The organism is Saccharopolyspora soli (assembly GCF_022678645.1).
In the GTDB taxonomy this organism is placed as follows: Bacteria; Actinomycetota; Actinomycetes; order Mycobacteriales; family Pseudonocardiaceae; genus Saccharopolyspora; species Saccharopolyspora soli.
In genome coordinates this window covers 112,718-170,388 of record NZ_JALBWV010000010.1, presented here as the reverse complement: position 1 = coordinate 170,388, position 57,671 = coordinate 112,718, and the positions used below count along the sequence as shown (strand labels likewise).

Below are 57,671 nucleotides of genomic sequence, written 5' to 3'. Positions count from 1 at the left end.
CTACCGGACCGGGTATTCGGTGAACGGATATGCGGCGTCGCCGCCCGCACCGGGGACCACGACCCTCCGGGTCTGCACCGCGTACCCGTCGACCCCGGCCGAGTAGCCGACCAGTCGCACGCTGCCCCAGTTCGTTCCCGGAGCACCGCGCAGCGCGCTCGGCACTTCGGTCGTCGTGGCGTTCATCGCGATGCCCGCGAAAGAGCCGCCCATGCTCGTGTCGTAGGACATCGCCGTGCCGATGGCCTCGTCCGGCGCCGCGATCACCACCCGCGGGCTCTGCGCCACCCCGTCCCCGACCTCGGGAAAGTCCCGAACGCACGGGAATCCCGCGGTGAACGGCCAGTCGACCAGCACGGGACCGCGGCCCGGCAGGAACTCCCCGAGCGGCGCCGCGTGCCGCACCAGCGGGCCGCTGGCGGCCAGCCAACCGAACCGGTCGCTGGTGCCGTCCACGGCTTGGACCCGGACGCTGTCCGCGCCCGCCGGGACGAGGCTCGCCGGAACACCCAGCGACCGCCAACGCCCGTAGTCGCGCCAATCCGTGGGTCGACCGTGCCTCGGATCCGCGTACGGCTGGGTGGTCGGCTGCGGGTCGGGCAACTCGCGCACGCCGATCGGATTGCCATCGCGACCGAACTCCAGCCGGATGGTGTTGCCGTCCTGCGCCCGCCCGGCGACCCAAACCGAGACCCGCTGATCATCGGACAGCGCCGGAAGCCCGAACCACGGGCTCGTCAGGTACCCGGTCGACTGCGGGCCAGCGGCATTGCTGTCCCACACCTGAAGTTCGGCGCCCTCCGCTGGCGGCGCTCCGACCGAAGACCCGCGCCCGAGGACGAACCCCGCCGCGGAACCACTGCCCCTGGCTTGCAGCACACCGTTGGGCGCCAAGGGAAACACGTCGATCGCATCAGCCATCCCGCAACCTTCTCCGGCGAGCGCGTGCAGGTTCTGCCTTGCCAACGTGTAGTTGGACGACAGGACCGCAGCGGTGAAGCTGCCCACCAGAACGGCCACCGAGGTGACCGCCCAGGCGACCGCGATGATTCCGGGTGCTAGCAACACCGCACGCCAAACAGTAGCCCTGACCACCAGCGCCCAGCCGAGCGCAGCGCAACCGCCGACGATCATCCAGAAGATCGGGCTCTGCAGCGGAAGTCCGGCAGGCGTGACCGGCTCGTCCGACCACGCGACCTCGAAGTTGGACGGAATCCACCACATGTTGGGCCCGACCATCGCCCACCCGGCGGCGAACGCCACGGCCACCGACCCGGCGAGCGAGATCAACCGGACCCGGCGATCGCCGGAGTTGTTCCGGCCAACCCGGACCAGGAACACGATGCCCAGCGCCAACAGCGGAACGCTCACCCCGGCCAGTGCACCGAAGTGGTGCGTCCACTTCGACGGGGCGAACCACAGCGCGAGGAAACCACCGACGACCGCGCCGACCAGCAGGTGCAGGTCGGCCAGTCCGGATCGCCGCTGGAACCCCTTGCCCAACAGCATCATCGTCGTCAGCAGCACCACGAGCGTCAGCAGCACCGCGGTGCGCTTGGCCGCATTGCCCTGCGTCAGCGGGCTGAACAACAGCTGGTACCGGGTGAGCTCCTGGTACCAGCCCAGGCTGGGCCCGAACTGGTCGTGCAGCTCGGTGGCGCGCACGACCGCGGTCCACGAAGCATCGGCGAACATCGCCACGAGTCCCACCGAGCCGAGGCACAACAACATCGCGACGCGCGCCGCGGATGTCAGCCGGGCTGCGGGCCACGAACGCCAAATCCTGGGCAGGAACAAGGCAACAGGTACGAGCGCGATGAGCCCGGACGGCGTCGTCGCCACCGTTGCTCCCGCGATGAGCGCCGCGGCACCGATGCGGGAGAAGTCGAGCTCGCCGCCGGTGGCGCGCAGCAACAGGACGAAAACCGCCGCGCTGCCCAACGCGACTACCGACTCCGGGCGCAGGCCGACGTTGAACGGCAGCCACCACGCCAGGAACGCAAGCGCGCACACCAGCCGCACGCTCGCGCGGCCCGCCCACGCGGGCGCGAGCGCGCGCAGGATTCCCCGGCTGGCCACGAACCAAGCCGCGATAGCGACCGCAGTGGACGGTATCCGCAGCAACGGCAGCGGCAGGCTGTGCGCGGCGAACAAACCGATCACGTGCTGCCACAAGGTGAACGGCGCTTCCGAGGCGTTCATCCACCGGTAGTAGTTGCCGATGTCGCCGGTGTCGAAGCCATTCCTGATGGTCATCAGCGCCCAGCTGTCGTCATCGGTCACCGGCGCGATGATCATCCAGCCCAGCAGCACCGCCACGACTCCGGCGTCGAGGAACCAGCCCCGGCCAGACCGGCCGCGCGGCACGGTCGCGCCCCGCAACAAGAACCACGAAACCGCGGCGCACGCCAGTTGAACCGCGATGAGCGCGATCTTGCCGCCGGTCGGACTGGTCTGGAACCACGAGTAGGCCCGCGCCGTGACCGCCATGCCGCGGGCTTGCTCCGGCGTCAGATCCGTCGCGAAGGTGAACACCTCCGGCGCGGGTCTGCCCGGCAGTTCCACCCGCCCACCACCGTCGAACGCGACGCTCGAACCGGCCGAGGTCGATGTCAGCTGAAAACCGCAGGTGTGCGGGGGAATCGGCACGACGTGCTGATCGAAGAGCAAGTACGGGCGACCATCCCGCACCCCGGCCACCACGCCTTCCCGCGTGCTCTGCGGCGGCAGCGTCGAGAAGACGGTCGTGGGTCCCGAACCTCCCGCGGACATCACCGAGCAGGGGACCGTCAACCGGAACTCGGCCGGGCGGTAAGCAACGAACAGCGCCGAGGTCGAACGTGGGATGCCGTCCCCTCCAGGCCAGCTGATCGTGCTCTGCTCGGTCAACACCGGCGCGAAGGGCAGCGCGACAGCCGCCACCAAACCCAGCAGCCCGACGAGGAGACCGACGAACGACCGCATCCGTTTGCCGGGAACGGCGGTGGTCTGATCGGTTGCCGGTTCGATCCGCGTCACCTGTCCCCCATTCGCCGGACAAACGGGCAACAGTATCGAGCGCAGCCGACCAGGCGGCACGATCAACCGACCAAGATCACCTGGTCAGGGATCGGACGGCAGCGCGAGTCCGTGTTCGTGGGCGTAGATGACCGCGTGCACGCGGGTGCGCAGGCCGAGTTTGGCGAGGATCGGCGCGACGTGCGTTTTGACGGTGCCTTCTTCGATCCACAGCGCGCGGGCGATCTCGCCATTGCTCAATCCTCGCGCGACCTGCGACAACACCTCCCGCTCACGGGCGGTGAGCCGCCCGAGCTCCGGGCTGGCGGGCCGCGGGGACAGCGTCGCGAAGCGGCGAACCAACCGGCCGGTGACCTGCGGGTCGATCAGGCCGTGGCCGCGGGCGGCGGCGTGCACCGCGTCGACGAGCAGCTGCGGTCTGTTGTCCTTGAGCAGGAATCCGGTGGCACCGACCCGCAGCGCCTCGAACAGGTACTCGTCCAGGTCGAAGGTGGTCAGCACGATGATCGCCGGAACGGGTGCGGCGTCCGGCCCGGTGAGCGCCCGGATGACAGCGATCCCGTCCAACTTCGGCATGCGGATGTCGATCACCGCGACGTCCGGACGCCGCGACCGCACCTGCCGGATCGCCTCGGCTCCGTCGGCGGCCTCGCCGACCACCCGCACGCCCGGCGCGGTGTCGAGGACGAGTCGCAGCGCGGACCGCACCGCGGCCTGGTCATCGGCGATCAGCACGCGAATCGTCACCGCGTTGCCCTCTCGGTCGGCAGGGCGGCTTGCACCAGCCAGCCGTGCGGATGACGAGGCGTGATCCGCAGGGTGCCGCCGAGCAGGTGCGCGCGTTCTCGCATACCGCGAATGCCCTGTCCCTCGACCACGAGATCACGCGACGGGCCGTCGTCCTCGACCGTGATGATGACCGCTTCGGATTCGTACCGGATTGCCACCCGGATCTCACCGGCGTCGGCGTGCCGAACGGCGTTGGTCAGCGCTTCCTGCGCCAACCGGTAGCCGCCGTGCTCGACCAGCGGTGGCAATGTTCTGACCGGCCCGTGCCAGCTGAGGACGACCGGACAGTCCGATGTGGTCAGTCGATCGGCCAGCGCGGCGACATCGGCGAGAGTGGAGCCGGTGAGGTCGTCGTCTTCGCGCAGCGTCTCCAGCAGCTCGCGGACCTCAGCGAGCGCGGTCGCCGCGAGGTCGTCGATCGTGCGAAAAGCCGTACCAGCGGCAGGCGGAATGCCGCCAAGGGCATACGTCGCCGCGCCGACCTGCAGTCGGATCGCCGTCAGGTGGTGCCCAACGGCGTCATGCACCTCACGGGCGATCCGACTCCGTTCCTCGGCCACCACCCGACTCGCCTCCGCCTGGTGCAGCCGCGCGGCCTGCTCGGCGCGATCCCGGTGCAGCCGCATCGCGTAACCGACCGCCACCGGCGCGATCCCGGTGATGACCGCGTCGCTGAACAACGCGGTGTCCAGTGGCCCAACAGGCAGCACCAACGCGTACGCCAACAGCCAACTCACCGACGCCGCGAACACCAACGCGACGCGGTGCGAGCAGTAGTAGGCGGCCGAGCAGAAAGCCGCCATCGCCACCAGCTTCCCGGACCAACCCGGCACCGGAGCTCCACATAGGACAACCACAGCCGAAGCGATCGCGGCGGCCAGCGGCAGCTTGCGCCGCAACGCCAGCGGCGCGGCCACCCCGACGCTGAGCGCGGCGATCACGATCGGCGATGCTGAGGCTCCCTGCCACACGCCAGTGCCGAACACGACTGCGGCAGCGAGCACAGCATCCCGAATAGCACCGGCGCGGCGCCAGGGGTGAACCGCCGGAACGCGGTTTCCCACCGCGGGCAATCGCAGCTGCATCCCACTGTTGTAGCTGATCACGCGGCTGGGCAGCTGGCACTTGGCGGCGGCAGTTCGCCAGTGGTCAGGTAGCGGTGCACATGCTCGTGGAGGCACCGGTTCCCGCTGAGGTACAACGCGTGGTTGCCCTCGGTCGGCAGGTACCGAGCGCCGGGCAACTGCTCGGCCACCAACTGGCCGTGCTCGGGCGGTGCGCCGCCGTCGTTGCTGCCGTTGGCGATCAAGACCGGCGGCAAGCCCGGCGCCGGGTGGATGGGATGCGGCTGGAAGGTTCCCACCCGCGGCAAGCCCGCGCACCGACCGAAGGTCGTCCAGGCCAGCCCCCAACCCAACCGCGGCGCCACCTCGACGCGCAGCCGGGCCTCGACGCGCTTCATCTCGGCGTAGCTGGTGTCGTACGGAAAGTCGGCGCAGGTAGCCATCCCCATCAGCGCAGCGCCGGGCACATCCGGCAGCGGAGGCGGTGCCGAAGGTGGCGCGAACGCCGTGGCGTCTCCCGCGTCGGCGGCGGCCAGCGCGGTGGCCAGTGCGGGCCACCCGGTCTCCTTCCGCACATCAGCGGAACCGACGATCTGCTCAGCGCTGACGGTGACGTCCGGGCCAGCGCCCGGCGCCGGGATCGGATCCCGTTCCGCCTTGGCGATCACGCGGTCCCAGACGGCCAGCGCGTCCTGCCCGACCAGCGCGCAACTGGGCTCGCGCGCGCACCAGTCGGCGAACCGGTGCAGGTTGCGCTCCAGCGTCGCCGCTTTGGGGGCGACCCAGTCGTAGAACTCGCGGCTGACGTGCTCGCCGACGCTGTCCAGGTACATCCGCCCGACGTTGGGTCCGAACAATTCCGCGTAAGCCTGGCCGTAGGTGCCCCCGTAGGAGTTGCCGAAGTAGTTGAGCTTGCGCTTGCCCAACGCCACCCGGATCGCATCCATGTCGTGCGCCACCTGCCAGGAGTTGAGGGAGCCCCGAAGCGGGCCCAGCGCCGGTGCACACGCCTCGGCGAAGCTGCGATTGGCCATCGCGTACTCGGCGAACGCGGCGCGATCCGGCGGCGGCAGTTCGGTTCCCGTCGGTGGCGGTTCCGGACAGGTGACGCCGCTGCTGTTCCCCATCCCGCGCGGGTCGAACACGACCACGTCGAACCACTGGGTCAGCTCGGCCAGCTGGCGCTGCAAGGTCGGCAGGGCGAAGAGCACCGGGTTCGGCCCACCGGGGTTGACCACCAGGGTGCCGCGCTTGCCCGCCTGATCACGGGCGGGCAATTTCCCCAAGCCGATCTTGATCCGGTCCCCGCCGAGACGCGCCCAATCCGCGGGCACGACGATCTCGCCGCACTGCAAGCCGTCGAAGCAGTCCTGCCAGGCAACGGAATCGGTGACCTCCGGCGGCTGCGCCGAGGCCGACCCGGTCACCACCGAGCCGAGCACACCAACGGCGCCGAGCAAGCTCGCGATCTTCGTTCTCATGCGCCAACTCTGGCCACCAGAAAGGCGCGAAGTCGTCCCCCGCCAGACAGATCTTCCGGTAGCGAACCCGAAACCCAACCGGAACCAACCACACTTCGCCACCCCACAAGGTGACAAGAAATGAGGTGAGGGGCACCTGTGACCAACTTACTTGGTCACAGGTGCCCCTCACTCCTCACCCGAACGGGGTCGTGAGTGCGTAACCGGGCTGGAGGCCGGTTGGGCACTCACGACTGCTGGTCGTCGGTGGCGACGCCGAGTTCGTAGGCGTGCAGCGTGTCGATGAACATGCGCCGCTGGTCCGGCGTCAGCGGTTCGAGGGCGTTGCGCCAGGCCCTGGCACCGCGAGCCAGCCAGGCGTCTATCGCGGGCAGCTTCTCCTCGGTGATGCTGACGATCCGGCGGCGGCGGTCGGCTTCGTCCTCCCGCCGCTCCAGGACGCCTTTGCGGCTCAGCTCGCCGACCATCAGGCTCACCGTCGTCGGCGCGACCTCCAGCCGGATCGCCAGCTCGTTCACCGTCATCGGACCGTCGAAGAGCAGGTAGGACAGCAGCGAGAGGTGTCGTGGCGCCAGCGCGAGCGACTGGAGTTCGTCGGGTATCCGCAACCGTTTCGCACGCCCGACCAGCCGAGGCATCAGCAGCAGCAGCGCCCGGATCGCGTCATCGACACCTGGATCGGAGTCCTTCGTTGACATCCACCACACCCAAATATAGCTTTGTCATCAAAGAGACTTTGCATGCAAAGCAAAGCATCTTTGCCATTGATGCTACCCACCGATCGAAGGGCCGGACGATGCCGCACTTCAGCGTGAAGCTGTTCGAAGAAGCACTCGACGGAACCACCGAACCGAAGATCATCCAGGCGCTGACCGATGCCGCGACCAAGGTGTACGGAGCGGACTTCCGACCGCTCGTGGGCGTGGAACTGTTCGGCATCCCCCGCCACCGCTGGGGCTCCGGCGGCGCACCGGCCGAAGCGGAATGCGCCGTGGTCACCCTCAACATGCGCGAAGCGGGCCTGACCCGATTCGACCCCGCCGCCCTGATCACGTCCATCACCGCCGCGATGGTCGAGGTCTTCGGCGAAGACCTCCGCAAGAACGTGACGGTCAACCTCGTCGGAGTCCCACCGGGCCGCTCCGGAGTCGGCGGCGAAGTCGTCTGACGGAATCGAACGACGGCTCAGCTGTGCCCATTCCAGCTGTCGGGCTGCGAGCCGTCGATGTCGGTGAAACCGTACTCCCGCGCGAACTCGGCGGAAGTGGCCGAACGCTGATTCCACCTCGCCCGGTCGGGGTCCGCGGCCAGCGCCGCGACGGCGCGGCCGACATACCGCGGCGACTCCGACAACGCGAACCCCTCCGGAGCCGTTGGGTAGCCTTCGCCCCGGTTCGGGGCCAGGGCGTCTCGCCAGTTGTCCTCGGTCACGCCGTAGTTGTCGAGCATCATCTCCGACCGGAGCCAGCCGGGCGTGATGGCAACGGCCGTTGCGCCGTGCGGAACCAGTTCATGGCCCTGCGAGAAGGCCAACCGGTTCACCGCCACCTTCGCCAGGTCGTAGAACACCGAAATCCGGTATCGCGACGCGTTGAAATCGGCCGTGCCGTCGGTGACCTCGACGAGCAGACCACCCGGCCGATCGATGAGCAGCGGCAGCAGGTGGTGCGAGGTGATCAGGTGCGTGTCGATGGCGAGTCGGAGTATCCGCAGACCAGCGTCGAGATCGTGCGCCCAGATCGGGGTGTTCCACTCGGCGGGGCTGCCCTTGAGGCGTTCCGCGCCCCAGATGTCGTTGACCAGCACGTCGATGTGCCCGTACTCGTCGCGAACCCGCGCGGCCAACCACCGAACCTGGTCGGAGTCCAGATGATCGACCTGGGCCGCGATCCCAGTACCGCCCAGCCTCGTGACGAGTTCGGCCGTCTCCTCGATCGTCTCGGGTCGGTCGTAGTCCGACCCACCGCTGCCGGTCGCGCTGGAGCGCCCGGTGCAGATCACCGTCGCCCCGGCTTCCCCCAGCGCGGCCGCGATCCCACGCCCAGCTCCCCGCGTAGCTCCCGCCACGACAGCGACACGTCCGCGCAACGCGTCAGGGTTCACCGACCAATCCACCCGCCGACTATGACAGACCGGATCGTTCTTCAGTCGGATCGCGCGGCTGCGGACCGCTCGCGGGGCGCAGCGAGCCGTCGGCATCCGCAGGTAGCCCACGCTGGATCCGACCCAGTACCGCGAGCAGGACGACCATGGCGACGGGGAAGATCGCGAAGACGTAGAACGTCCCCTTCGCATCGATGCCGTTGTCGAGGAGCAGACCGGCGAGCCAGGGACCGAGCATCGCGCCGAGTTTCGACACCGAAGCCGCCCAGCCGCCACCGCTGGCACGGATCGCGGGCCGGTAGAAGATGCCGGAGATGCTGATGACCCCACCGTTGCCACCCACGATCAAGATGTGGGCGACGACCAGCACGAGCACGTAGCCAACGGCCCCGAGCGGCGCGAACCCGATCAACAACAGGCACGGCACGGCGAGCAACGGCATCCACATGATGGCGCCAGCTCCACGGCGGTCGATGAACCGGCTGATCAGAACCTGGCCGAGCGCGCCCGCGACCGAAGTCCCGGAGGCGAGCGTCGCGGCAGCCGAGACGCTGAAGCCGATCTGCTCGTTGAGGATCGGGCCCCAGAAGGCGAGGTAGAAGACCACTGTCGCGGAACAGAACCAGGCACCCCAGACCAGCGGGGTGATCAGTGCCAGCCGTCCGCCGCGGAACAGCGACGCGGGCGTGAAGCGAGTGCGGTCCACATCCTGCGTTCCCACCACGAAACGCGCGTCGGAAGGCAACTGGATGCCCGGACTGACCCGCCGGAGGACCGGGATGATCCGGTGCTGGGCGAGGCCGCGCTGCGCCAGGAACTTGACGGACTCCGGCAGGAACAGCAGCACGGGGACGAGCATGGCCAGCGACGCGATGCCGCCCGCGAGGAACACCGACGCCCAGCCGAAGTCCGGGATGAGCAGGTTCGACACCGGCCCACCCGACGCGCTCCCGAGGCTGTAACCCACCATGACGATCACCACGGACGTCGATCGCAGCCGGGTGGGTGCGAACTCGGTCACCAGCGCCCACACGAGCGGCAGGGCGCCACCGATGAAGAACCCGGTGGCGAACCGCAGGACCACGAGCTGCGGGTAGTCCGCCGCGAAGGCGAACAGCACCATGAAGACGCCGAAACCAGCGACCGAACCGACGATCGCGGGCTTGCGGCCGAACCGGTCGCCCAGGTAGGCGATCGCGATTCCGCCGAACAACTGGCCCACCACGCCGACGGTTCCCAGGGTGCCCAACTGCGTGTTGCTGAGCGCGAGATCTCGCTTCAGGTAGCTGCCAGCGAACGAGATGATCTGGAGATCGAAGCCCTCAAGGAACGTGACCAACCACGCCACGGCGAAAAGCGCTGTCCAGAACCGTCCGATCTTCTGGTTCTCGATCAGCGGGACGACGTCGATGACCGGTCTGCTCGTCGTCGAATCCGACACTGCACACTCCCTTGTGCGCTCGTGGGACCAGGACCAAGCGGCGTGCGCGATCCCGATTCAGCGGACGGGCCGGTCTCCGGCGGCAGTGTCGGAGACCGGCGTTCGTCATGACGTCGTGTCGAGCCCGGTGTTGACGATCAACCGGTCGCCTTCGAAGCGGACCGTTTCCGGACAGGAGGCAGCGAGGTGCTCGACTTCCTCGGGGACCTCGTCGAGCGCGACGATCCGGGGTTCGAGGTTCTCCTGCGGCTTGACGAAACGCGCACTCCAGCGGAATTCCCCGTCCGCGACTTCGAGCTCCGCGATGAGGCCCGGTTGACCGGGGTGCTTCACGCGCGCCACGAAGTCCCATCCGAAGATCACCTGGCTGAGCCCGTAGAAGATCGGTTTGCCCCGGTACACCTCGATGGGCTGGACGACGTGCGCGTGGGAGCCGAAGACGACGTCCGCGCCAGCGTCGATGGCGGCCTGGGCGAGGGTGCGTTGGTAGTCGACGACCTCGCGCTGGGACGAGACTCCGAAGTGGAAGAACGCGATGAGGACATCGACGTTGTCGCGCTCGGCGGCGAGGTCGGCCCGCAGCGCGTCGACGTCGGCGGCATCAGGGGTCGTGATGATCTTGGCGGGTAGTCCGGGCAGTTCGATGAGCCGCGGGTGGGGTTGGTACGACGTAGCGACGCGGACCGGCACGACACCCGCCTGGGTCTCGGTGGCCTCGTGGCCGTGCGGCCAGAACACCGCCGTGCGCGAGACCATGCCGATGCGCTTTCCGTCCACAGTGGAACGAGCAGCCCGCCGCGCGCTGCTCCGGTCCGAACCAGCCCCGGTGTGCGCGATCCCCTCCGCGTCGAGCTGCTTGATCGTGGTGCCGATGGGTTCGGCCCCGAAGGTCACGTTGCTCGCGAGGTTGAGCATCCGGAAGCGCGCCTCGGCCAGGTTCGGCGCGTGGCCTTCACCGACGTGTTTGAAACCCGGCTTGTAGAACAGCTCCGCAGGCTCGGCGAGCAGGCCCTCAAGCGTGCCGACCGCGAGGTTCAGCGTGTCGAGGTACGGCATCAGGTGGCGGAACGGGTTCGAGTCGGTGGCAAATCCCGCCAGGTTGATGTCGCCGACCGCGGCCATTCTGAACGGGTCGGATGATGCCATCGCGTGATCCCTCGCTTCCGCTGTTCCCAGCTCCGCAGGTCCGGGTCGTCACATCCGCACCTGTCCGATATTCGTAACTCTTGTTCGAATATCAATCAATCTACGGAGTGCGCAGTCGCGAGTCAACGCCGGAAGGCTTCACCGACTCGACCCCGACCAAGACGCATGCGGACGTGAATCAGCGCGCCGGAACGATTGACGGCGTCCGCGCGCGCGTGGTGAACCTGGTGCCCTGCAATGCAAATGTGGCCTGCAACGAACGTGCGGGATTCGGTGGTCGACGTCATCGACCGGCGTCAACGCAGGCAGCACCGCGCCAACTCCAAGCCCGGCGCCGGGCGGTGGCGGTCAGATCCGCACGACCCCGGCGATCCGCTCGGCCGCGTCGACGACGAGCGGGGCCCGGTCCTCGATGTCGTCGATGACGTTCGGGAACAGCACCGTCACGCACGCTTCGCTCGGCCCGGCTTCCGATGGGACGGGCGCGGAGATCGCGGTCGCCTGATAGCCCATGACGACGTCACGCGCGGCGAATCCGGCGGCCCGCGCCTGCCGCAACTCGGCGTCGTCGTCCGGGCTCGGCTCGAACGTCAGCCGCAGCGCGAGTCCCGAGGTGCTGGCCTGCAGCGGTCTGCGCGTACCTTCCCTCGAACGCACCGCCATCCGGGCGAACTCGGCCTCGACCGCAAGCACGTAGACGACCTCGTCGCCGTCGCGCAGTCCGAGGACCGCCGTGGTGTTGAGTTCCTGCGCGAGCGATCTGATGATCGGGAACGCCGCGTGCCTGAGATCCCGCTGCACGCTGCGCGAGAGGGTCAGCAGCCCGAGCCCGAGGTCGTACCGGCCGTTGCCGACTTCGGTGCTCAGCAGGTGGTGCTGCGCGAGGGTGCGGAGCAGGCGGTAGACGACCGGACGGCTCAGCCCGAGGGCTGTCGCGATCTGCTGCGCGGTGAGCGGCCGACCTTCGGCAGCGAGGACTTCGAGCACCTGGAGTCCCCGGCTCAGAGTCTGCGAAACCGAGCGATCCAGCTCGTCGCGGGCACTGGACCCGTGGCGAGGAGGTGCGAAATCAGACTGCTCCACCGAAGGCACGATATCAGTCTCACCCACGCGTTCCGCCCAGTCAGACCGGGGTCGACGACCCCAACAGCGCATGGCCGACGGGGTGCCTGTTGATCAGGATTCGGCGGGCGGTTCTTCGCTGGGGAAGAGGATCGGGCTGAGCAGGTGTCGGCCGCGGTCGGAGGTGGGCGGGTTGGCCAACCAGGACGTGATCGCGTCGCGAAGTTCGCTGCTCATGGCGGCGAGTTCGTCGTGGTTGAGCCAGCTGGCGTGCCGCCGGTAGCCGACGAGATCGGCAGCCGGGTCGGCGTGATCCCGGTCGAGGTAGGCGTTGAACTCGGCGACCAAGGCGGCCACCGCTGCGGCGAAACCGCGTCGATGATCGTCGGGCGACAGTGCTGCGGTGATCCTGGCCGCCGACGCGGCGCCGCTGAGCCAGGCCGCCGTCCGCGTAGCCCGCTACCTGGCACCGTGAATCCCGGCCCGGCCGCGGGAGCCGCCGTCGAGTTGATCCACTCCCGAACAGCCGGAAGCCCGGTTACCCGGGCTTTCTCCGTGGTAACCGGGAACACCACCAAGCCTGACGTGGCGCAACCCGAACTCTTCGGTGCTCGTCGCAGGGCCCGCGATCACAGTCCATCCGGTGCGGTCCCGCCGACTCGAACGACCGACCGGTCCGTGACCTCGGCGCGCGCCGCCGCATGGTACTGGCGGATTCGCCAGCCGCCCTCAACGCGCTGGGCGACGATGGACAGGCGCATCGGACGGGACTCTCCCGTGGAATCGGTGAAGGTCACGTTCGCGAACCCACCTACCATTCCCTCGCCCAGCACAATTCCGTGCAGTACATCCACGGCGGCCGTTGTGCCGTCAGCGACGTTGTCGTAGTACGCGGATATCGCCGCCGGACCGATGAACAGCTCCGGATCGATGCCCTGGAAGAGGGCGTCCGCTGTGAACAGCGAGACGATGTCATTTGTCCGCCGCTCATCGAATGCTTTCTGCCAGGCACCCAGCAGTTCGCCCACGACACCGCGAGCCCAGCGTTGGGTACTCGCTTCCGGGCTCAGGTCGTCCTGCTCGCTGTGGACGATTTCCCGCTGCCACGCCTGACGCGGTTGGGTGTGCAGCCGCCAGTAGTGCTCCGCGATGTCGTCCGGGTCGAACGCGGTTCCCGGAGCGACTGGGCCGTCCACGGTCACGGTCGCCACGTGGAGGCCAGCTGGGCCGTACTGCTTGTCCAACAGCGTCACCAGGGCTCGCACGCCAGCCTTCCCGAGGGAGAGGCTCACGTACTCCGGCTTCGGCTCGGGCATTCCGCCCGTGATGATGAACGAACCGCTGCCGCGCTGCGCCATGTCGGGTGCGACGTGCGCGGCGGCGCTGATCGCGCCGACCACGTTGACTGCCCAGGCATCCTGATGGGCTCGCACGGACAGCTCACCGGGCAGGTCGGGTTGGATGATCGCCGCGTTGTACACCACGACGTCCGGCACGCCGAACTCCTCGCGCGCGCCCTCGAGAGCGGACCTCAGCGCTGCCTGGTCGGTGCTGTCCGCTGTCAAAGCGACAACGGGCACCCCAGTGGGCACCAGGGCGTCGGCGACGGTCTTCAGCGTGTTCCCCGACCGTGCCACCAGGGCGATCGACAGCCCCTCGCGCGCGAATCGACGGGCGACCGACAAGCCGATACCCGATCCCGCTCCAATGATCACTACTCCCGGCATGCTCGCTCCTTCGTTCTCCGGTTCGCGGACGAAGGAACCCTAAAGTCTGACATCAGTGAGAAGGTCAACCACGAACGAAGGAGACCCACGCAAAGATGCGAGCACGAGCCTCCCATTGCGTGGACGTTGGGGGAGCCTATTCGAACCCTGGAGGGCTGGTCCGAGAGCAGGCCGGAAACGCTGCCCCGCGCAAGGAGCCACTGGACGGTGGCCACCGCACCGTGGGGGGCTTGGGGGGGTCGACCCCCAAAGCAATGACGAAGCGATAAAGCGAAACGCCCTGCGTGAGCAGGGCGTTTCCAATCGCGGAGTGGAGGTGCCGGGAATCGAACCCGGGTCCTCCGTCGCTTCACCAAGACTTCTCCGTGCGCAGTCCGCTGTGTCTCTGCTCGGCTTCACCGGTCCCGCGAACTAGCCGGTGTGACAAGCCCAGTCGCTGTTTGGTGTCCCACCAGGTCCCGCGACCGAACCTGGCGGTAAGAGCCTCCTAGCTGATGCCGGATTCCGGGTCGGAGGCGATCCCGGTCCGACAGAGTCGCTCCTCGCTCAGGCGGCGAGGGCGAACTCGCGCTGACTCTTGTCGGCGCTTATTCATTTGCGGCGACGCTCACGGTGGTCTCCCGCCTGCACCGGCACGCTTCCCTTGGGTCGACGTACGGAGTCGAAACCGTTCACCCCCTTGCTCCCGGCTCGGCTTTCGAACCGGTGTACACCAGGATAACGCCTCGCGATCCGGCGATCATTCCCATATCCCTGAAACGATCAAGCGGACAGTCCGAGCAGCCGTGACGGGGTGTCGTGCAGCACCGCGCGCAGGAAGTCCGCGCCCAGCCGGTCTTCATTCCCGGCCCAGGTCGCGATCGCCGCGAGCTGCTCGGCGTAGGGGTACGGGATGTTCGGGAAGTCGGTGCCGAGCACGATCCGGTCGGCGTTCCCGGCCAGCCGGGCTGCCCAGTCGTTCGGCAGCGGGGCGAACTGCTCGCTGAAGGCCACCCCGACCATCGTGGTGTCGAGGTGCACTCGCGGATACCGGCCCACGAGGTCCAGCGCGGCGGCGTAGTCCGGCATCCCCGCGTGCGCCAGCACCGCGACCAGCCGCGGATTGCGCCGCAGGACGTCCTCGAACACGTCCAGTCCGGTGTACTCGCCGCGCCGCGGGCCGTTGCCGCAGTGCACCACCACCGGCACACCAGCCTCCGCGAGCAGCCCCCAGGCCGGGTCCAGCAGCGGGTCACGCGGGTCGAAACCACCGACCTGGACGTGCACCTTCACGCACCGCGCTCCGGCGTCGAGCGCCTTGGCCAGGTATTCCGCGACGGTTGGCTCCGGGAAGATGGTCGCGGTGGGGACCGCATCGGGCGTTCGCCGGGCGAAGTCCAGCACCCACTCCGTCAACCAGGCCGCCATGTCCGGCTTGTGCGCGTAGACCAGCGGCGCGAAGGTCGTCACCCCGAGCTCGCGGAGCACCCGCAACCGGGTTTCCTCTGCATACCGGTAGAAGATCGCCCATTCGGTGCCGTAGTGCGTGCTGGCCTCGTCGAAGAACGCCCAGACCTTGCGCAGCACCCGCTCCGGCAGGAAGTGCGTGTGGACGTCGACCAGGCCGGGCAGCCCCAGCTCGGCCGTCCAAGCCGGGACATCCGCGTCGCTGCTCGGCGGCACCTCTACCGCATGCCTTTGCGGGCCCGGCCGATGGCCCGCTGGATCTCCCGATCCGCGTCGCGCCTGGCCATGTCCTGCCGCTTGTCGTGGGCCTTCTTGCCGCGGGCCAGGGCCAGTTCGACCTTGGCCTTGCCGTCGCTGAAGTACAGCGCCATCGGGATCAGGCTCAGCCCGCTCTCCTTGATCTTGCCGATCAGCCGGAGGATCTCGTGCTTGTGCAGCAGCAGCTTGCGGGACCGGCGCGGCTCGTGGTTGGTCCAGGTGCCCTCGGTGTACTCGGGGATGTGCACGTTGCGCAGCCAGACCTCGCCGTCGTCGACGGTGGCGAAGCCGTCGACCAACTGCGCCTTGCCCTGCCGCAGGCTCTTGACCTCGGTGCCGGTCAGCACGATGCCGGTCTCGTAGCTGTCCAGCACCGCCCAGTCGTGCCGCGCCTTGCGGTTCTGCGCGATGACCTTGCGACCGCGTTCCTTCACCATGAGAACAACTCTAGCTTTCCTGTCTTGCGACTTTCGGTACCGCGGTTGCAACGCGAACCGCGGTACCGGCAATCCCGCTACAGGCGGACGTAGAGGCGGAGCGTGACGTATCCGGTGATCGCCGAGACGGCCGCCGCGACCAGCAGCAGGATCGGCGAGATCAGCGCGATGTCGCCCCACTCGACGCTGGGGATGATGCCGGTGTTGAACACCGGCGCCATGACCCGGTCGATGAAGGCGGCCTTGGCGATCAGCAGGCCGCCGATGGCCAGGAACGCACCGATGAGTCCGGAGACCACCGCTTCCAGCAGGAACGGCAGCTGGGTGTACCAGCGGGTGGCACCGACCAGTCGCATGATGCCGGTCTCGGTGCGCCGGGTGAACGCCGACAGCTGGATGGTGTTGGAGATCAGCAGCAACGCCGCGAGCGCCTGCACCAGCGCGATCGAGAACGTCGCATTGCGGACTCCGTTGAGCACGTCGAACATCCGGTTCAGGTATTCGGCCTGGTCAACGACGCTGTCCACGCCGGGCCGCCCGCTGAACTGCGCCTGCAGGGCCGGGAAGCGCTCCTGATCGGTCAGCTTCACGCGCAGCGAAGCGGGCATCGCCTCGATGCGGGCGACGTCGCGCAGCTCCGGCTGCGACTCGAAGACCTTGTTGAAGTTGTCGAACGCCTTCTGCCGGTTCTCGTACGACACCGACTCCACGCCCGGGATGCGCTTGAGGTCGCTCATGATGCTCGCGCAGGGCTGCGCGGTGCAGGTGTTGTCGTTGGCGCTGACGTCGTCGGTCATGAACACCACGACCTCGACGCGGTCCTGGTAGGTCTCCTGCATCTTGTCGATCAGTCGGACCACGAGGAGACCGCCGCCGAGCAGACCGACCGAGATAGCGGTCGTCAGGATCATCGCGATGGTCATCGTCACGTTGCGCCGAAGGCCGTTGACGACCTCGCTGAATACGAAGCTCGCGCGCATCTTGTGTCAGCTTTCCTGCCGGTCGGGGGTGTTGTCCTCAGTCGGGTGCCGGGCCGCCGCGGGGGTCAGCGGCCGACGCCGTAGACGCCGCGGGCGTCGTCGCGGATGACCCGCCCGAGGCTGAGCTCGACGACGCGGCGCCGCATCGAGTCGACGATGGAGTGGTCGTGGGTGGCCATGATCACTGTGGTGCCGGTGCGGTTGATCCGCTCCAGCAGCAGCATGATGTCCTGGCTGGTGTCGGGGTCGAGGTTTCCGGTCGGCTCGTCGCAGAGCAGCACCAGCGGCCGGTTGACGAAGGCCCGCGCGATCGCCACGCGTTGCTGCTCACCACCGGAGAGCTCGTGCGGCATCCGGTCGGCCTTGCCGTCGAGACCGACCAGTTGCAGCACCTGCGGCACCACCCGGCGGATGTCGTTGCGCGGCTTGCCGATCACTTCCAGGGCGAACGCGACGTTCTCCGCGACGGTCTTGTTGTTCAGCAGCCGGAAGTCCTGGAACACGCAGCCGATGCGCTGGCGCAGCCGGGGGACGCGGCGCCGCGGCAGTTTGGCGACGTTCCAGTCGGCGACGAAGACCCGGCCGCGGCTGGGCACGTCCTCCCGCAGCAGCAGCCGCATGAACGTCGACTTCCCGGATCCCGAGGGCCCGATGAGGAACACGAACTCGCCCCTGTCGATGCCCACCGAGACATCGTCGAGAGCGGGCCTGGTCGACGTCTTGTACGTCTTGGACACGTGCTCAAGGCGGATCACGGGGCGTGAGTTTACCCGCGACCGTTAGGGGGACATCGCCTCACCCGGACCGGCGGCCGCACCCCTGCTCACCTGCGACTTCGCCGCCCGGCCGACCCCGTTGCGGACCGCACTGGTCAGGCCACGCTCTGCTGCTGGCGGCGCCAGCGGATCCCGGCCTCCAGGAACCCGTCGATCTCGCCGTCGAGCACCGCCTCGGGGTTGCCCACCTCGTAGTCGGTGCGCAGGTCCTTGACCATCTGGTAGGGGTGCAGCACGTAGGAGCGCATCTGGTTGCCCCAGCTCGACCCGCTGTCCTTGAGCGCGTCCAGCTCGGCGCGCTCCTCCTCCTTCTTGCGGGCCAGCAGCTTGGACTGCAGCACGCGCATCGCCGCGGCCTTGTTCTGCAGCTGCGACTTCTCGTTCTGGCAGGACACCACGATGCCGGTCGGGATGTGCGTGATGCGCACGGCGGAGTCGGTGGTGTTCACGCTCTGCCCACCGGGCCCGGAGGAGCGGAAGACATCGACGCGGATGTCCTTCTCCGGGATGTCGACGTGGTCGGTCTCCTCCACGACGGGCAGCACCTCGACACCGGCGAACGACGTCTGCCGCCGCCCCTGGTTGTCGAATGGGGAGATGCGCACCAACCGGTGGGTGCCCTGCTCGACCGAGAGCGTGCCGTAGGCGTAGGGGGCGTTGACCCGGAACGTCGCCGACTTCAGACCGGCTTCTTCGGCGTAGGAGGTGTCGTAGACCTCGGCCTGGTAGGAGTGGCGCTCCGCCCAGCGCAGGTACATCCGCATCAGCATCTCGGCGAAGTCGGCGGCGTCGACACCACCGGCTTCGGCGCGGATCGTCACCATCGCCTCGCGCCCGTCGTACTCGCCGGAGAGCAGCGTGCGCACTTCGAGGCCGTCGAGGTCCTGCTTGAGGCGTTCCCGCTCGTCGTCGGCCTCCGCCAGCCCGGCCGAGTCACCTTCGTCCTCGCTGAGCTCGTAGAGCACTTCCAGGTCTTCGAGGCGCTGCCGCAACTCGGTGACCTTGCGCAGCTCGGCTTGCCGGTGCACGAGCTGACTGCTGACCCGTTGCGCGTGCTCGACGTCATCCCACAGGTCGGGCTTGGCCGCCTCGGTTTCGAGCTCCGCGATATTGGCGCGCAGCGCATCCAAATCCATCACGCTCTCGATGCCTTCGAGCGTGTTGGACAGTTCTTTGAGCGCAGCGGCGACGTCGGGATTCACAGTGCTCAGCGTACTTCACCGGGCACGGGCCGCCCACGAGGACGGCCCGTTGCCAGTCACGAGCGGCTGCTGCGCCCGTCGCCACTCCCGGAGGAGTTCAGTCCGGAATCGAGTCCAGCAACTTGATGATCGCCCGGTTGTAAGACACGGTGAAGTCCGCGGCGGCCTTCTCGTACGGGTCGGTGGCGGTCTTGGCGGCGTTCCTCGCCTCGTCCATCTTCACCGCGTACTGCGCGCGTGCGGACTCGACCAGCCCGGTGCGTTGCTTCGGTGTGAGGGAACCCGAGTACACCAGCCGGAGGATCAGCGGACTGCGGACGTTGTCCGGTCCCGGTTCGGTGTTCAGCCACGACTTGAAGGCGCGCTTACCGGCAGCCGTGATCGCGTATTGCTGGCTGGAGCGCGGGCCCTGCTTGCCAAGGCGCAACAGACCAGCGTCGGTCAGCGCGGGCAGCTCGCGGTAAACCTGGCTGCGGGTCACGCTGAAGAACCCTCCGAAGCGCTCGGTGGCGGCAGCAACCAGCTGGCCACCGGTCTTCGGACCTTCGTGCAGTAGTCCCAACAGGGCAGCGGATGTCGCATTCAGCTCGGTCACATCTGCAACGGTGCCATGCCACCGCGCTGCTGTCCACAATGGTCCCCAGTTCTGTCCACTGTGGTTGCAGTGGACTGGTCCAAGTGGACGAACGATTGCGCCATTGGCGCGAGCGCCGGATGACTGGCGGTGTGGTGCCAGCGGACACGGGGTGCACACGTCTGCCGCTGGATGCCTGCACGCATTGCGACGAGCATGACGGCGGTTCGCCTGGATGGGGGTTCTTCGCCGCGCAATGAGGTGTTATCACGTTCTGGAACTGCCCAACTACGTCAAGTCATGAGCACTCTGCACATGGCCGTCCAGTTGGCGGCCGACGAGCGGCCGAGTCAGGAGGTGCTGGGAGTGCATCGAAGTTGGTTGCGGACGAAAGTCGCCGAGAGCAAGACGAGGATGGCCAGCAAGGTCACCGAGCGAGCCAAGTCCTTGATACCCATGCAACGCGACGGCGAAACCGATGCGTGCATGGTGTGCGGAAGAACCATGCGCCCAGCAGGCGCGGTAAGAGGAGAGGGAAGGGTGTGCTCCCCAGCCTGCGCCCGCCAATGGGCCGAGGGCCTCTCCTAACCCCGAAAAGAACCCAACCCGAAAAGAAGGCCCAGCCCACCCTGGGCCTTCAACACAACCACCAACCCAAGCACCCACCGGCCACGCTCTTGCAGGTTCCGTCGCACAGCAATTGAGCACCGAACAAAGGCTGGTCCACAACCCAGGCCGGGCACGACAAAAACGCAGGGAGCAAACTCGAAGGCGACCACCGCACCGTGGGGGTCTACGGGGGCTCGGCCCCGTAAGGAAATAGGAACAACGGGAAAAGGGCCCCAGGCGAAGCCTGGGGCCCTTGAACATCGGAATCGTAGCGGGGACAGGATTCGAACCTGCGACCTCTGGGTTATGAGCCCAGCGAGCTACCGAGCTGCTCCACCCCGCGCCGTGTGCGTTCTTAACTTGTACGAGTAACCCTACACGCCGACAAAAACCCCCGAACAAGGGGGTCCCCAAAAACCCAAAACCCCAACCAACCAGCAAAAACACCACCCCACACCCCGACCCCGAATCACCAGCCCCAGCCCCAGCCCAGACCCGAACATCGGCCCAGGCAGTTACCCACCGGACCAAGACCAACTCACTGGACCACGACAACCAGAGCACGCCCAACAAAAAGGCTGGTCCAGAACGCAGGCCGGGAACGCCCACAAAAGCAGGGAGCAAACTCGAAGGCGACCACCGCACCGTGGGGGTCTACGGGGGCTCGGCCCCCGTAAGGAAATAGGAACAACGGGAAAAGGGCCCCAGGCGAAGCCTGGGGCCCTTGAACATCTGAATCGTAGCGGGGACAGGATTCGAACCTGCGACCTCTGGGTTATGAGCCCAGCGAGCTACCGAGCTGCTCCACCCCGCGTCGTTGTGCCCCTAACTTTACGGGGCGCGGAACCTTAGTGCAAATCGCCTGGCCAGAGAAGTGACGTACCGCATTTTGCACTCGATCGGACGGCGGAAAGCAAGAGGGCGGGATCGCTGGCACGATTCCCGCCCCGTTTGCGTCTCCGCTGGTCAGCCCCCGCTGCCCTGGGACTGCTCGAAGCGCCTCACCGCGTCGTCGAGCTGCTGGTAGGCCGCGCCGAGATCGGCGAAGTTGCCGGATTGCTGGGCCTGCCGGATGTGGTCCAGGGCCGCCCGGATGTCAGACACCGCCTGGGACAGTTGTGGACTGCCCGGCGTCGTCTGCGGCGGCTGGTTCTGGGGCGGGGGTTGCTGGGAGTTCTGGCCGGGTTGGGTGGACTGCCCGGCGCCGGTGCCGAAGACTTCCTCCAGCGCCCCGGCGAGGGTTTCGGAGAAGCCGACCTTGCCGCCGAAGGACACCAGCACCCGCGCCAGCTGCGGATAGGAGTTCTGCTCGTTGCGCTGGATGTAGATCGGTTCGACGTAGAGCAGGCCGCCCGCGACCGGCAGGGTCAGCAGGTTGCCGAAGATCGCGGTCACGTTCGGGTTGTTGAACAGCGTGCGGTTCTCGGTGACCTCGGGCGTCGACTCCATCTGGTTCTGGACCTGGTTCGGCCCCGGAGTCGAGTTGATGGTCGGTAGTCGCAGCACGGTGAGCTTGCCGTAGTTGTTCGGTTCGGAGGACGCCGAAACCCAGGCCGCCAGGTTCTCGCGACGCAACGCGGTGAGCGCACTGGTCAGCTGGAACTCCGGTCGCTGCTGCTCACCGACCTGGGCCAGCACGTAGTACGGGGGCTGCTGTCCCTCGGTGCTTGCCGTGTTACCGCGACTGGTCGGGTCGGACGGCACCTGCCAGAAGGTCTGGTTCGAGAAGAAGTCACCGGGGTTGTCCACGTGGTACTGGGTGAGCAGCGTGCGCTGGACCTTGAACATGTCCTCCGGGAAGCGGAAGTGGTCGCGCAGCTGCGGGCTGATCGCGCTGGCCGGTTTGACCACGCCGGGGAAGACGCCTTCCCACGCCTTGAGCACCGGGTCCCGCTCGTCCACCGCGTAGAGGTCGACGCTGCCGTCGTAGGCGTCGACGGTCGCCTTGACCGAGTTGCGGATGTAGTTGATCTGCTGGTTGGGCTGCCGTTCGACGCCGCTGAGCGTGTCGTTGGTGGCTTCGCCGAGCTCGGTCAACTGCGAGTACGGGTAGTTGTTCAGCGTGGTGTAGCCGTCAACGATCCACTTGATCCGGCCGTCGATCACCGCCGGGTACGGGTCGCCGTCGAGCTTGAGCCAGGGCGCGACCTTCTGCACCCGGTCCCGCGGGTTCCGCTCGTAGATGATCTTCGAATCACTGCCGATCTCGCTGCTGAACAAGAAGTTGCGCTCGCCGTAGTAGGCGGCGAACACCACCCGCTGGAACAGTCCGCCGACCGGAACGCCGCCCTTGCCGGTGTAGGTGTACTTCTGCTGATCGGTGTCGTATTCGCGCGCTGGCGTGCCCGGGTTGCCACCGACGATCGCGTAGTCGCTGCGACCGGCCAGCTCGCCGTAGTACACCCGCGGCTGTTGGACCGGGATCGCGCCTTGGCCGTGGTTGGCCACGTCGCTGATCTGGAACACCGGGTAGCCGCCCTGGGTCGCGCCCTCCTGGAGCGTGGTGTCGACGCGGTCGGCGGGCGCGGCGACGAAGCCGTTGCCGTGCGTGTAGACGGTGTGCCGGTTGATCCAGTTCTGCTGGTTGACGGCCAGCCGGTCGGTGTTGATCTCGCGCAGTGCGACCAGGTAGTCGTGCAGCTGACCGTTGGCATCCCGGTACCGGTCGATGTCCAGCTTGTCGGGGAAGCCGTAGAAGTTGTACTGCTGGGTCAGCTGGGTGAACGTCGGGGCCAGCACGTTCGGGTCGAGCAGCCGGATGTTGGGGATGGTGCCCTGGTCGGCGGCCACCTCGTTGGGCTGCAGCTGGGTGCGGCCCGCGTAGTCGATGAACTGGACGTTCTGGCCGCCGATGTTGAACGCCGACTTCGTGGCCGCGAGGTTGCGCTCGATCGACTGCGCCTCCCGCTGGTTGGCGTTGGGGCGCACCGAGAACTGCTCCAGCAACGCTGGCCACACCGCCCCGACGACCACGCTGGAGAGCACCAGCAGGACCGTCGCCAGCGCCGGGATCTGCAGGTTCTTCAGGAAGATCACCGCGAAGAACGCGAGCGCGCAGAACGCCGCGATGCACATCAGGATCAGCTTCGCGGGCATCACCGCGTTCAGGTCGGTGTAGCTGGCACCGGTGAACAGCGGGTTGCGCTGCGACAGCAGCAGGTCGTAGCGGTCCAGGAAGTAGTCGACGGCCTTGAGCAGCACGAACAGACCGGCCAGCACGGCCAGCTGGACGCGGGCGGGCATGGACAGCTGACCGGAGCGGCCCGCCAGCCGGATGCCGCCGAAGATGTAGTGCGTGATCAGCGCGCCGATGAAGGACACGGTGACCGCGATGAACGCCCACGACAGCAGGAAGCGCCAGAACGGCAGCTCGAAGGTGTAGAAGCTGATGTCCTTGCCGAATTCGGGGTCGACCTGGCCGAACGGCACGCTGTGCAGGAACAGCTGCAGGGTCTGCCAGTCGGACTGGGCGGCCAGGCCACCGATCACGCCCACCACGATCGGCACGCCGAGGCCGAACAGGCGGGATCGCTCGGTGAGCACCGTGCGGTACCGGGCCAGCGGATCGTCCGGCCCGCTGACCGGCACGAACACCGGACGACTGCGGTAGGCGATCCACAGGTTCAGGGCCAGCACCGCGCCGAGGAAGATGGCCGCGGCCACGCCCAGCCCAGTGCGGGACAGCAGTTGGACGGTGAAGACCTGCCGATAACCGACCTCGCCGAACCACAGCCAGTCCACGTAGGTGCCCAGCATTCGCGATCCGGCGATCAGAGCGACCAGCACGATGCCGCCGAGAATCAGCAGGATTCGGCTTCGCCGGGACAGTTTCGGCATTCCTACCGGGGGCCGCATGGCCACAACGCACGCTCCTGGTGACGATCAGCAGGCAGTGAGCGGTCCGGTGGCACCGGCCGCCCTCGTGATGTTCAACTCTACGACCCCACCCAGAAGTTCCTGGAAGGGCCTTCGCGAACTGGATTAAGCGGACATCTTTGGCAGGTTACCGGCGCGGCCGACGGAGACCGCCGGATGCGGCGGTGCGACGATGAGCGGCATGCCACCGCACACGCCAGAGGATCTGACCGCTGCGCTGCCGTCGGCCGCCCGCGAGATCGAGGAGTTCGTCGACGCCGCCGGTTGGGACCAGCCCACCCAGGTGTTCGCCCTCGTGCCCACCCATCGGCTGCTGGCCGCCGAACCGGGGCTGGCCGACCAGCTCGACCCGGCCGCGGCGCTGACGCCGATCGCGCAGGAAGCGCTGCCCGCCGAGGACCTCGCCGAGGCGTTGGGGCGCATCGAGTGGCCGGAGCAGGTTTCCGGCTGCGCGCTGGTGCAGGAGATCGTGGTGCTGCCGCCGGAGGCGGAGGCGGAGCTGCCCGGCGACGCCGAGGCGGCGCGGCAGGCCGCCGCCGAGCACCCGGAGCGCCGCGAGGCGCGACTGGTCGCGGCGGTGCTGCGGGACGGCGGCGAGACGTGCGTGATGCGGCTGCGCTCCAGCGACGGCGGCACCGGCGGCGAAGTCATCCAGGACCCGTCGCTGGCCCCGAACCTGCTAACCGCCCTGCACGCCACCTTCGCGGAATAGGAGCCTGTCTTCGTACTCGTTTCGCGTAGCGGTGCGGGTAGCGGAACCTCAGACGCCGTCTCGGTCCGGGATCCCCGACATCATGTAAGCCACGCGTCAGCAGCTGGCCGGGGTTTTACCCGCGCGGAGGGCGTCGAGGGCTTTGGTGGCGTCGTCGAGGGTGCCGACCTTGACCAGTTGCAGCCCCTCCGGGGCCTGCGCCTTGGCCTCGGCGCAGTTCCCCGCTGGCACCAGGAAGGTCGTTGCGCCCGCTTCACGCGCCTTGACCATCTTGAACGGGATCCCACCGATCTGCCCCACCACGCCGTTCGGGTCGATCTCCCCGGTGCCCGCGATGAACTTGCCACCGTTGAGCTCGCCCGGCGTCAGCTTGTCGACGATTGCCAGGGCGAACATCAGCCCCGCAGACGGCCCGCCCACATCGGCCAGGCTGATCTTGATGTTGAAGTTGACGTCCGGCCGCTCGGCCGCGGCCACCCCCAGGAAGCCCTGCGGCTCGCGGCCTGGATTCGCCGCCAACTGCACGCTGGCGACCCGCTCGGGCTGGTCGGCGTGCCGGAAGCGGAGCTCCACCCGGTCTCCGGGCTTGGTGCCGAGCAACGCCGCCCGCAGCGATCCCGCTTCGGTCATCGGTTGGCCGTTGGCCGTCAGCAGATGATCGCCGGGTTCGAGCACGCCGTCGGCCGGGCTGCCCTTGACGATCTCCCCTGCCACCACCTTCGTCGGGTAGCCGAGGTAGCGCAGGGCAGCGGTTTCCGCCGTGGTCTGCGAGTCGTTGAACGCCTCGGTGTTCTCCTGCTCGATCTGCTGCTCGCTCTTGTCCGGCGGGAAGTACAGCTCGCGCGGCGCCAGCGCGTACCGGCCGCTGACCCACAACCCCAGCGCGCCGAACAGCGACAGCTGGTCGGTCACCGACACGGTCGTCATATTCAGGTGCCCGCCGGTCGGGAAGGTCTGCTGACCATCGATGCTGATGACCGGGATCTCGCCGTCGAGCCCGAGGGTGTCGTAGGTCGGCCCCGGTCCGAGCGCCACGTACGGCACCCGGACGAACGCACCGAGGAGACCGAAGGCGACGACCAGCACGACGCTTGTCAGCAGCGTCCAGGTACGGCGGTTCACGAGGCGACAGCGTACGTGTTCGACGCCGGGCGACGTGAGCAGACCTCATGTGGATCGAGCCTCGGACACCGGTACCGCCACGCAAAACGAGTTGGCGGACGGGCTGTTGGATGTTCGCCTCCGGCGAGCACTGATGACTATGTGGGACGGTTGCTGCCGCGTACGGTGGAACTATGACCAACTTGCCGTTCGGGTTCAGCTCGCAGGACCCCGACGACCCTGACAAGGGCGATTCGTCGCAAGGCCGCTCGGAGGGCGGCGCCGGAAACTCCGGGGATCTGCCCGGTTTCGGCCTTGGCGGCATGCCCGGACCGGGCGGCATGCCGAACTTCGACATCGGCCAGCTCGGCCAGATGTTGACCCAACTCGGCCAGGCGCTCAGCCATTCCAGCGGTGGGAGCTCCGGCCCGGTGAACTACGAGCTCGCGAAGCAGCTCGCGGTGCAACAGCTGCACAACAACAAACGCACCGAGCGCCCGAGCCAGGAGCAGGTGAAGGCGATCGAGGACGCGGTGCGGCTGGCCGAGCTGTGGCTGGACGCCACCACGTCACTGCCCGCCGGGGTGCGCGCGGTGCAGACCTGGTCGTCGGTCGACTGGGTGGAGAAGACCCTGCCGACCTGGCAGCAGTTGTGCGACCCGGTCGCGCAGCGGATGTCCAACGCGTGGCTCGAAGCGCTGCCGGAGGAGGCGAAGCAGGCGGCGGGACCGCTACTGTCCATGCTCGGGCAGATGGGCGGGATGACCTTCGGCTCGCAGCTCGGCAACGGCTTGGCCCAGCTCGGCGGCGAGGTGCTGACCTCCACCGACGTCGGCCTGCCGCTGGGCCCGGCGGGCACCGCGGCGTTGCTGCCCGCCAACATCGAGCGCTTCGTCGAGGGCTTGGACCGGCCGATCAGCGAGGCGACCGTGTTCCTGGCCGCGCGGGAGGCCGCGCACCACCGGCTGTTCAGCCACGTGTCGTGGCTGGGCCAGCGGTTGCTGGCGACCGTCGAGGAGTACGCCCGCGGCATCCACATCGACACCTCCGCGCTGGAGGACCTGGCTGGCAAGGTCGATCCGACCAACCCGAGTTCGATGCAGGAGCTGATGGGCTCCGGGATGCTTGAGCCGAAGAACACGCCGGAGCAGCAGGCCGCGCTGAACCGCCTGGAGACGCTGCTCGCGCTGGTCGAGGGCTGGGTGGACGTCGTCGTGGCGGACGCCGTCGGCGAGCGACTGCCAGGGGCCGACGCGCTGGGTGAGACCGTCCGACGGCGTCGGGCGACCGGCGGGCCAGCCGAACAGACCTTCGCCACGCTCATCGGCCTGGAGCTGCGGCCGCGCCGGATGCGCGACGCCGCGAACCTCTGGCGTTTGATGACCGAGCGGCACGGCGTCGACAGCCGGGACCGGGTCTGGGACCACCCCGACCTGCTGCCGGACAGCTCGGACCTGGACGAGCCGCTGGACTTCGCCGACCGCTGGGGTGCGGGCTCCGCCGATCTGGACGACCCGATCGCCGCGATCCGCCGAGCCGAGGCCGACGAGGCGGCGCGGTCCGACGACTCCGCCGAGGGCGACGACGCGGAGAAGCGCGAAGACGACAGCTGACGCTCCGGCACGAGGTCGAGCACGGCGGCATGCCCGGACGTGCTCGCCTTGGGACGTGCGCGAATTGGCGGGACCGCAGGCCGCCGTCCGCAATCGGCGTCAGCCGCTTCCGCCACTCTCCCAGCTCGTACTGCCGCGGGTTCTCAGGCAATGCCGTGGACAGCCCTGGGTGACACATACATGGGCCGGGATCCCTGAGCCGAGAAAATCTCTGCGGTTGCGCCGCCCGTGCCGCCACTCAAGCCACTCGGGGCACCTCCCCTTGATGATGTTCGCTCAGCATCCGTGCTGGGCGTGCCTGAGATGGGCATCCTGTGGCGTGCGGAGCGTCCGATGTTCTCGCTGACCGCACGGCTAGCGCGCTGGCGTCTTGGCTCCTTCGGTGTCGTCATCGAGGCTGATGCCGAGTTGGGCCGCCGCGGAGATCCCCTCCAGGTAGCCGATGGCCCGCTCGGTCTTCGGATAGCGGCGCACCCACTTCCAGAAGTCGGCACCGTGGCCGGGCACCAGCAGGTGCGCCAGCTCGTGCACAAGCACGTAATCGAGCACCCATCCGGGTACATCTCGGAGGCGCTGACTCACCCGAATGGTGGCGTCGCTGGGCGTGCAGGAGGCCCACCTGGTGCGCATCGGCGGCACCCACCGGATAGCACGCGGTTGCGCCCGCCCGTCGAGGTACTTCGCGGACAACTCGCGGCACCGCTGCGTCAGCGCCTCGTCGGACGCCCGCGCGGGCGAACGGCGCCGCGTCTCACTGCGCTGCAGACGGCTCAGCATGTCCGCCACCCAGCGCTTTTCCTCCGCGCGGCTCATCCGCGCGGGGAGCAACACCACGATCTTGTCACCGTCGCGATAAGCGCTCACCGTCTGTCGGCGGCGCTTGCTGCGGCGCACCTCGACCTGGGGTTCAGCCACGAAAGTGGACCTTAGCGAGTGCGCCTGACAAACGGTTCCGCCTGTGAGCCGCACCTCAACTCCTACCGCGGTTATCCCCCGAGGTATTACTCCAATGAGTCGAACATGCGATGCTCTTAATGCATGCATGCCGAATGGCCCACATGTACCGTTCCCCCAGCCGCCCGGAGGAGGGCCGCAGACGACCCAGCGATGAGGCTGGATCACGACATGAAGGAGGGGAGCCGTGGCCGAGACGTACAACGGCTACTGCGTGAAGTGCCGGGAGAAGCGCGACTTTTCCGGTGAGGTCTCGGAGACCAACGGTCGCCGGATGGCCAAGGGCATCTGCCCGGTCTGCGGCACCAAGATGACCCGCATCCTCGGTAAGGCGTGACCGGGCACGGGTGGGCCGCCCCACGGCCGCCCACCCGCCAGCCCCGCCGACGCACTTCGCTCGTCAGTTCGACCTCGCCCCGGCCGGACGCCGGGGTGCCAAGGGGACACGTGCGCCTCTCGAATCGATGGCCGCACGGATTACCTTCCCGTTCGATGCCATTGCGCAGTCCCATCCCGGAGTGGACCAGCCGAAAACCGGACCTATCCGGCACCAGGCACACCTCACGCGAGCAGCGCAATCACCTTATTTTCGCGGAGTTGCACCGCGCGCTCAGCGCTCCCGCTGGCAATTCGGAGGAACGCGGAATCCGACCGCTGGCGTAAAGCCGACAGCCAACGTGTCGATCACGACGCAACGCGCAGCAGGAAACCTCTAGCATGTCACTGGGTTTCTCGATTTCGGAATGAGCCTTCGGGCAGTTGCGACATCGAGAGGGTTTCCCGCACGCACCAAGGAGAATTCGTGGCCGACATTCCCCGCCGGGCAGCGCACCGCACTGTCAAGCTCGCCAGCCTGCCACTTGGTGTCGCCGGTCGCTTGGCTGCTGGCTGGGGGAAACGGCTTACCGGGCAGAACGGGGCGGAGATCAGCGCCGAGGTGACGGCGAAGACCGCGGAACAGCTGTTCGCGGTACTCGGCCAGCTCAAGGGCGGTGCGATGAAGTTCGGCCAGGCGTTGAGCGTGTTCGAGGCCGCCGTGCCGGACGAAATGGCCGGTCCGTACCGCGAGGCGCTGACCAAGCTGCAGTCGGCGGCGCCGCCGATGCCCGCCAGCAGCGTGCACCGGGTGTTAGACGAGCAGCTCGGGCGCGCGTGGCGCAAGCGGTTCGCCGAGTTCGACGACACCCCGGCCGCAGCGGCGAGCATCGGCCAGGTGCACCGGGCGATCTGGCACGACGGGCGCATCGTCGCGGTGAAAGTGCAGTACCCGGGAGCGGACGAGGCGTTGCGCTCCGATCTGCGGCAGTTGATGCGCTTCTCCCGGCTCTTCCAGTCCTTGGCACCCGGTGCCGAGGTCAAACCGCTGCTGGCGGAGCTGCAGGACCGCATGGTCGAGGAACTCGACTACCGCGTGGAAGCCGACAACCAACGGGCGTTCGCCAAGGTGTTCCAGGGCGATGACCAGGTGCGGGTGCCAGCCGTGGTGGCCAGTGCTCCCAAGGTCGTCGTCACGGAGTGGGTTGCGGGCAAGCCGTACGCGCGGATCGTCGCCGACGGCGACCGCGAGGAGCGCAACACGGCTGGTCGACTGCTCGCCGAGTTCCACTACTCGGCGCCCGCGCGGGTCGGTCTGCTGCACGCCGACCCGCATCCCGGCAACTTCATGCTGCTGCCGGACGGCAAGCTGGCCGTGATCGACTTCGGTGCGGTCTCCCGGCTGCCCGACGGCCTGCCGTCGACCTTCGGCCGCATGCTCCGGCTGGCGTTGGAGGACAAGCCCGCGGAGCTGCTGCAGCTGCTGCGCATGGAGCGGTTCGTGCAGCCCGACCGGAACATCCAGGCCGAGGACGTGCTGGCCTACCTGGCACCGTTCGTGGACCCAGCTCGGGCGTCGACCTTCCACTTCACCCGGCGTTGGCTGCAGCGCCAAGCGGAGCGGGTCGGCGATCTGCGCAGCCCGGACTTCCGGACGGGGCGGTCGCTGAACCTGCCACCGGACTACCTGCTGATCCACCGCGTGACCCTGGGCGCGACGGGAATCCTCTGCCAGCTCGATGCTGAGGTCGGCGCCCGCGACATCATCGCCCGGTGGCAGCCGGGCTTCGCCGACTGACCAGCACCGGATTCCCGGATCCCGCAGCTGGATCGTGCGCGGTCGACCGCGACCAGCATGAGGGCACGGCAGCCGATGCGGCCCGCTGAGGTCCTGCCCGGTGCCCTGGGCAAACCCCTCAAACCGCCGGGCGGGTGCCGAGGTGGACCGTGTTGGCGGTGAGGTAGTAGACGTCGTCGCGATTCCCGGCGTAATGCTCGCTGGATTCGTCGAGCAACTGGTCGAGCACCGCCAAGTCCTCCGGTGCGACGCGGTCCTCGGCGTTCCTGCGGAGCAGGTGCAGCCGCCGCAGGACCGCTTCGCGGCCGGTGCGGTCTACCGGGGCCGGGCGGTCGACCAGGTAGCTCCACGACCGCACCTCGGCCAGGCCCGCCTCGGAAAGGGCCTTGGCCCAGCCCATCGGCAGCCGGACCGAGCCGGTCATCTCCGCGCGCATCTGCTGGAACCACTCTTCACGGGCGGCGATCAGCCGGGCCTCGAGGCCCGGCTCACCAATGCCGACGTCGGCGGGCAGCACCTTCGTCTGCAGGCCGAACTCGACGATCGCCAGCCGACCACCTGGGCGCACCAGGCTGACCAGCCGGCGCAGCCCAGCCAGCTGGTCGGGCAGGTGGTGCACGACGAACGCTGCGATGACCAGGTCGGCCTGCTGGCCAACGGCCTCGACCAGCGAGTCCGCCGCCGCATCCGCCTGGACGGCGCGGACGTCCACCCGGTCGGCGACCTGCTCGGCGTGCGAACCCGCCGCGGCCAGCAGTTGCGGTGCCGAGTCCACGATCGTCAACGCACCACCGGAATCCGCCAACGCCGCCGCGAAGGCCGCCGCGGTCCCGCCTGCACCGCCGCCGATCTCGATCACGGAGCGGTCGGTCGGGCGCAGCAGCGCGGCGACGAGTTCCGCGACCTCCGGCGCGTTGAACTCGTCCGCGTCCCGGAGCCGCTGCAGGTGCTCGTCCCAGTCGATGTTGTCGTGCGAATGTCCAGCCACGAAATACCACCTTACGGCGGCCATCTCCCGACAGGTGCTTTCTCTCTTCTGTTGTCAAGGTGCGCGGCTTCCCAGCCGCCGCGAGGGTGCGACGGCTGGGAAGCCGAGGCCGTGCAAGCCGATCGAGCGCATGGAGTTACCGTCGCTCACCCCGCCGATCCCAGCGCCTGTCTTCGTACTCGTTTTGCTTCGCGGTGCGGTGCCAGCTGCGTAGGTGGGCCAAGCGGCTGGCGCCGCTTCAAAACAAGACCGAAGACAGGAACTCAGCGCGGGCAGCTCAGGAACATCGGGTTGCTCGCTCGGCCCGCCGCTCGGCGTAATCGGCCAACCAGCGCCACCAACGACCGGCCGAGAATTCGCGGGCCAACCGTTGTCGGTGCGCTTCGTCCAGCAACTCGTTACTTCGTATCCGGGACAGATCTTCGGGTAACAACATTCGCACCTCGTTGCTCATTCGGATGTCGACGACGGGCTCGTTCATTCGGTGATAGGTCATGCCGCCTGCTCCTGATTTCGTCGCGCGGTCGCGTTGGCCACCGGCGTCTCGGCAGGCAGCGTGTGCTTGCGAGGCCGACCCCGTGGTCGCTTGCGAGCGACCACCGCGCCACGCTCGAAGATCTCGCCGCCCCAGACCCCCCACGGCTCGCCGCGGGACAGCGCGCCAGCCAGGCACTCGGCCTTGATCGGGCAGTCGGCGCACAACGCCTTGGCCTGGTCCAGGTCCTGCGGGGTCTCGGCAAACCACAGGTCCGGGTCCTGGCGGCAGGGCAGTTGAACGTCCAGCGCCGGGGAACTGTCGAGCAGGCCCGCCATGGTGTCGGCGTCCTGCGAGAAGCCCGCGCCTGAGCTGGATATCGGCACACTCGCGGTCAACATGGAACTTCCTCCTGTAGTCGATCGGCAGCAGGTTGTGGTTGTGGATGACGGAAAACCGGAACAACAAGAAGGCCGCGGACCCGCTGTGCAGGTCCGCGGCCTTCGAGAAGCCTTGGGGCGTTCCTAGATCAGTGGATCAAGGACTCGCCAACGAACGGACCAGCGTGGTTCGACCACGGTCTGCGGGAGCGCGCGGAACCAGCGCGGCTGGAACTTTCGGCCATAACCGGCGGTGTGATCGGCAGCTGGGGATGGCGCAAAAGTGCCGCGGAACAGCGCGATTGCCCCGGCCATGAGGTGGCTCGGGGTGCTGCACATCAGAATCGTGGACACCAAGGCCACCTCCCCTCAGGACTCAGACCGCAGTTCGTCTACCACGGCTCGCGCTCTTGCAGGCTATTGGTACCACCGTGCCGGTCGCAACGTATTTTTCGAAGAAACCGCTCGATCGCCTGAAAAACCTGCTCTACCAGGCGTTTCAGGGCGTGTCGCGGTGCTCGCCCTGGATCAGCGCGAGCACGTCGGAGCCGAACTTCTGCAGCTTCGACGCCCCGATCCCGGAGATGCCCACCAACGCGCTCTCATCGGACGGGCGCTGTTCGGCGATCGCGGTCAGCGTCGCGTCGGTGAACACCACGTAGGCGGGGACCTTCAACTGCCGGGCGCGCTCGCTGCGCCACGCCTTCAGCTGCGACAGCAGGTTCTCGTCCACATCGGACGGACAGTCGGCGCAGCGGCCCAGCTTGATGTCGATTGTGCTCGCCAGCGTGGCGTTGCAGATGCGGCAACGCGGTTTTGCGGTCTGCGTCGAGCGCACCAGCAGCTCGCGCTGCTTCGCCTTGGTCGGCAGCGCTGCTGGGTGCTCATCCGGCACCAGGCTGTACAGGAAGCGGCTGCGCCTGCGGTAGCGGCGGCCACCGGCCCGCGCCAGCGCCCACGACAGGCACAGGTGCTCGCGAGCGCGCGTGACCCCGACGTAGAGCAGGCGCCGCTCTTCCTCGACGGCCGCGTCGGTGTCGGCGTGCTGGATCGGCAGGGTCCCCTCGACCAGGCCCACCAGGAACACCGCGTCCCATTCGAGGCCCTTGGCCGCGTGCAGCGAAGCGAGGGTGACGCCTTCGACGGTCGGCGGGTGCTGGGACTCGGCCCGCGCGTCCAGCTCCGCGACGTAGCGGACCAGGTCCGCACCGGGCACCGCGGCGGTTAGTTCCTCCGCCAGCTCCACCAGCGCGATCAGCGACTCCCACCGCTCGCGGGCGGCGCCACCGGTGGGCGGCTCGTCGGTCAACCCGACCTCGCCGAGCACGGCGCGCACGGTCGCGGGCAGGTCCGCCTCCTCGGCGCCACGAGCGGCTGCGGCGCGCAGCGTCACCATGGCCTGCCGCACCTCGGTACGCGCGAAGAACCGCTCGCCGCCGCGCACCTGGTAGGGGATTTCGGCGTCGGACAGCGCCTTCTCGTAGACCTCCGACTGCGCGTTGACGCGGAACAGCACCGCCATCTCGGACAGCGCGACGCCCTGCTTGGCCAACTGCGCGATCTTCCGCGCGATGGCCTCGGCCTCATCGGTCTCGTCGTCGTACTCGGCGAAGTCCGGCTGCGGCCCGTCCGAACGTTGGCCGACCAGGCGCAGCCGGGTGCCCGCCGGACGTTCCCGCGCGGCGCCGATCACCTGGTTCGCCAGGGCCACGACCTGCGGTGTGGACCGGTAGTCCCGCTCCAGCCGCACCAGGGTCGCGTCCGGGAACTTGCGGGGGAAGCCGATCAGCCACTTCGGCGAGGCACCCGCGAACGAGTAGATCGTCTGGTTCGCGTCGCCCACCACCGTGATGTCGTCGCGGTTGCCCAACCAGGCTTCGAGCACCCGCTGCTGCAGCGGGTTGACGTCCTGGTACTCGTCGACGACGAACGACCGGTACCGGCTGCGGAACTCCTCGGCGATCTCGGGCTGGTCCTCCAGGATCGCCGCGATGTGCAGCAGGAGGTCGTCGAAGTCCAGGGCCTGCGCCCGGTTCTTGATCCGCTCGTACGCCGCGAATGCCTTGCTGAACTGGTCCGGCAACACCGGGACCTCGCGACCTGCCGCGGCTGCCGCGGCCGGGTACTGCTCAGGACCGATCAGCGACGACTTGGCCCACTCGATCTCACCAGCGAGGTCTCGGACGGCTTCCGTCTCGGTGGCCAGCCCGACCTTGTTCGCAGCCTGCATGACCAGCCGGAACTTGTTGTCCAACAGCTGCCACATCTGGGTTTCGTGCACCCGCGGCCAGAAGTAGCGCAACTGCCGGAAAGCCGCGGCGTGGAAGGTCTGCGCCTGCACCCCAGCGCCGCCGAGCGCGCGCAGCCGGGTGCGCATCTCCCCCGCCGCCCTGGCGGTGAACGTCACCGCGAGCACCTGCTGCGGCGCGACGAGGCCGCGCTGCACGAGGTAGGCGATGCGGTGGGTGATCGTGCGGGTCTTCCCGGTGCCCGCGCCCGCCAGCACGCAGACCGGACCGCGTGGTGCGATGACTGCCTGCCGCTGTTCCGGGTCCAAGCCTTCCAGGAGTCGCGGCTGATCAGTCATGCCCGGCATCTTCGCAGACCCACTCCCCCATTCGAGGGCACACCCCAACACCCCGTGTCGCGTGTCTGCCACCCCAGCCGAGCGGCTCGCACCCACATTCGAGTGATGATCATGACGATGTACAGGTAATATGTTGAATATGCACTAAATTTGGATCATGGCATGGCAGGTTGAAGCCCTACCGGAAGTCCTGGAGTGGATGCGGACCTTGGACAACCGGACCAGGGCAGGTATCGACGGCGCCGTGCAGGTGCTTTCCACCGAGCGGCCGCGCCTCGGGCGCCCGCTGGTAGACAAGATCAACAGGTCGAACGTGCACCATCCGAAAGAACTTCGACCTGGTTCCTCCGGCCACACCGAGGTGCGGATCCTGTTCGCCTTCGACCCGAGGAGGCACGCCATCTTGTTGGTAGCAGGCGACAAGGCAGGGCAGTGGAACGGGTGGTACGAGAAGAACATCCCGCTGGCCGAACGCCGATACGAAGAGCACTTGCGGCGAATCGACAAGGAGCTGGGATGACCACCATTCCCCGGGAGCAGACGCGGACCGAACTGGACGAGACCCCAGGAGGCCGGGCACGCGCGGACGAGATCACCCGTGCTTGCGTTGCGGGCTACCGGCTGGCCGAAGAAGATCAAGCAATAGATCGGGAGGGATCAGCCATGACAATCCCGTGGGACGAAGTCCGGGAACAGCTCGGCATCACCCCGGAGCAGCAAGAGCTGGGACGCCGGATCACCGAGGCTTATGTCACCGGGTACCGGTTGGCCGAGCTGCGGAAAAACGCTCAGGTCACCCAGGTCGAGCTTGCCAAGCGGATGGGCATCGGCCAGCCGCGGGTTAGCGCCATCGAACGTGGCGACATCGAGACGCTCACGGTGGCCAGTGTGCGTTGCTACGTGGAAGCGCTCGGTGGCACTTTGCGACTCGTGGCACGCCTCGGCGACACCGACGTCGTGCTGCAGGTTCCCGAAATCGCCGCTTAGACCCCGTAGCCGCTGGATCTGTTCGGAAAACCGGCATCGCGGGGCAAACCGCCCGATGCTCGGGCGCAATGATCTCCGGTCAGCATGGCCTCCGCCCACACGAGTCGGAGGCCATGTTCCATGCTCAACAGAACCACACGCCCGGTCGCGGCCCTGCTGATCGCCTGCGCCGGTGTCCTCGCCGCTGCCGGACCCGTTGCCGCGGAACCGAATCCGGACGTCACGGTAATCGCGCACCGCGGCTCGTCCGGGATCGCCCCGGAGAACACCCGAGCCGCCATCGCCGCGGCGATCAAGCAGCGCGCCGACTTCGTCGAGATCGATGTCCAGCGCAGCAAGGACGGGCACCTGGTGAACTTCCACGACTGCACCATGGAGCGCACCACCGACGTCGAGCAGCGCTTCCCCGGCCGCCCGTCCTACCGCGTATCCGACTTCACCTTGGCCGAGCTGGAGCAGCTCGACGCCGGTTCGTGGTTCGACGCGAGCTACGCCGGTGAGCCGATCATCACGGTGGCCGATGTGGTGTCGCAGGTCCGGGGCCGCACCGGTCTGCTCGCCGAGATCAGCCCGTGCGACCACTACGACGGGATCCCGGAAGATCTCGCCGCCGAGCTGAGCAGCACGCCCGGCTACCTCGAAGAAGCGTTGGCTGACGGACAGCTCGGGGTGCAGTCCTTCGAGCTCGACGACGCGCAGCGGTTCCACGAGTTGCTGCCCGAGGTGCCGATCGGCCTGCTCGACGCGCAGCGGCCGACCGATGCCGAACTGGTCGCCTTGAGCGGGTGGGCGGACCAGGTCAACACCGAATCCAGCGTCACAGACGCGGCGCTGCTGGCCCGCATCCACGAGCTCGGCATGGCGAACAACGTCTGGACGGTCAACGAACCCGGCCGGATGCGCCAGCTGCGCGACCTCGGTGTGGACGGGATCATCACCGATTTCCCGCAGTCCCTGACCCAGCGCTAGAACGCCGGTGAGCCGGTCGGGGCCACGTCCCGACCGGCTCACCGCGGGTCAGTCCTGCCAGGTCGCCCAACCGCGGATCATGCGGTAGGCGATGGAGACGCCCGGCGGCAACCGCAGACCGTCGACCGCTGCCCCGCCCTCGGACGCCAGCGCAGCCCGGACCGCGTCACGGTGCACCCAACGGGCCTCCTCGATCTCCCCGTCGGCCGGGATCAGCGGCGCCGAGGGGTCGGCGATCGCGGCGAAGCCCAGCATCAGCGACCGCGGGAATGGCCAGGGCTGGCTGCCGAGATACCGGATCTCGGAGACCTCGACCCCGACCTCCTCGGAAACCTCGCGTGCGACGCACGCCTCCAACGATTCGCCGACCTCGACGAACCCGGCCAACACCGAGTACCGCTCCGGCGGCCAAACCGGCTGGCGGGCCAGCAGCACGTGGTCCGCGCCGTCGTGCACCAGGCAGATCACCGCCGGATCGGTGCGCGGATACTCCTCGCGGTCGCAGCCCGTGCATCGCCGCGCCCACCCGGCGCGCACGCGCGTGGTCGCCGCCCCGCACACCGCGCAGTAGCGGGCGTTGTCGTGCCAGCCGAGCAGCCCGACGGCGGTGGTGAACAGTCCTGCGTCGGTGTCGTTGAGCAATCCGCCGCCGCTGCGCAGGTCCCGCCAGTTGTCGTGGGTGCCGTCGTGCTCGCTGCGCAACGCCCAGTAGCTGACGTCGCCCTCAACGCCGAGCAGGACGGCGTTCGGAGCCGGGCGTTCGCCGAAGTCGCTCGCCGGATGCACCACCAAGCGCGAATCCGCGCCGATCGGGGTGCGCCCCTTGGCATCCACCAGCACTACTTTTCCGGTCGACCACAGTTCCGCACCGCCGTCCGGGGCGTCCCGCAGCGTTTCCCTCCGGTCCACAGTGGACCGGGACAGCAGCGGTGCGGAGTCCAGTTGGAAGCCCAGATCGGCGAACACATCGGAAGTCATTTGCCTGCCTCATCGTCTAACCCGGTCATGGCAGCACCACACCTCCGAGCAACCGCAGCTGGTCGGCGAGTTCATCGGCATCACCGACCACCACGCCGGTGAAGGCGGTGGGGGCGAACAGCCGCGCCGCCTCCGCCACCTGCTCGACCGTTGTCTCCCGCAACCGCTCCGGGTGCGCGACCAGCCAATCCTGCGCCAGCCCGGCGGTGGCCAGCGCGGCGAGCGTGGAGGCCATCCCGGACTGCGAAGCGGTCGAGGTGAGCAGGCCGCCGATGGCGTACTGCCGTGCCGACTCGACCTCCGACTCGGTGGGCGGCACCAGCGCTAGTCGGGCCAGTTCGTACCGGGTCTCCAGCAGCGCGGCCGCGGTGACCTCGCTGGCGGTGTCGGCGTCCACCAGCAGCGTGCCGTTGCCCCTGGTGAACTCGAACGACGAATGCGCGCCGTACGTGTAGCCCTTGTCCTCGCGGATGTTCTCCACCAACCGGGAGGAGAAGTAGCCGCCGAAGACCAGGTTCGCGATCTGCAAGGCCGGGTACTGCGGGTCGGTGCGCGGCAACGCCTGCGCGGAGAACCGCAGCTGCGACTGCACTGCGCCGGGCCGGTGCACCAGTCGGACATCACCGCCGCGCACCGCAGGCAGGGACGGCAGTTCCCGCGCACTGTCCTCGGACTGCCAGTCGCCCAGGATGCGTGCGACGGCGGCCACCGCCTGCTCCGGGTCGATGTCGCCGACCAGCACCAGCACCGAGCCGCGCGGGAGCACCGCTTCGCGGTGCAGGGTGCGGACCTCCTCGGCGGTGACCTCGGCGACATCGTCGGCCTCCGGCACCTCGCGGACGAACGGGTGGTCGCCGTAGCGGTGCCGCTGCAGCTCCTCCCGCGCGATCACCCGAGGCTGCGAGCGCGCGACGGTGATCCGCTCGACCAGCCGAGCACGTTCCACCTCAACCTCGTCGTCGCGGTAAACCGCGCCGGTCAGCGCGTCGGCGAGCACGTCGAGCAGGGTTTCCAGCCCGGTGGCGAGCGCATCGCCGGAGAAGCTGAGCCGCTCCGGGTCGACGACCACGTTCAGATCACCACCGACCGCGGCCAGATCGGTGTCCACCTGCACGCGGTTGCGCCGCTCGGTGCCGGTCAGCAGCGCCTCGGCCAGCACCTCGGCGCGCGCCGGGTGCTTCGGGTCCGCACCGGCGAACGGGATCCGCAGGCGCAGCTCGACCATCGGGACCACGCCGTGCCGGGCCGCGATCACCCGCAGGCCGCTGTCCAGCAAGGTGTCCACAGTGGCCGGTGGGCGACCCTTGCGGGGCTCGCCGAGCGGCGGCAGCGGCCGGGGGCCGAGTTCGGTGCGGCCGATTTCCTCGGCGCTGCGGTGCGTTGCGCGGGTCATGCCGCACCTCCTGTCGCGTTGTCGTCGCCTGCGGGTTCGACCTCCAGCACCGCGCGCGCGTCGGCCCGCAGGGCCTTCGCCGCCGATGCGACCGCTTCCGCGTCGACCTCGCCGATCCGCTCCGGCAGCTCGGAGATCAGCTCGGCGCGGCCGTGCAGCAGTTCGGCGCTCCCCAGGTCGAGGGTCCGGGACGTCACGCGGTCGTGCTCCCGGTGCAGGCTGGCCGCCCAGCGGGCCGTGACGCGGGCCAACTCCTCCGCGGTGGGGCCGTCGGTGGCCAGCTTCTCCAACTCTTCGTCCACCGCACCGATCACCCGGTCGAGCCCGACCTCTGGCGTGTGAATCGCAGTGATCGTGAAGGTGTCCGGGTCGCGGGCGTCCAACACGGCACCCATCAGGCCGCAGCCGGTGTGCACGTCGACCACCAGCGCGTCCTGGTAGACCAGGCGCTGCTGCAGGCGGGAGGCATCGCCGTCGGACAAGATCGCCGCGAGCACCACGTTCGACAGGTAGGCGTCGAGTTCGCCGACCGGGTCGGGCAGCCGGTACCCCAGCGCGACCGCGGGCAGCGGCGCGTGCGAATCGGTGTGCTTGCCGCGCAGCTCACCGGCCGGGAACGGCTCGGCGAACGACGGGCGCTGCGGGACGTCACGAGCCGGGACGTCGCCGAAGTGCTTGTCGACCAAATCGATGGTGCGCTCGACGTCGATGTCGCCGGTGACGGTGAGCACCGCGTTGCCGGGGGCGTAGTAGGTGTCGAAGAAGGCCGCGCAGTCGTCGACCGTCGCCTGTTCCAGGTCGGTGAAGTCGCCGTAGCCGTTGTGGGCGTTCGCGAAGGTCGAATACAGCACCGGCGGCAGCAGGATCCACGGGAACCCGCCATAGGGGCGGTTGAGGACGTTGAGCCGGATCTCCTCCTTGACCACGTCCACCTGGTTGCGCAGGTTCTCGTCGGTGATCTTCGGCGCCCGCATCCGGTCCGCTTCGAGGAACAGCGCCCGCTCCAGCGCCGCCGACGGCAGGACCTGGTAGTAATCGGTGTAGTCCTGGTGCGTCGAACCGTTGAAGGTGCCACCGGAACCCTGCACGTGCCGGAAGTGCGCGAGTTTCTCCAGGCTCTCGCTGCCTTGGAACATCAAATGCTCGAACAGGTGCGCAAAGCCGGTGCGCCCCTCCGGTTCCGAGCGGAAGCCCACGTCGTAGTGCACGCTGACACCGACCACAGGGGCCTGCCCTGATGACGCTGGGCCCGCTGCCGAGTCCGGTGCCAACACCACGCGCAGCCCATTGGGCAGAGTAACGCGATGCAACTGGGGTTCGACCATGCCTTGCAGCCTACGTGCGCACTGTCAAGCTGTGTGTGCCCCCTTCGCCACTCTTCGGCGTGTCGGGGTGCCTTCGCGGATTGCGGGACCCCCGCAAAACTTGACCTCGAACCCACTGCGCAGATCAACGGCGGGCGCGTTGGACTGCGCAGGGTTGCGGTGCGAGTTGCGCAGGTGGCGAAAATCGTGGCTGCCGCTTCCCCCGCGATCTCACCGCACCTGGGCGATGAGGGAATCGATCTCCGCGCCGATCGTGCGAGCATCCGCCGGGAGCAGGGCGAACACCTGCTCACCGGTGCTGCCGCGCTCGATGCGGTTCAGGTACCGGCCGTCGGGCTCCGGGTTGTCGAACCAGGACACGACCGGGGAGCGCTTCCGGCGGCCGTACCGGTCGCGGACGTTGGCCCCGATCTGGCCGATGCGCAGGTGCGGGGCTTTCCCGATCGCCTCGTAGAGCACCACCTGCTGGTCCCCGCTGCTACCGCGGGCCGGGGTGGCGGACTGCATCATGCTCTGCTGGTCGAAGTCATCGGGCTGCTGCCGCACCAGCGAACTCTGCGGGACGCGCACCGGGCCCCGGTTGCCCGGTCGGGTGGGCGGCAAGGTGGCCAACAGGACCTGCGGCAACGGTGTGTTCTCGTGCACCTCGACGGTCAGCATCCCGCCGCGCTGGGGGTTCTCGCTGGGCGTCTGCACCCCGAGGACGACCCGGTTCCCCTCGGTGTACACGGCGAGCGCCCGCCAGCAGTGGTCCGTGCCGACCTGCGGGAACCACATCGAGTCGACCCACAGGTACGGCGTGGCCAGCGACTTGAGCGCGGCGACCAGCGGCGGCGCGACCTCGTCGTTGACGACCACCCCGTTGGCGGCCATCCGATCCAGTTCGGTTCGCGCTATCCGGCTGAACTGGTCCGCGGTGTACCCGGCTGACCGGCTGCTCAGCGGCAAGGTCAGGCCATCGATCCGCAGGTACTTGAGCACGACGTCCAAGTGCACAGGCAGCAGCTGCCACCGCCCCAACACGCTCACCGCACTTCTCCCCTTGTGAAATCGCGCCCTACGCGAAAAGACCGGTGGTGGGGCCGACGGCCGCCACCACCGGTCATCATCGGGTCACTCCCCCAGCACCGGCGGGGCGGTCCTGGGCATGTCGTTCATCCAGACGTCGTCTTGTTCCTCAAGCCAGGACGGCCGATCGTGCTCCTCGTCCTCGCCGCCCTGTCCGCGCTGACCAGCGGCACCGCCCATGCCGCCCATGCCGCCGCGACCAGCACCAGCACCCCGAGCCCCGGCGCCGCCAGCAGCGCCCGCTCCGGCGCCGCCAGCACCGAGACCACCGGTACCGGCCCGACCGCCAGCGCCCATCCCACCGGCTCCAGCGCCCCCGGCACCCAAACCACCAGCACCGAGACCACCGGCCATGCCGCCGACCATCCCGGCGCCGACGCCTCCGGCTCCCCCGCCAGCACCGGCACCGCCACCGGGAAGCCCACCGCCGGGAAGTCCGGTGCCCGGCCCGCCGGGCTGACCGGCCCACTGGCTGCCGGTCCCGGCCGGCGAGGTGTAGTCGCCACCGATTCCGCCACCGACTCCCCCACCGACTCCGCCACCGATTCCGCCGCCGGAACCAGTCCCGGAACCGACGCCGGAGCCGCTGCCGAAACCACCGACGCCACTGCCTGGCCCGCCGCCGTAGCCAGCGCCGGGGCCACCACCGGTGGGACCGACTTCGCCGGGGCCACCGCCCCAGTCCGTGCGGTCCGTCGGAGGCACCGGCGGCGGCTCCTTGGTGGAACCGTCCGGAGCTTGGTACTGCGGCATCTTCGCGTCGACCTGGGTGAGCGTGGGGCTGTAAACGCGCCCCATCGTCTCCTGCGCGGCCTTCTCGGCCTGCTCCTGCTCCTCCATCTGGCTGAGGGCATTGATGCCGCCGCCCGCGAGCCCGAACGGAACCGAGCTAGCGGCGGCCTCGCCCCAGCTGAACCCCTGCGGCTGCTCGACCATCTTCTTGGCCTGACCAGCAGCATCGCCTGCGGCGTTGAGGTTGTTGCCGGTCATCTCGAAAGCATCCGCACTGGCCTTCATCCAGTCGGAAGCAGGCTTGCCGACCTCACGAGCATTGCTAGCGGCTTCGCCTTGCCAACCGCCGTCGACGATTTTGGCGATATCCGTGGCGTAGTTCTCGCCGCGCGTGCGCAGACCTTTCGCAAGTTCGATCCATGCTTGGGCGGCCTCGCCGACCTTCCCCTGGTCGATCGAATCCTGGTTGGTCTTGAAGATCTCCGAATGGCTGAAGCCGGACCAGTTGACGCACTGGCTGATCGCGGGTGAGTCGTAGCTGTTGACGCTCAGCCCGGAGTTCTGCTGCGCCAGCTGGTTCTGCTGCTGTTGCGCAACCTGGCTGGCCTTCTCGGCCTGCGCCTTGCGATCCTCTTCCGCAGCACTTTCCCAACCGAAGATCTGGGATCCCGCGTTGTCGAGCGTGTCAAGAAGTCCCATCATTCCCCCTCGGTCATTCGGGCAATCGAGAAGCCGTTTGACTGGCGATCTTCTCCGCCTCGGGGCAAGCGTCGACCGAATCGCGCAGCACGCCGTCGACTCCGTAGATCGCAACGCCGCCGCCTGCGTCGACGAGCACTGTGCAGCCGCCCTGGCCAGCGGCACCCGACTCAACTGCGACCGCAGCAGATCGCCCACCGATCGTCTTCTTCGTGTAGCTGTCCCAGCTACCGGACGTCTCGTAGGACGCGACGGTCTCGTCGGCATTCTTGAGCAGCGAGAGGATCATCTTCTCGCCTTCCCACTTGCAGCCGGGTTCGAAGCTCACCACCGTGCCGTCTTCGGACTGCGTCGCAACCCCGAACGAGCTCAGTTCATCGGCATTGAAGAACGTGCAAGGATCGAAGCTCGCCAGCCCAGAACCCGACGCAGCTGTGGTAGGCGCGGCGGACGTCTCGTCGTTACCGTCGTTGCTCGAACCGCCGCCCGAGCAGGCGGAGAGTCCAAGCAGGGCCACACCGGCAGCAGTTGCGATCAAGGATCGGGAGAACGTACTCACTGAATACCTCGCCTCAAGTCGTCCGCGTTTTGCTCGTCGGTGGCACGGTAGTCCTTGGCAGCTGCCCGAAAGGCGTCCGCCTGTTTCTGCAACTCGTCCTGCATCAAACGGATCAGTGCCAATGCGCCCGCTTCACCGTCGTTCGCTTTGTCCTCGAAGCGCTTCGCCAACTGCTCGCCGTCCGGGTACTTCCCCAGCCCTTGGACGCGCTGCATGGCCCTCGTCTTGCGGAACAGCTCGGCCAGCTCGCGGATCTCCTCTTCGCAGCGCTTGGCGGCGTCGTCGGCGACTTTGGGGTCCAGCGCCAGCTTTCCCGCACCGACCTGCTGGTTCATCCACTGCGTCTGGCCGCTGATCGCCTTCAGCCCTTCCTTGGCTGCGGCGAAGCCTGCACTCTCTGCGCTCGTCATCCCAGACCCCTCTGGACTCTGCGATCTCCCCCATTAATCGAGGACACTTTAGCCTGACGCAGGTAGCCGCGTAACGGTTCCTGGCAAACCGGGCACCCGATGGACATCACCCGTTCGGCCGCAGATCAGGCTGCGATCACGGTCCGCCAAGTGGCGGTTGCTGTCAGTTGTCCCGCGAGCTAGCCGAAAGCGCGGCCGCGTGGGTTCAGGACTTGACCGCTTCGTTGAGCTTTGACACCAGGGTCGGGAATCTTGCGCCGAAGGTTCGCAGGTTCTTCGTCGAATCTGGGCTGCCGTACCAGTACAGGCCCGGCGTTCCGTCCGATGCCGGGTCCAGTTCCGCGAATTCCGCCAACCAGCGGTCGGTTTCATCGAGGACCACCACGTAGGGCAGCGACCTGGAGAACACCGTTTCGCGATCCGCCGGGGGCAGCGCGTCCGCCGAGACCTCGTGCAGGTAGCTCCGCAAGCCTCGTACCTGCAGGACGAGCGCGCTGCCTCGGCTCGTCCGGGCAGGCATCAGGCGGGCGCTGAACGTCATCGCGATGCCGCCGAGCACTACACCAATTCCCAGCAATGCCAGGGAACTCGTCAGCGCTAGAACCGCGGTCAGCAAAGCGCCGCCGACCGTCAAACCGATGCCGATCCACCAGAACCGGTTCCGGTCGGCGTCCGGGCGCCGACCGAACCACTCCTTGTCCACGACCTCCGCGTACAAGGCTTCCCTGACTCGGCTGAGGTCGACGCCGCGGAGTTGGGACAGCCGCACCTCCGGGGACTCGCCGATGAGCAGTTCGTAGACCGCGCGCTCGAACGGCCGCAGCGACTCGTCCGCCGGGTTGAGCCGCACGAATCGCCAGTCCTGGCCGGGCAGTTCCTCGATCCACAGGTAGTTCCGGACCGCCAAGTCGATGATCGTCGCGGTCACGTCCACCGGATCGACCCGCTCGTCGATGACCGCGCCGATCTGTCCGGGCAGCACGCCGTCCGGCGAGGCGAACGTGACCGCACCGCGCGAATCGGTCATCAGCACCTCGACCCGGCCGACGTCCTCGGCGAACGCGCGCGCGTCCCGACCACGGGCGTACCAGGCCAGGCCGAGGCCGCCGATCAGCAGCAGGCCGATGCCCACCAGCCCCGCCGCGGTCGCGGGCGTCAGCGAAAACGCCCGCGCCAGGCTGAAGTACTCCTCGGTTACCGCGTTGGCTGGCACGGTGCCCGCCGGGATGTTGAAGGTGATGTCCATCCGGTCGCCGGGCTCAAGCCCGTAGGTCAGCGCGTGGACCGCCTGGGTGTGGGTGATCTCGAACCGCGCGCAACGATCCGCACTTCCCACCGGACCGGCCAAGCACATGATGTTCTGCGGAACCCTCGGGGACAGCAGCGACGCCACCTCGACCCGGTCCACCGGAACGCTCCAGCCACCCGACACCTGCCACTGCACTTCCTGCACGTCTCCGGTATCCGCGACCGCGCCGCGGACGGCGTATTTCAGCGTTGACACACCGGGTTGCAGGGTCAGGTGCACCTTGTCGGCGTCGACCTGGGCCGTGCCGCCGTCCAGCGTTAGGCCGGAGACGGTGAAGACCCGATCCACGCCAGCACCGGCGGACTGCCGCAACGGCATGTTGCGTTCGACCGGTTGACCAGGCGGCACGGTGATCTGCTCGGTCACCGACACCAGGCCGTCGCGCTCCAACTTGAGGTGCAGCGTGCTGGAAACCGTGCCAGGCAACGAATTGACTGGCTGCGCCTGCGCCGCCGCACCGGGCCAGCCGACCAGCAGTCCGGCCACTGCCACCGCAAGTCCCCATTTGGTCAACACGGCCCGAACACTAGCGGTCCACGGATAAGCTTTGGACCGCAACGGGCGCGATCAACAGGAGAAAGTTCGCAGGATATGACGGACCGGCGGTGGCGCGCTGAACCCGGCCGAACAGTCCACATTAGACACGCCGCGAGGAAGAACGCATGACGCAGCCGCCCTGGCCACCGCCGCCGCGCGGTCCGCAACCACCGCGACAGCCCTGGCCACCGCAGCAACCACCACAACCTCGCGGCCCGCAACCACCGCCCGGACCTCGGCAACAGCCGCCAGGACCACGGCCACCGGTCGGCCCGCAGCAGCCACCACCTCGCGCTCCCCAGCCATGGGGCCCGCAACCACCGGCAGCTCGGCCGGTAGCTCCGCCGCCGGTGGCTCGACCGCTGCCGCAGCAGACGACCATGCGGCTCAGCACGATCCCGCCGGTGCAGGCACCGCCGCAGCAGCTACCGCCCCAGTTACCGCCGATGGGCCCGCCGCAGCGCAAGGGCAGCGGCGGTGTCGTGGTCGCGCTCGTCCTCGTCGCCGTCGCGCTGTTCGGTGTGGGGACGATCGGCGCGCTCGCCGCCTCGGTCTCCAGCAGCAGCGCGTCCGACTACGACACCAGCACAGCCGAAACGACGTCGTCGGCTGAATCCAGCGACACAGCAACGTCCAGCACCGAAACGTCCAGCACCGAGGAGGAAACCACTTCCGCGGACAGCACGGACGGCGAACCCGAGCCGGTGGCCTCGCTCGGCGACAACCCGATCAACATCTCCGGCAACGGCGCGATGAACACCCAGTGCGACCTGCCCTCCTTCGACACGGATGTGGCTTCGCAGGACAACTTCTACCAAGCCGCGCTGCCCTGCCTGATGCAAGCGTGGACCCCGGCGCTGCAGGCGGCGGGCTTGCCGGTCGAGACGCCGAGCGTCATCACCACCGGGGACAGCATCGACAGCCCTTGCGGCACCCGGATGTGGAACCAGACGGCCATGTACTGCCCTGGGAACCACACGATCTACATGACCGCCCGGTACTACTCCGAGGTGGAGAACCGCACCGACGCCGGTGCCTACCTCGGCCAGTTCGCGCACGAGTTCGGCCACGCGTTGCAGGGCATGACCGGGATCAGCATCGCCTACGGCGACGCGTCGTACGACGCGGGCGGCAGCACCACGTCGGCAGGTCTGGAGCTGACCCGGCGATCGGAGCTGCAGGCGACCTGCTTCGAGGGCATGTCGTTGGCCGCGCTGCAGAACGGCGGTGTCAGCAACGATTACATCTTCCCGGCACTGGAGGACTCCTCCGGCCGTGGCGACGAGAACAGCAACGTGCCCGATCACGGCAGCAAGGCGACCAACAGGGCCTGGATCGAGCAGGGCTTCACCAAGAACCGGGTCACCGAGTGCAACACCTGGCTGGCCGCGCCTTCCGACGTCGACTAACCGCGAACCCGCGATCGCGCTCCGGTGGAGTGCCGATTTCGCGCGAAGTCGCCAGCGTTCACGAGCGGCGGAGCATCAGGCCGTAGCCACCGCCCGCGACCCCGGCGAGGGTCAGCAGCACCCAGTGCGCGCGCTGCGCCAGGTCGTCGAGTTCGGAGTCGGTCGCTCGGGCCGGGCGGACCACGAAGTCCTGGGTCGGATCGGCCGGTACCTGCACCGCCAACTGCTGGCCGCGGACGTGCCCGCAGCCGTCGAACGGCGCTTGCCGGAGCACGCCGTCGATTCGGACCTCGACGAGATCTCCCGCCGGCTGGGCACCGCACGGTCGCGACTCGACCACGGTGGCCGTCGCCGGGCGCATTTCGGTCCGATCCTGGCCCGCGGCCGTCACCAACGGCCACAGCGTCACGGCGACCACCGCGACGCCGAGCATGCCCAGGACAAGCAGGATCGACGCCAGCGACGCCGAACCTCGTTGCCTACCCACGACGTCGATATTCCCAGAAACCGCGGCGGGCGGTCGCGGGGTCATCGAATGACCGCCACCGAGCCGGATCAGGCTTCCGCAGGCGTCACTTTCTTGACGTAGAGCAACCGGTCCCCTGCCTCGATCGCGTCGGCTTCCGGTGCGTCCACCCGGTACAGCTGACCGTCGCGCACCACGCCGAGCACGATGTCCGAGAGGTGCCGCGGCGAGCCGCCGATCTCCTGCGACTCGACCTCGCGCTCGGCGATGGCCAAGCCGACGTCCGGGGTCAGCAGGTCCTCGAACATCGCAACCACCGACGGCGTCGAGGTGGCCATGCCCAGCAGTCGACCCGCCGTCTCGCTGGAGACGACCACCGAGTCCGCGCCGGACTGGCGCAGCAAGTGCACGTTCTCGGCTTCTCGCACCGCCGCGACGATCTGGGCCTTCGGCGCGAGCTCCCGCGCGGTCAGGGTGACCAGCACCGCGGTGTCGTCCCGCGCGGGCGCCACCACGATCGCGCGCGCCCGCGGCGCACCCGCCACCCGCAGCACGTCCGAGCGCGTGCCGGAGCCGTTGACGGTGACCAGACCTAGTGCGGATGCGGCTTCCAGCGCGCGTTGGTCGGTGTCGACGACCACGATGCGACCGGGCTCGGCGCCCTCGCCGACGAGTGCGGTGACCGCCGAACGGCCCTTGGTTCCGAATCCGATGACGACCACGTGGTCGCGCACCTTGGACCTCCAGCGTTGGATCTTGAACGCCTGTCGGGAGCGCTCGGTGAGCACTTCCAGTGTGGTACCGACCAGCACGATCAGGAACAGCACTCGAAGCGGCGTGATAATCAGCACATTCACCAGTCGCGCCTGCGCGGTGACCGGGGTGATGTCGCCGTAGCCGGTGGTGGACAGCGACACCGTCGCGTAGTAGAGCGCGTCCAGCACGTCCAGTTCGCCACCAGCGGCGTCCCGGTAGCCAGCCCGACCGACGTACACGATGAGCACCGTGGCGCCCAGTGCCAGGATCGCACCGATGATCCGGCGGACGATCGATCGGACCGGGCTGCCCGTGGTGCCCGGCATCCGGATCACGCCGACGAGCGCGTGGTCGGGCCGGTTGGTCAGTTCCTCCTCGTCGGAGCGCCCACTTATGAAGGGGTGCGCCAGCTTCTTGGGACCGCGCCGCATCATGATCTGTGCTCCCCGGCTTGGTGACCGCTCACGGCGCAGAACAGTAACGCCTCCGCCCGGACCCGGCGCGCACCGGCACCGTGCCAGACGCTGGTTCGCGCCGGGTCCGGTGAGCCGGTGCGACCAGCGGCAAGTCGACCTCCGGAACCAGCTCGCCGCGTCACGGACGAGACACGCATTCGTACCCGATTCCTGCCGACCGGAAGACCTTGTCTGGACATTCGAGTGCGTCGTTTTACCATGCATCGGTGCAGCAGCTTCAGCACGCGGCCCGTGCCCTGGGGTGGGACGGCCAGTTGATCCCCGACGTCGAGGTGCTCGGTGCGCGGTTCGCCGCCGTGGCGCGCATCCGGCATGACGTCCACCAGTGGCGCAGCCGCCACGGCTGGGCGCCCGAGCTCAATCCGACCTGGTTCCGCTCCTGGTCCGAGCCGAGCACGCATGATCACCTGCCGGTTGCCGCCGTCGATCTGCTCGGGGTCCTGGTGCCGGTGTCGCACGCCCGGAACGCGCTGCAGGCGTGCGGGACGCTGCTGACGTTGGCCCCCTGCGCGGTCGTGCTGCCCGCGGACCACCCGTACCAACCGTGGTCGATGCTCGAACTCGACTACTACGGCGTCGGGGTGGTCAACGCCGATTTCGAGGGACCGGCCGACTTGGTGATCGCCCCGGAGGACCGGACCGCCGAGTTCGGGTCGTCGATGTTCGGCCGCTGGCTGCTGGAAGTCCTCTACTCGAAACTCCTGGAACACCCGCAACTGACCGAAAACGCCTGACCAGACCCAGCACGCTCGGTGGCACCCCGAAATGACGCGCCCGTCTGCCTTTGGTCTTGTTTTTGAAGCGGCGCCAGCCGCTTAGCCCACGTACGCAACCGGCACCGCCGCGGGTTCTCAGACTGTGCCCACTGGCGTTCTCTGGGAGGACCTGCCACGACGTGGTGTATTTGGCATACACGATGTCGGGGATCCCGGACCGAGACGGCGTCTGACGTTCCGCCACCCGCACCACCGAGCAAAACGACCACAAAAAATTCCCGTCAGGCCAGCAGGTATTCGTGCCAGTTGAGTCCTTCCAGATTCCAGCGCATGCCGCGGCCTTCCTTGAGCGCCCGCAGCGCCTGCATCGTGTGCGGCCAGCGGCGGATCACGTTCGCCAGGGCGACCGGGGTCATCAGGTCTGCGGTGCGCCGGTGGTCGCCGGGGCCGAGCAGGGCGATACCGCCGGGCGTGGAGATGATGTCGGTCAACGAGACCTGCCCGGACAGCGCGGCCTGCTCGACGCTGAGGATGCTGTGCGGTTGCAGTTCGGTCGGCCAGCTGTTGCGGTCGATGTCCGAGGCCATCGGCTGTTCGCAGTTGCCGCATTCGCACTCGAACTCGCTGGCCCAGCCGTGCTGCTTCCACGACCACACCGCCGCACCGCCGGTGTCCAGCTCGGACAGCGCGGCGACGTGCGGCCAGGCGCCGACCACGGCGCTGAGCATCGTCTTCTTCGCCGGTCGCGGGGTTTCGCCGGGGCCGTCGAAGGACCAGGTGCCTGCCGCGTCGCGGTGCACCCGCACCAGCGGGGCCCGCATCGCCAGGACGTCGGTGTCCACCTGCACTTCGGATTCCGGCGGTGTGTTGAGCTTCCAGTCCGTGTTCATCGCGGGCATATTCGTCCGCCGCGCGCCGCGATCTCAAGCTCCGCCACCCGAACGTGTACTGATCCCCGCCGAAGGTGATCTTGCCCGGTGCTACCGGATCACTGCGCCGTCGGGACCGACGTGATGAGGGTTCGAAGCCCCTCGGCGTCGAGGAGGTCGGCAGGGCGCAGGGTGTAGTCGTGGCGCACGTAGTGGAAAGCCGCTCGGACCTGCTCCAGCGGCGTGCCGGAGAGCTCCGCCCAGGCCAGCCGGTATGCCGCGAGCTGCACCGACAGCGCGGGCACCTGGTCGCCGTCGGGTACCGCGCCGGTCTTCCAGTCCACCACGGTCCAGCCGCCGTCGGCGTCGGCGAACACCGCGTCCATCCGACCGCGCAGCACCACGCCTTCGACCTGGGTCTCGAACGGCACCTCGACGCGGTGCGGAGTGCGGTCGGCCCAGGAACCGGCGAGGAACGCCTCCTGCAGCTGCGCCAGTTCCTCGTGCACCGGCGCCGATTCGTCCGCGGCCCCGGGCAGTTCGTCGATGTCCAGCAGCGCGGTCGAGGTGAACCGGTGCTCCAGCCAGGCGTGGAACGCCGTGCCGCGGCGGGTCATCGGGTTCGGCGGGAACGGCAGTGGGCGGCGCAGCCGCCGGGCGAGGCCGTCGGTGTCACCGGCCAGTTCGACGAGTTGGCTCACCGACAGGTGCTCCGGCAACCGCACCTGCTCACGCCGCTGCGCGGCGGCGGCGCGCTCGGCCAGCAGCACGTCGACGTCCCGAGCCCAGCCGTCCTCGTCGTCCTCCGACTCCAACTCATCCACGGTGGACAAAGCTGCCCGGACGAGCTCCGCGCCTTCGGCCACCGCCGCCCGGCGCGCGCCCAGCGGGTCGACCGGCCACTCCTCGCACCGCACCGCTTCGGCGAGCGGGTTCGCCGCGTCCTCGTCCGGTTCCGGCGTCCACAGGTCGACCACCCCGGCTCCGGACTCGCCCAGCACTCGGCCCAACTGCCGGAGGAAGTGCGACGGTCCTTTGGGCCGGTCGCCGTTCTCGCCCCACCAGTGCCCAGAGAGCAGCAACGTCCGCTCCGAGCGCGTCACCGCGACGTAGAGCAGCCGCCGTTCCTCGGCGAGCCGTCGCTCCTCGAACTCCTCGTCGTGGATCCCCAGCGCTTCGACGAGTTCCTTGCGGTCCAGGCCCGCGAGCCGGTCCAGGTCCAGCTGGGGCAGGTCTTGGGCGTCACCGCGCAGTTCGGCGGGCAGTTCGGTGACCGAGCGCAGCCACGACGAGGACTTCCGCTTGCCGGGGAAGACGTCGTTCACCAGGTGCGGCACGGCAACCACCTGCCACTCCAGCCCCTTGGCGGCGTGCACGGTGAGCACCTGGACGCGGTCTTCGGCCACCTCGACCTCACCGGGTTCCAGGCCGTCCTCGGCCCGTTCGGCGGCTTCGAGGTAGTCCAGCAGCGCGGGCAGCGTCGCCGACGGGCTCGCGGTGGCGAAATCGGTTACCACGTCGGCGAATGCGTCGAGATGGATCCGCCCCGGCCCGACCTGTCGGGCCATGCTCTCGATGTCCAGCAGCAACGTCCGCTCGACGTCCGCGACGAGTTCGGGCAGCGGCTGGTCCAGCCGTCGCCGCAAGGCGGCGAGTTCACCGCCCAGTCGCCGGACGCGTCGATAACCGGCGGCGGAATAGCGCTGGGCGTCGCCCGGGTCGTCGAGGGCGTCCGCCAGCCCGGCCTGCTCGGCGTTCTCCCCAGGCAGCGCCGCAGTGACCACGGCGGAGGGATTGTCGGACTCCGGCGCGCCGTATGCCTGCGCGCCGAGTTCCCGCGCGCGATCCCACAGGGCGGCGATGTCGGCCGCGCCGAGCCGCCAACGCGAGCCGGTGAGCAGCCGCATCGCGGCCGTTCCGGCGAGCGGATCGACCAGCAGTCGCAGCGCGCTGACCAGATCGCGCACCTCGGCCTCGTCGAGCAGGCCACCGAGACCGACGACTTCGACCGGCAGCCCGCGATCCCGCAGCGCCGCCGCGAGATCGGCCATGTCGGCACGACGGCGCACCAGCACCGCCGCCGTCGGTGGTCGGCCGGTTTCGTCCAAGGCGGCCTGCCACTGCGCGGTCACCTGGTCGGCGACCCAATCGCGTTCCTGCCGCACGTGCTCGGTCAACGCCAGCCGAATGTCGCCGGGCTCGGCGCCGTCCCTGGCGCGCAGTTCATCGACTTCCAGGCCGGTTCTGCGCAGCGGTTCGGATACCGCGTTGGCGACCTGCAGGACTTCCGCGGGATTGCGGAAGCTGGTCAGCAGCCCGTACTGGCGCGCCGGTGCCTCGCGTTCGTCTTCGATGCGCGGGAAGTCGGTGGTGAAGCGCGGCAGGTTCGCCGCGCTCGCGCCGCGCCAGCCGTAGATGGCCTGCGCCGGGTCGCCGACCGCGGTCACCGGCAGCGGACGGCCCCGCCCGAACAGCGACCGCAGCAGAACCCGTTGCGCATGCCCGGTGTCCTGGTACTCGTCCAGCAGCACCGCGCCGTATCGGACGCGTTCGCCGTCGACGACCTCGGGGTGCTCGGCGGCGAGCAACGCCGCCAGCGACATCTGGTCGGCGAAGTCCATCGCGCCCGCGCGCCGCTTCTGCTGCCCGTACTCCTCGACCAACGGCATCAGTGCGACGCGCAACCGTTGCGCGGCAATGACTTTCACCAGGTCCTGCGGCAGGTTGGTCCGCTGTCCCTTGGCCCGTGGCGCGTTCTCGACCAATTCGCAGAGCTTTTCAGCGTGTGCGCGCAACTCGTCCGGACCCACCAGGTGCTCGGCGAGTTCCCCGGCCAAGGACAGCAGGTAACCGGTCACCGTGGACGGAACCTTGTCGGTGTCGATGTCCTCGGTCCAGGTCGCGACCACGCGGTGCGCGAGCTGCCAGGACGCCGTCTCGGTCAGCAACCGGGCGCCCGGTTCCACCGGCACCCGCAGACCGTGCTCGCCGACCAGCCGCCCCGCATAGGCGTGATAGGTCAGCACCGTCGGTTCTTCGGTGAGCACCGCGGACCGCAGTTGCCCGCTGGGGTCGGCCTCCTCCAGCAGCCCGGAGCCGGCGAGCCTGCGCAGCCGAGCGCGCACCCGGTCGGCGAGCTGCCGCGCGGCCTTGCGGGTGAACGTCAGGCCGAGGATGCGCTCCGGGGTCACCAGCTGGTTGGCGACCAGCCACACCACGCGAGCAGCCATCGTCTCCGTCTTGCCCGCGCCCGCACCCGCGACGACCAGCGCGGGCTCGGCTGGCGCGGCGATCACCGCGGTCTGCTCCGGGGTGGGCGGGTGCAGTCCGAGCGCCTGAGCGATGCGGTGCGGACTGATCACTGGGCGACCTGCCTTCCGGCCGGGTGGACCGGGCAGCAGGTGCGCGCCGGGCAGCGCGGGCAGTCGCTGTTCTCAGTGGCCACGTAGGCCGGTCCGAGGCTGGCCGCGGCAGCGGTGTGCACCACGTCGAGCCACACCCGGATCCGGTCGGCATCCAACGCCTGCTGGTTCCGCTCGGTCGCCGCGCCCTTGCGGTCGGACTTCGCGACGTAGAGCAGCCGCGCGCCGCCGGGCTCGTCATCGCCGCCGAACGCTCCCAGGGCCGCCGCCAGCTGGTACACCGCGAGCTGCGGGTGCTCCTCGGCGTCCCCCTTGCTCACCGGGGTCTTGCCGGTCTTCACGTCGACCACCACCGGCCGCCCCGCGGCGTCAGCCTCCAGCCGGTCGACTCGGCCGCGCAGCCGCAGCGACGGCCCGTCCGCTCGTCCCGGGACCGTTATGTCCAGGTCTTTCTCCACCCCGATCTGGGTGAGCTCGGCTCGCGACTGCACCAGCCAGGTCAGGAACGCGTCGAGCATCTGCTCCACGCGCTTGCGCTCCTTCCGGGAGAACCACGGCGCACCGGCGTCCACCGACTCCCACGCGTCGTCGAGCGCCTTGTGCAGTTGGGTGGCGTCGGCACCGTCGGCGGCGGCCTGCACGAGCGCGTGCACGAGAGTTCCAGTGATGGAGGCCAATTCTGCGGTGTCCTGACCGCCGTGCCGCTCGACCAGCCAGCGCAGCGGACATTTCGCCAGGATGTCCACAGTGGATGGTGATACTCGGACCGGCTCGTCGTCGGTCACCAGGGGCACCGAGGTTGAGCTGTCCGGCAGGCCGTACCAGGTGTCCGGGTTCGCGCCCGGCACCTCGGCCGCGGCCAACCGCGCGAGCTGCGCCGCGGCGCGCCTCCGCCGCTCCGGCACCGCCTCCGCGTCGCACACCACCCGGCGCAACTCGCCGACCAGATCCGCGAGCGCCAAACCGCGTTCCGGCCGGGCGATCGGGCGCTCCACCGCGTCCGGATCGCTGACCACGCCCTCCAACTCGTCCAGGAACCGGGACGGCTGCTCGTCCTCGCCTCGAACCGCGCTGACCAGCAGATTGCGCCGCGCTCGACTCGCCGCGACCAGCAGCAGCCGACGCTCCTCGGCAAGCAGCGGCGCGGTCGCGGACACCCGCTCGGCGTCCACCCCGGAGAGCACGTCCACCAGTCGCTCGATGCCCAGCAACGACCCGCGCAGCCGCAGGTCGGGCCAGACGCCCTCCTGCACGCCGGGGATCGCCACGACCTCCCACTCCTGGCCGCTGGCGGCATGCGCGGTCAGCACTGATACCGCGTTGTCCCTGGGCGCGGTCGGCGCCAGCGAACTGCCCGCGATCTGCTGGCCGGTCAGGTAGTCCGCGAAACCGGCGACATCCGCACCCGGCAACCGGTCGACGTGCTGGGCAGCCGCGTCGAACAGCGACACCACGGCATCCAGATCGCGATCCGCTTGCGCCCCGGCCACGCCGTGCCGCTCGGACTGCGCCACCCAGCGCTTTCCCAGGCCACTGGCCTTCCAGACCCGCCACAGCGTCTCTTCGACGGTGTGCCCGGCGGCCACCGAGTCCGTTGCGGTGCGCAACAGCCCGGCGATGCGCCGGGCGGGCGCGGCGGCGGAATCCTCCAACGCGGCGAGCCGGTCGCCGTCCTGCAGCACCTCGACCAGCAGATCACCGCTGGCCCGGCTGCCGCCTGCGGCGAGTTCCAGGCGGCGGAGCCCGCGGCGCAGCCGCCGCAGCGCGAGCGGGTCGGCGCCGCCGAGCGGCGAGGCGAGCAGCTCAGCGGCGGCGTCCGCGTCGAGCGCCAGCGGGCGCGCGGCGCAGCGCAGCAGGGTCAACAGTGGACGGACGGCATTGCGTTGCGCCAGCGGCAAATCGTCGACCGGCAAAGCGATCGGCACCCCGGCGGCGAGCAACGCCCGGCGCAACACCGGAAGTGACAGCCCCGTCGAGCGCACCACGACGGCCATGTCCGACCAGGCGATCTCGTCGAGCAGGTGCGCTCGGCGGAGCTGATCGGCAACCCACGCGGCCTCCTGCGCTTCGGTGGCCAGCAGTCGCACCTGGACCGACCCGCCGTGTCCGGTTTCGGACTCGACCAGCTCGCGCTGCGGGCCAGCACCCGGCAGCCGCGCGGCCAGCCGCTGCACCGCTTCCCGGACCGCTTTGGACATCCGGTGGTCTATCGTCAGCACCTCGGTGCTCGTGCCGTCCGGGTCGGCGTCCAGCAGGCAACGCGGATCGGCGCCGCGGAACGAGTACACCGCTTGATCCGGGTCACCGGCCAGCACGAACTCGGTGGCGGTGTCGCCGAGGCGCCGGATCAGCCAGTACTGCTGCGGGTCCAAGTGCTGCGCGTCGTCCACCAGCACGTAGCGCACCCGGTCCTGTTCGGTCGCCAACAGTCCCGGATCGGTGTCGAAGGCCAGCAGCGCCGATCCGACCAGCTCCGCGGCGTCCAGCGCCGGAGCCTGCGCACCGCCAGCGCCGCGCAGCAGCGTGACCTGCTCGTACTGCTTGGCGAACCGGCCCGCGGCGATCCATTCCGGACGGTCGTGCTGGCGGCCGAGGGTGATCAGCCGCTCCGGCCCGACACCGCGCTCGGCGGCGCGCAGCAGCAGATCGCGCAGTTCCTCGGCGAAGCCGGGGACGGTCAACGCCGGTCGCAACGCTTCCGGCCAGTCCTGAGCACCGTTTTCGACGTCGCCGGTCAAGAGTTCGCGCACCAATGCGTCCTGGTCCGGACCGTTGAGCAGTTGCGGTGGCGGTAACTCGTCGCGCACTGCCTGCAACCGCAGCACCGCGAATGCGTACGAGTGGACAGTCCGAACCAGCGGCTCGGGGGCGGTGCGCAACCCGGTCGAAGAACCGGTCAGCAGGCGGGTGATCTCGGTGCGCATCCAGGCCGCCGCGCGCCGACTCGCGGTCAGCACCAGGACGTTTTCCGGCGACACCCCGCGGTTTTGGATGCGATCGGCGGCCAGCTGCGCGATCAGCGCGCTCTTGCCGGTACCGGGTCCACCGAGGACCCGCAGGAAGCCGCCGGGATGCGCCAGCGCCCGGTGTCCGGCCGCGTCCCAGGTCGTCCGCCGCCGAGCCGATTCGGTTCGGCGGACGAGGACGGGCGCGGTCGGGGATGGCACGCACCGATGGAACCACGCACTGGCGACAAGGTCGTGAACGGCTCGCTGATAGCACCCGCTCAACTGGGAATTAACTGAACCTTTTGGTGGTACAAACCAATTTTGATCTCTGACAGGGTCCTGATCGTCACCGGCCCTTTCCGGCCTGTGACCTGCGAAAGCGCGCCCCCCGAGCGCGCGATGGACCCCGAAGGAGGAACCGTGAGCAAGGTCCGCAAGAGCCTGCTTACCTGCGCCGCGGCGGCCGCCGCGTTGACCCTCGGCGCGGTGCCCGCGATGAGTGCCCAGGCCCCCGCCGCGGCCCCGGAAGCGGCTGCCGCCCCGGTCGCCGCCTCGCCCTACCTCTACAACGGCTGGGGCAGCCCACCCGCGGTCGGCGAGGTGATGAGCGCGACCGGGATCAAGGACTTCACCTTGGCGTTCATCCTCTCCGACGGCACCTGCAACCCCGCCTGGGACGGCACCCGCCCGTTGGACGGCCAGGACAAGGCGACCATCGACGAGGTCCGCGCCAACGGCGGCGACGTCGTCCCGTCCATCGGCGGCTACTCCGGCAGCAAGCTCGGTGAGGT

Annotated in this window: 49 protein-coding genes, 2 tRNA genes and 1 other RNA gene (1 of these 52 cut by a window edge); 12 read left to right on the top strand and 40 right to left on the bottom strand. The window is 68.7% G+C overall.

What is annotated here, in order from left to right; all coding sequences use genetic code 11:
- The 5 genes from MOQ72_RS10300 to MOQ72_RS10280 all read right to left on the bottom strand — a co-directional run bounded on the left by MOQ72_RS10300 (position 1) and on the right by MOQ72_RS10280 (position 7,050).
- Positions 1 to 3,018 carry an arabinosyltransferase domain-containing protein gene (locus MOQ72_RS10300; RefSeq protein WP_242182374.1) on the bottom strand — a complete coding sequence of 1,006 codons (3,018 nt, stop codon included), beginning with the start codon at positions 3,016 to 3,018 and terminating at the stop codon, positions 1 to 3.
- 84 nt (positions 3,019 to 3,102) lie between these two features.
- Positions 3,103 to 3,765 (bottom strand): response regulator, encoded by a 663-nt coding sequence (locus MOQ72_RS10295; RefSeq protein WP_242182372.1) that lies wholly within the window; start codon positions 3,763 to 3,765, stop codon positions 3,103 to 3,105.
- A complete protein-coding gene (locus MOQ72_RS45130; protein WP_242182371.1) occupies positions 3,762 to 4,811 on the bottom strand; it encodes a sensor histidine kinase in 1,050 nt (349 codons plus the stop codon). Before MOQ72_RS45130 ends, MOQ72_RS10295 begins: the two co-directional genes overlap by 4 nt.
- A gap of 98 nt (positions 4,812 to 4,909) precedes the next feature.
- Complete coding sequence (locus MOQ72_RS10285; RefSeq protein WP_242182369.1) at positions 4,910 to 6,352, bottom strand: alpha/beta fold hydrolase; 1,443 nt, start codon at positions 6,350 to 6,352, stop codon at positions 4,910 to 4,912.
- Between the two features lie 227 nt (positions 6,353 to 6,579).
- The gene (locus tag MOQ72_RS10280; protein WP_242182367.1) at positions 6,580 to 7,050 is read right to left on the bottom strand and encodes a MarR family winged helix-turn-helix transcriptional regulator; all 471 of its coding nucleotides are present in this window, start codon (positions 7,048 to 7,050) and stop codon (positions 6,580 to 6,582) included.
- A 98-nt stretch (positions 7,051 to 7,148) separates the two neighbouring features.
- Here MOQ72_RS10280 and MOQ72_RS10275 point away from each other — a divergent pair, with 98 nt between their 5' ends.
- The gene (locus tag MOQ72_RS10275; RefSeq protein WP_242182365.1) at positions 7,149 to 7,520 is read left to right on the top strand and encodes a tautomerase family protein; all 372 of its coding nucleotides are present in this window, start codon (positions 7,149 to 7,151) and stop codon (positions 7,518 to 7,520) included.
- A gap of 17 nt (positions 7,521 to 7,537) precedes the next feature.
- On the opposite strand, the gene MOQ72_RS10270 is transcribed toward MOQ72_RS10275, so the two are convergent.
- The 13 genes from MOQ72_RS10270 to MOQ72_RS10210 form a co-directional block, all read right to left on the bottom strand.
- Positions 7,538 to 8,455, bottom strand: a complete 918-nt coding sequence (locus tag MOQ72_RS10270; protein ID WP_242182363.1) for an SDR family oxidoreductase — start codon at positions 8,453 to 8,455, stop codon at positions 7,538 to 7,540.
- A 19-nt stretch (positions 8,456 to 8,474) separates the two neighbouring features.
- A complete protein-coding gene (locus MOQ72_RS10265; protein ID WP_242182361.1) occupies positions 8,475 to 9,896 on the bottom strand; it encodes an MFS transporter in 1,422 nt (473 codons plus the stop codon).
- A gap of 105 nt (positions 9,897 to 10,001) precedes the next feature.
- Positions 10,002 to 11,042 carry a CapA family protein gene (locus tag MOQ72_RS10260; protein WP_242182359.1) on the bottom strand — a complete coding sequence of 347 codons (1,041 nt, stop codon included), beginning with the start codon at positions 11,040 to 11,042 and terminating at the stop codon, positions 10,002 to 10,004.
- 348 nt (positions 11,043 to 11,390) lie between these two features.
- The gene (locus MOQ72_RS10255) at positions 11,391 to 12,125 is read right to left on the bottom strand and encodes an IclR family transcriptional regulator (protein WP_242182357.1); all 735 of its coding nucleotides are present in this window, start codon (positions 12,123 to 12,125) and stop codon (positions 11,391 to 11,393) included.
- Positions 12,126 to 12,218: 93 nt separating this feature from the next.
- Complete coding sequence (locus MOQ72_RS10250; RefSeq protein ID WP_242182355.1) at positions 12,219 to 12,461, bottom strand: hypothetical protein; 243 nt, start codon at positions 12,459 to 12,461, stop codon at positions 12,219 to 12,221.
- A gap of 272 nt (positions 12,462 to 12,733) precedes the next feature.
- On the bottom strand, positions 12,734 to 13,831 hold the full coding sequence (locus MOQ72_RS10245) for an SDR family NAD(P)-dependent oxidoreductase (protein ID WP_242182352.1): 1,098 nt from the start codon (positions 13,829 to 13,831) through the stop codon (positions 12,734 to 12,736).
- A 308-nt stretch (positions 13,832 to 14,139) separates the two neighbouring features.
- Positions 14,140 to 14,510: a transfer-messenger RNA gene (ssrA, locus tag MOQ72_RS10240) on the bottom strand.
- Between the two features lie 83 nt (positions 14,511 to 14,593).
- On the bottom strand, positions 14,594 to 15,493 hold the full coding sequence (locus MOQ72_RS10235) for an amidohydrolase family protein (RefSeq protein WP_242182350.1): 900 nt from the start codon (positions 15,491 to 15,493) through the stop codon (positions 14,594 to 14,596).
- A 2-nt stretch (positions 15,494 to 15,495) separates the two neighbouring features.
- Positions 15,496 to 15,972: an SsrA-binding protein SmpB gene (smpB, locus tag MOQ72_RS10230; RefSeq protein WP_242182348.1), complete on the bottom strand. Its 477-nt coding sequence runs from the start codon at positions 15,970 to 15,972 to the stop codon at positions 15,496 to 15,498.
- Between the two features lie 77 nt (positions 15,973 to 16,049).
- Positions 16,050 to 16,952 carry a permease-like cell division protein FtsX gene (gene ftsX / locus MOQ72_RS10225; protein ID WP_242182345.1) on the bottom strand — a complete coding sequence of 301 codons (903 nt, stop codon included), beginning with the start codon at positions 16,950 to 16,952 and terminating at the stop codon, positions 16,050 to 16,052.
- Positions 16,953 to 17,017: 65 nt separating this feature from the next.
- Positions 17,018 to 17,707: a cell division ATP-binding protein FtsE gene (gene ftsE, locus MOQ72_RS10220; protein WP_242182343.1), complete on the bottom strand. Its 690-nt coding sequence runs from the start codon at positions 17,705 to 17,707 to the stop codon at positions 17,018 to 17,020.
- A gap of 116 nt (positions 17,708 to 17,823) precedes the next feature.
- The gene (prfB, locus tag MOQ72_RS10215) at positions 17,824 to 18,930 is read right to left on the bottom strand and encodes a peptide chain release factor 2 (protein WP_242182341.1); all 1,107 of its coding nucleotides are present in this window, start codon (positions 18,928 to 18,930) and stop codon (positions 17,824 to 17,826) included.
- A 97-nt stretch (positions 18,931 to 19,027) separates the two neighbouring features.
- Positions 19,028 to 19,525, bottom strand: a complete 498-nt coding sequence (locus tag MOQ72_RS10210) for a PadR family transcriptional regulator (RefSeq protein WP_242182339.1) — start codon at positions 19,523 to 19,525, stop codon at positions 19,028 to 19,030.
- 279 nt (positions 19,526 to 19,804) lie between these two features.
- On the opposite strand from MOQ72_RS10210, the gene MOQ72_RS10205 reads away from it, so the two are divergent.
- Positions 19,805 to 20,092 (top strand): hypothetical protein, encoded by a 288-nt coding sequence (locus MOQ72_RS10205; RefSeq protein WP_242182337.1) that lies wholly within the window; start codon positions 19,805 to 19,807, stop codon positions 20,090 to 20,092.
- Positions 20,093 to 20,382: 290 nt separating this feature from the next.
- On the opposite strand, the gene MOQ72_RS10200 is transcribed toward MOQ72_RS10205, so the two are convergent.
- The 3 genes from MOQ72_RS10200 to MOQ72_RS10190 all read right to left on the bottom strand — a co-directional run bounded on the left by MOQ72_RS10200 (position 20,383) and on the right by MOQ72_RS10190 (position 23,968).
- Positions 20,383 to 20,456 (bottom strand) — tRNA-Met (locus tag MOQ72_RS10200).
- 397 nt (positions 20,457 to 20,853) lie between these two features.
- Positions 20,854 to 20,927, bottom strand: a tRNA-Met gene (locus tag MOQ72_RS10195).
- 152 nt (positions 20,928 to 21,079) lie between these two features.
- A complete protein-coding gene (locus MOQ72_RS10190) occupies positions 21,080 to 23,968 on the bottom strand; it encodes a UPF0182 family protein (protein WP_277953873.1) in 2,889 nt (962 codons plus the stop codon).
- A 202-nt stretch (positions 23,969 to 24,170) separates the two neighbouring features.
- Between MOQ72_RS10190 and MOQ72_RS10185 the strand changes: the two genes are divergently transcribed.
- On the top strand, positions 24,171 to 24,701 hold the full coding sequence (locus MOQ72_RS10185; RefSeq protein WP_242182334.1) for a PPA1309 family protein: 531 nt from the start codon (positions 24,171 to 24,173) through the stop codon (positions 24,699 to 24,701).
- Positions 24,702 to 24,797: 96 nt separating this feature from the next.
- On the opposite strand, the gene MOQ72_RS10180 is transcribed toward MOQ72_RS10185, so the two are convergent.
- Positions 24,798 to 25,823 carry a YlbL family protein gene (locus tag MOQ72_RS10180; RefSeq protein WP_242182332.1) on the bottom strand — a complete coding sequence of 342 codons (1,026 nt, stop codon included), beginning with the start codon at positions 25,821 to 25,823 and terminating at the stop codon, positions 24,798 to 24,800.
- A 173-nt stretch (positions 25,824 to 25,996) separates the two neighbouring features.
- Here MOQ72_RS10180 and MOQ72_RS10175 point away from each other — a divergent pair, with 173 nt between their 5' ends.
- Positions 25,997 to 27,415 carry a zinc-dependent metalloprotease gene (locus MOQ72_RS10175; RefSeq protein WP_242182330.1) on the top strand — a complete coding sequence of 473 codons (1,419 nt, stop codon included), beginning with the start codon at positions 25,997 to 25,999 and terminating at the stop codon, positions 27,413 to 27,415.
- Positions 27,416 to 27,769: 354 nt separating this feature from the next.
- On the opposite strand, the gene MOQ72_RS10170 is transcribed toward MOQ72_RS10175, so the two are convergent.
- Complete coding sequence (locus MOQ72_RS10170) at positions 27,770 to 28,330, bottom strand: M48 metallopeptidase family protein (protein ID WP_242182328.1); 561 nt, start codon at positions 28,328 to 28,330, stop codon at positions 27,770 to 27,772.
- 226 nt (positions 28,331 to 28,556) lie between these two features.
- On the opposite strand from MOQ72_RS10170, the gene MOQ72_RS10165 reads away from it, so the two are divergent.
- Positions 28,557 to 28,706 carry a DUF5679 domain-containing protein gene (locus MOQ72_RS10165; protein WP_184724020.1) on the top strand — a complete coding sequence of 50 codons (150 nt, stop codon included), beginning with the start codon at positions 28,557 to 28,559 and terminating at the stop codon, positions 28,704 to 28,706.
- Positions 28,707 to 29,171: 465 nt separating this feature from the next.
- Positions 29,172 to 30,482: an ABC1 kinase family protein gene (locus MOQ72_RS10160; RefSeq protein ID WP_242182326.1), complete on the top strand. Its 1,311-nt coding sequence runs from the start codon at positions 29,172 to 29,174 to the stop codon at positions 30,480 to 30,482.
- Positions 30,483 to 30,600: 118 nt separating this feature from the next.
- Here MOQ72_RS10160 and MOQ72_RS10155 read toward each other — a convergent pair whose 3' ends face one another.
- From MOQ72_RS10155 to MOQ72_RS10140, 4 genes are all read right to left on the bottom strand, one after another.
- The gene (locus tag MOQ72_RS10155) at positions 30,601 to 31,470 is read right to left on the bottom strand and encodes a class I SAM-dependent methyltransferase (RefSeq protein WP_242182324.1); all 870 of its coding nucleotides are present in this window, start codon (positions 31,468 to 31,470) and stop codon (positions 30,601 to 30,603) included.
- A gap of 277 nt (positions 31,471 to 31,747) precedes the next feature.
- Complete coding sequence (locus MOQ72_RS10150) at positions 31,748 to 31,966, bottom strand: hypothetical protein (RefSeq protein WP_242182321.1); 219 nt, start codon at positions 31,964 to 31,966, stop codon at positions 31,748 to 31,750.
- Positions 31,963 to 32,346 (bottom strand): WhiB family transcriptional regulator, encoded by a 384-nt coding sequence (locus tag MOQ72_RS10145; protein WP_277953833.1) that lies wholly within the window; start codon positions 32,344 to 32,346, stop codon positions 31,963 to 31,965. The genes MOQ72_RS10150 and MOQ72_RS10145 overlap by 4 nt, the downstream gene beginning before the upstream one ends.
- A gap of 478 nt (positions 32,347 to 32,824) precedes the next feature.
- Positions 32,825 to 34,912, bottom strand: coding sequence for an ATP-dependent DNA helicase UvrD2 (locus tag MOQ72_RS10140; protein WP_242182319.1), 2,088 nt, complete (start codon positions 34,910 to 34,912; stop codon positions 32,825 to 32,827).
- 157 nt (positions 34,913 to 35,069) lie between these two features.
- Here MOQ72_RS10140 and MOQ72_RS10135 point away from each other — a divergent pair, with 157 nt between their 5' ends.
- The 3 genes from MOQ72_RS10135 to MOQ72_RS10125 all read left to right on the top strand — a co-directional run bounded on the left by MOQ72_RS10135 (position 35,070) and on the right by MOQ72_RS10125 (position 36,868).
- Entirely contained in the window at positions 35,070 to 35,432 is a 363-nt protein-coding gene (locus tag MOQ72_RS10135; protein ID WP_242182317.1) for a type II toxin-antitoxin system RelE/ParE family toxin, read from the top strand.
- On the top strand, positions 35,429 to 35,899 hold the full coding sequence (locus tag MOQ72_RS10130; RefSeq protein ID WP_242182316.1) for an XRE family transcriptional regulator: 471 nt from the start codon (positions 35,429 to 35,431) through the stop codon (positions 35,897 to 35,899). Before MOQ72_RS10135 ends, MOQ72_RS10130 begins: the two co-directional genes overlap by 4 nt.
- Positions 35,900 to 36,019: 120 nt before the next feature.
- Complete coding sequence (locus MOQ72_RS10125) at positions 36,020 to 36,868, top strand: glycerophosphodiester phosphodiesterase (protein WP_242182314.1); 849 nt, start codon at positions 36,020 to 36,022, stop codon at positions 36,866 to 36,868.
- A gap of 48 nt (positions 36,869 to 36,916) precedes the next feature.
- On the opposite strand, the gene nudC is transcribed toward MOQ72_RS10125, so the two are convergent.
- The 8 genes from nudC to MOQ72_RS10085 form a co-directional block, all read right to left on the bottom strand.
- Positions 36,917 to 37,846, bottom strand: coding sequence for an NAD(+) diphosphatase (gene nudC, locus MOQ72_RS10120; protein WP_242182312.1), 930 nt, complete (start codon positions 37,844 to 37,846; stop codon positions 36,917 to 36,919).
- 25 nt (positions 37,847 to 37,871) lie between these two features.
- Entirely contained in the window at positions 37,872 to 39,239 is a 1,368-nt protein-coding gene (locus MOQ72_RS10115) for a M16 family metallopeptidase (RefSeq protein ID WP_242182310.1), read from the bottom strand.
- Positions 39,236 to 40,564, bottom strand: coding sequence for a M16 family metallopeptidase (locus tag MOQ72_RS10110; protein WP_242182308.1), 1,329 nt, complete (start codon positions 40,562 to 40,564; stop codon positions 39,236 to 39,238). Before MOQ72_RS10110 ends, MOQ72_RS10115 begins: the two co-directional genes overlap by 4 nt.
- 210 nt (positions 40,565 to 40,774) lie before the next feature.
- Positions 40,775 to 41,593: an ESX secretion-associated protein EspG gene (locus MOQ72_RS10105; RefSeq protein ID WP_242182307.1), complete on the bottom strand. Its 819-nt coding sequence runs from the start codon at positions 41,591 to 41,593 to the stop codon at positions 40,775 to 40,777.
- Between the two features lie 84 nt (positions 41,594 to 41,677).
- Positions 41,678 to 43,063, bottom strand: a complete 1,386-nt coding sequence (locus tag MOQ72_RS10100) for a PPE domain-containing protein (protein ID WP_242182305.1) — start codon at positions 43,061 to 43,063, stop codon at positions 41,678 to 41,680.
- A gap of 13 nt (positions 43,064 to 43,076) precedes the next feature.
- Complete coding sequence (locus MOQ72_RS10095) at positions 43,077 to 43,622, bottom strand: DUF3558 family protein (RefSeq protein ID WP_242182303.1); 546 nt, start codon at positions 43,620 to 43,622, stop codon at positions 43,077 to 43,079.
- Positions 43,619 to 44,032, bottom strand: a complete 414-nt coding sequence (locus tag MOQ72_RS10090; protein WP_242182301.1) for a hypothetical protein — start codon at positions 44,030 to 44,032, stop codon at positions 43,619 to 43,621. The genes MOQ72_RS10095 and MOQ72_RS10090 overlap by 4 nt, the downstream gene beginning before the upstream one ends.
- Before the next feature lie 205 nt (positions 44,033 to 44,237).
- A complete protein-coding gene (locus MOQ72_RS10085; protein WP_242182299.1) occupies positions 44,238 to 45,857 on the bottom strand; it encodes a DUF2207 domain-containing protein in 1,620 nt (539 codons plus the stop codon).
- 371 nt (positions 45,858 to 46,228) lie between these two features.
- On the opposite strand from MOQ72_RS10085, the gene MOQ72_RS10080 reads away from it, so the two are divergent.
- Positions 46,229 to 47,287: a neutral zinc metallopeptidase gene (locus MOQ72_RS10080; RefSeq protein WP_242182296.1), complete on the top strand. Its 1,059-nt coding sequence runs from the start codon at positions 46,229 to 46,231 to the stop codon at positions 47,285 to 47,287.
- Positions 47,288 to 47,345: 58 nt separating this feature from the next.
- Here the strand turns inward: MOQ72_RS10080 and MOQ72_RS10075 are convergent, their stop codons facing one another.
- Together MOQ72_RS10075 and MOQ72_RS10070 are read right to left on the bottom strand one after the other, a co-directional pair.
- Entirely contained in the window at positions 47,346 to 47,774 is a 429-nt protein-coding gene (locus MOQ72_RS10075; RefSeq protein ID WP_242182294.1) for a hypothetical protein, read from the bottom strand.
- A gap of 68 nt (positions 47,775 to 47,842) precedes the next feature.
- Complete coding sequence (locus MOQ72_RS10070) at positions 47,843 to 48,835, bottom strand: potassium channel family protein (protein ID WP_242182419.1); 993 nt, start codon at positions 48,833 to 48,835, stop codon at positions 47,843 to 47,845.
- A 356-nt stretch (positions 48,836 to 49,191) separates the two neighbouring features.
- Here MOQ72_RS10070 and MOQ72_RS10065 point away from each other — a divergent pair, with 356 nt between their 5' ends.
- Complete coding sequence (locus MOQ72_RS10065) at positions 49,192 to 49,719, top strand: hypothetical protein (protein WP_242182292.1); 528 nt, start codon at positions 49,192 to 49,194, stop codon at positions 49,717 to 49,719.
- A gap of 263 nt (positions 49,720 to 49,982) precedes the next feature.
- Here MOQ72_RS10065 and MOQ72_RS10060 read toward each other — a convergent pair whose 3' ends face one another.
- The 3 genes from MOQ72_RS10060 to MOQ72_RS10050 all read right to left on the bottom strand — a co-directional run bounded on the left by MOQ72_RS10060 (position 49,983) and on the right by MOQ72_RS10050 (position 57,099).
- Positions 49,983 to 50,591, bottom strand: coding sequence for a hypothetical protein (locus tag MOQ72_RS10060; RefSeq protein WP_242182290.1), 609 nt, complete (start codon positions 50,589 to 50,591; stop codon positions 49,983 to 49,985).
- Positions 50,592 to 50,689: 98 nt separating this feature from the next.
- The gene (locus tag MOQ72_RS10055) at positions 50,690 to 53,932 is read right to left on the bottom strand and encodes an ATP-dependent helicase (protein ID WP_242182288.1); all 3,243 of its coding nucleotides are present in this window, start codon (positions 53,930 to 53,932) and stop codon (positions 50,690 to 50,692) included.
- Entirely contained in the window at positions 53,929 to 57,099 is a 3,171-nt protein-coding gene (locus MOQ72_RS10050) for an ATP-dependent helicase (RefSeq protein WP_372495343.1), read from the bottom strand. Before MOQ72_RS10050 ends, MOQ72_RS10055 begins: the two co-directional genes overlap by 4 nt.
- A gap of 201 nt (positions 57,100 to 57,300) precedes the next feature.
- On the opposite strand from MOQ72_RS10050, the gene MOQ72_RS10045 reads away from it, so the two are divergent.
- Positions 57,301 to 57,671: the start of a chitinase gene (locus MOQ72_RS10045; RefSeq protein ID WP_242182286.1), read on the top strand. The gene runs 616 nt beyond the window's last position; the window shows 371 of its 987 coding nt (coding positions 1-371); its start codon is at positions 57,301 to 57,303; the stop codon falls past the right edge of the window.

Excerpts from the sequence above, each read along its gene's own strand:
- MOQ72_RS10285 (WP_242182369.1), bottom strand. The coding sequence starts at position 6,352 with ATGAGAACGAAGATCGCGAGCTTGCTCGGCGCCGTTGGTGTGCTCGGC.
- MOQ72_RS10280 (WP_242182367.1), bottom strand. The coding sequence starts at position 7,050 with ATGTCAACGAAGGACTCCGATCCAGGTGTCGATGACGCGATCCGGGCG.
- MOQ72_RS10275 (WP_242182365.1), top strand. The coding sequence starts at position 7,149 with ATGCCGCACTTCAGCGTGAAGCTGTTCGAAGAAGCACTCGACGGAACC.
- MOQ72_RS10260 (WP_242182359.1), bottom strand. The coding sequence starts at position 11,042 with ATGGCATCATCCGACCCGTTCAGAATGGCCGCGGTCGGCGACATCAAC.
- MOQ72_RS10245 (WP_242182352.1), bottom strand. The coding sequence starts at position 13,831 with ATGCCGGGAGTAGTGATCATTGGAGCGGGATCGGGTATCGGCTTGTCG.
- smpB (WP_242182348.1), bottom strand. The coding sequence starts at position 15,972 with ATGGTGAAGGAACGCGGTCGCAAGGTCATCGCGCAGAACCGCAAGGCG.
- ftsX (WP_242182345.1), bottom strand. The coding sequence starts at position 16,952 with ATGCGCGCGAGCTTCGTATTCAGCGAGGTCGTCAACGGCCTTCGGCGC.
- MOQ72_RS10205 (WP_242182337.1), top strand. The coding sequence starts at position 19,805 with ATGAGCACTCTGCACATGGCCGTCCAGTTGGCGGCCGACGAGCGGCCG.
- MOQ72_RS10190 (WP_277953873.1), bottom strand. The coding sequence starts at position 23,968 with ATGCGGCCCCCGGTAGGAATGCCGAAACTGTCCCGGCGAAGCCGAATC.
- MOQ72_RS10185 (WP_242182334.1), top strand. The coding sequence starts at position 24,171 with ATGCCACCGCACACGCCAGAGGATCTGACCGCTGCGCTGCCGTCGGCC.
- MOQ72_RS10175 (WP_242182330.1), top strand. The coding sequence starts at position 25,997 with ATGACCAACTTGCCGTTCGGGTTCAGCTCGCAGGACCCCGACGACCCT.
- MOQ72_RS10150 (WP_242182321.1), bottom strand. The coding sequence starts at position 31,966 with ATGACCTATCACCGAATGAACGAGCCCGTCGTCGACATCCGAATGAGC.
- MOQ72_RS10145 (WP_277953833.1), bottom strand. The coding sequence starts at position 32,346 with ATGTTGACCGCGAGTGTGCCGATATCCAGCTCAGGCGCGGGCTTCTCG.
- MOQ72_RS10140 (WP_242182319.1), bottom strand. The coding sequence starts at position 34,912 with ATGACTGATCAGCCGCGACTCCTGGAAGGCTTGGACCCGGAACAGCGG.
- MOQ72_RS10135 (WP_242182317.1), top strand. The coding sequence starts at position 35,070 with ATGGCATGGCAGGTTGAAGCCCTACCGGAAGTCCTGGAGTGGATGCGG.
- MOQ72_RS10130 (WP_242182316.1), top strand. The coding sequence starts at position 35,429 with ATGACCACCATTCCCCGGGAGCAGACGCGGACCGAACTGGACGAGACC.
- MOQ72_RS10125 (WP_242182314.1), top strand. The coding sequence starts at position 36,020 with ATGCTCAACAGAACCACACGCCCGGTCGCGGCCCTGCTGATCGCCTGC.
- nudC (WP_242182312.1), bottom strand. The coding sequence starts at position 37,846 with ATGACTTCCGATGTGTTCGCCGATCTGGGCTTCCAACTGGACTCCGCA.
- MOQ72_RS10115 (WP_242182310.1), bottom strand. The coding sequence starts at position 39,239 with ATGACCCGCGCAACGCACCGCAGCGCCGAGGAAATCGGCCGCACCGAA.
- MOQ72_RS10110 (WP_242182308.1), bottom strand. The coding sequence starts at position 40,564 with ATGGTCGAACCCCAGTTGCATCGCGTTACTCTGCCCAATGGGCTGCGC.
- MOQ72_RS10100 (WP_242182305.1), bottom strand. The coding sequence starts at position 43,063 with ATGGGACTTCTTGACACGCTCGACAACGCGGGATCCCAGATCTTCGGT.
- MOQ72_RS10090 (WP_242182301.1), bottom strand. The coding sequence starts at position 44,032 with ATGACGAGCGCAGAGAGTGCAGGCTTCGCCGCAGCCAAGGAAGGGCTG.
- MOQ72_RS10070 (WP_242182419.1), bottom strand. The coding sequence starts at position 48,835 with ATGCCGGGCACCACGGGCAGCCCGGTCCGATCGATCGTCCGCCGGATC.
- MOQ72_RS10060 (WP_242182290.1), bottom strand. The coding sequence starts at position 50,591 with ATGAACACGGACTGGAAGCTCAACACACCGCCGGAATCCGAAGTGCAG.